Annotated in this window: 56 protein-coding genes, 1 tRNA gene and 1 other RNA gene (2 of these 58 running past the window's edge); 16 read left to right on the top strand and 42 right to left on the bottom strand. The window is 65.7% G+C overall.

Annotated features, from left to right (window positions below; translation table 11 throughout):
- The 5 genes from AB7849_RS02445 to rpoZ all read right to left on the bottom strand — a co-directional run.
- Window positions 1-415 carry the 5' end (the start) of a nucleoside hydrolase gene (locus tag AB7849_RS02445; RefSeq protein WP_369500519.1) on the bottom strand. It extends 518 nt beyond the left edge of the window, so 415 of the gene's 933 nt are visible here — the first part of the coding sequence; its start codon is at window positions 413-415; its stop codon lies off the left edge, out of view.
- An 87-nt stretch (window positions 416-502) separates the two neighbouring features.
- On the bottom strand, window positions 503-2,620 hold the full coding sequence (gene recG, locus AB7849_RS02450; protein ID WP_369500520.1) for an ATP-dependent DNA helicase RecG: 2,118 nt from the start codon (window positions 2,618-2,620) through the stop codon (window positions 503-505).
- Window positions 2,621-2,700: 80 nt separating this feature from the next.
- Window positions 2,701-3,084, bottom strand: a complete 384-nt coding sequence (locus AB7849_RS02455) for a RidA family protein (protein WP_008209492.1) — start codon at window positions 3,082-3,084, stop codon at window positions 2,701-2,703.
- Window positions 3,085-3,181: 97 nt separating this feature from the next.
- Window positions 3,182-5,344 carry a RelA/SpoT family protein gene (locus AB7849_RS02460; RefSeq protein WP_008209493.1) on the bottom strand — a complete coding sequence of 721 codons (2,163 nt, stop codon included), beginning with the start codon at window positions 5,342-5,344 and terminating at the stop codon, window positions 3,182-3,184.
- A 136-nt stretch (window positions 5,345-5,480) separates the two neighbouring features.
- Window positions 5,481-5,771: a DNA-directed RNA polymerase subunit omega gene (gene rpoZ, locus AB7849_RS02465; RefSeq protein ID WP_092702028.1), complete on the bottom strand. Its 291-nt coding sequence runs from the start codon at window positions 5,769-5,771 to the stop codon at window positions 5,481-5,483.
- Window positions 5,772-5,965: 194 nt separating this feature from the next.
- On the opposite strand from rpoZ, the gene AB7849_RS02470 reads away from it, so the two are divergent.
- Window positions 5,966-6,841, top strand: a complete 876-nt coding sequence (locus AB7849_RS02470; RefSeq protein WP_050984289.1) for an MlaA family lipoprotein — start codon at window positions 5,966-5,968, stop codon at window positions 6,839-6,841.
- 82 nt (window positions 6,842-6,923) lie between these two features.
- Here the strand turns inward: AB7849_RS02470 and AB7849_RS02475 are convergent, their stop codons facing one another.
- The 19 genes from AB7849_RS02475 to AB7849_RS02565 form a co-directional block, all read right to left on the bottom strand.
- Window positions 6,924-7,226, bottom strand: a complete 303-nt coding sequence (locus tag AB7849_RS02475; RefSeq protein ID WP_369500521.1) for an STAS domain-containing protein — start codon at window positions 7,224-7,226, stop codon at window positions 6,924-6,926.
- A 1-nt stretch (window position 7,227) separates the two neighbouring features.
- Window positions 7,228-7,899, bottom strand: a complete 672-nt coding sequence (locus AB7849_RS02480) for an MlaC/ttg2D family ABC transporter substrate-binding protein (protein ID WP_092702022.1) — start codon at window positions 7,897-7,899, stop codon at window positions 7,228-7,230.
- Window positions 7,900-7,936: 37 nt separating this feature from the next.
- On the bottom strand, window positions 7,937-8,800 hold the full coding sequence (gene mlaD / locus AB7849_RS02485) for an outer membrane lipid asymmetry maintenance protein MlaD (RefSeq protein ID WP_008213669.1): 864 nt from the start codon (window positions 8,798-8,800) through the stop codon (window positions 7,937-7,939).
- Window positions 8,801-8,855: 55 nt separating this feature from the next.
- The gene (gene mlaE / locus AB7849_RS02490) at window positions 8,856-9,629 is read right to left on the bottom strand and encodes a lipid asymmetry maintenance ABC transporter permease subunit MlaE (protein WP_008213668.1); all 774 of its coding nucleotides are present in this window, start codon (window positions 9,627-9,629) and stop codon (window positions 8,856-8,858) included.
- Window positions 9,626-10,462: an ABC transporter ATP-binding protein gene (locus tag AB7849_RS02495; protein WP_037101018.1), complete on the bottom strand. Its 837-nt coding sequence runs from the start codon at window positions 10,460-10,462 to the stop codon at window positions 9,626-9,628. The genes mlaE and AB7849_RS02495 overlap by 4 nt, the downstream gene beginning before the upstream one ends.
- A 73-nt stretch (window positions 10,463-10,535) precedes the next feature.
- Complete coding sequence (gmk, locus tag AB7849_RS02500; protein ID WP_008213660.1) at window positions 10,536-11,162, bottom strand: guanylate kinase; 627 nt, start codon at window positions 11,160-11,162, stop codon at window positions 10,536-10,538.
- Between the two features lie 227 nt (window positions 11,163-11,389).
- On the bottom strand, window positions 11,390-13,378 hold the full coding sequence (locus tag AB7849_RS02505) for a GMC family oxidoreductase (protein WP_008213659.1): 1,989 nt from the start codon (window positions 13,376-13,378) through the stop codon (window positions 11,390-11,392).
- A 3-nt stretch (window positions 13,379-13,381) separates the two neighbouring features.
- On the bottom strand, window positions 13,382-13,885 hold the full coding sequence (locus AB7849_RS02510; RefSeq protein ID WP_008213658.1) for a hypothetical protein: 504 nt from the start codon (window positions 13,883-13,885) through the stop codon (window positions 13,382-13,384).
- A 17-nt stretch (window positions 13,886-13,902) separates the two neighbouring features.
- A complete protein-coding gene (locus AB7849_RS02515; RefSeq protein ID WP_369500522.1) occupies window positions 13,903-15,276 on the bottom strand; it encodes a hypothetical protein in 1,374 nt (457 codons plus the stop codon).
- 745 nt (window positions 15,277-16,021) lie between these two features.
- Window positions 16,022-16,672: a response regulator gene (locus AB7849_RS02520; protein WP_092702014.1), complete on the bottom strand. Its 651-nt coding sequence runs from the start codon at window positions 16,670-16,672 to the stop codon at window positions 16,022-16,024.
- Window positions 16,669-17,409: a sensor histidine kinase gene (locus AB7849_RS02525; protein WP_139201689.1), complete on the bottom strand. Its 741-nt coding sequence runs from the start codon at window positions 17,407-17,409 to the stop codon at window positions 16,669-16,671. Before AB7849_RS02525 ends, AB7849_RS02520 begins: the two co-directional genes overlap by 4 nt.
- 451 nt (window positions 17,410-17,860) lie before the next feature.
- The gene (locus tag AB7849_RS02530) at window positions 17,861-18,232 is read right to left on the bottom strand and encodes an HGGxSTG domain-containing protein (protein WP_369500539.1); all 372 of its coding nucleotides are present in this window, start codon (window positions 18,230-18,232) and stop codon (window positions 17,861-17,863) included.
- Between the two features lie 5 nt (window positions 18,233-18,237).
- The gene (locus AB7849_RS02535; RefSeq protein WP_008213653.1) at window positions 18,238-18,438 is read right to left on the bottom strand and encodes a hypothetical protein; all 201 of its coding nucleotides are present in this window, start codon (window positions 18,436-18,438) and stop codon (window positions 18,238-18,240) included.
- Window positions 18,435-19,994, bottom strand: a complete 1,560-nt coding sequence (locus AB7849_RS02540; protein WP_008213652.1) for a DUF3631 domain-containing protein — start codon at window positions 19,992-19,994, stop codon at window positions 18,435-18,437. The genes AB7849_RS02535 and AB7849_RS02540 overlap by 4 nt, the downstream gene beginning before the upstream one ends.
- Complete coding sequence (locus tag AB7849_RS02545) at window positions 19,975-20,460, bottom strand: hypothetical protein (RefSeq protein WP_008213651.1); 486 nt, start codon at window positions 20,458-20,460, stop codon at window positions 19,975-19,977. The genes AB7849_RS02540 and AB7849_RS02545 overlap by 20 nt, the downstream gene beginning before the upstream one ends.
- 48 nt (window positions 20,461-20,508) lie before the next feature.
- Window positions 20,509-20,733, bottom strand: a complete 225-nt coding sequence (locus AB7849_RS02550) for a helix-turn-helix transcriptional regulator (RefSeq protein ID WP_008213650.1) — start codon at window positions 20,731-20,733, stop codon at window positions 20,509-20,511.
- Window positions 20,734-20,799: 66 nt separating this feature from the next.
- Window positions 20,800-21,285 (bottom strand): hypothetical protein, encoded by a 486-nt coding sequence (locus tag AB7849_RS02555; protein WP_008213649.1) that lies wholly within the window; start codon window positions 21,283-21,285, stop codon window positions 20,800-20,802.
- A gap of 6 nt (window positions 21,286-21,291) precedes the next feature.
- The gene (locus tag AB7849_RS02560; protein WP_202799654.1) at window positions 21,292-22,677 is read right to left on the bottom strand and encodes a tyrosine-type recombinase/integrase; all 1,386 of its coding nucleotides are present in this window, start codon (window positions 22,675-22,677) and stop codon (window positions 21,292-21,294) included.
- A gap of 73 nt (window positions 22,678-22,750) precedes the next feature.
- On the bottom strand, window positions 22,751-23,611 hold the full coding sequence (locus AB7849_RS02565; protein ID WP_008213647.1) for a YicC/YloC family endoribonuclease: 861 nt from the start codon (window positions 23,609-23,611) through the stop codon (window positions 22,751-22,753).
- A 91-nt stretch (window positions 23,612-23,702) separates the two neighbouring features.
- On the opposite strand from AB7849_RS02565, the gene rph reads away from it, so the two are divergent.
- The 6 genes from rph (at window position 23,703) to pepQ (ending at window position 30,655) form a co-directional block, all read left to right on the top strand.
- Complete coding sequence (rph, locus tag AB7849_RS02570; protein WP_008213646.1) at window positions 23,703-24,437, top strand: ribonuclease PH; 735 nt, start codon at window positions 23,703-23,705, stop codon at window positions 24,435-24,437.
- A gap of 95 nt (window positions 24,438-24,532) precedes the next feature.
- Window positions 24,533-25,132 (top strand): RdgB/HAM1 family non-canonical purine NTP pyrophosphatase, encoded by a 600-nt coding sequence (rdgB, locus tag AB7849_RS02575; protein WP_008213644.1) that lies wholly within the window; start codon window positions 24,533-24,535, stop codon window positions 25,130-25,132.
- Between the two features lie 11 nt (window positions 25,133-25,143).
- Window positions 25,144-26,310, top strand: coding sequence for a radical SAM family heme chaperone HemW (gene hemW, locus AB7849_RS02580; RefSeq protein ID WP_037101010.1), 1,167 nt, complete (start codon window positions 25,144-25,146; stop codon window positions 26,308-26,310).
- A gap of 102 nt (window positions 26,311-26,412) precedes the next feature.
- On the top strand, window positions 26,413-28,920 hold the full coding sequence (locus tag AB7849_RS02585; protein ID WP_037100998.1) for a DUF1631 family protein: 2,508 nt from the start codon (window positions 26,413-26,415) through the stop codon (window positions 28,918-28,920).
- Window positions 28,917-29,264, top strand: a complete 348-nt coding sequence (locus AB7849_RS02590; RefSeq protein ID WP_008213641.1) for a PilZ domain-containing protein — start codon at window positions 28,917-28,919, stop codon at window positions 29,262-29,264. The genes AB7849_RS02585 and AB7849_RS02590 overlap by 4 nt, the downstream gene beginning before the upstream one ends.
- A gap of 74 nt (window positions 29,265-29,338) precedes the next feature.
- Complete coding sequence (gene pepQ, locus AB7849_RS02595) at window positions 29,339-30,655, top strand: Xaa-Pro dipeptidase (RefSeq protein WP_008213640.1); 1,317 nt, start codon at window positions 29,339-29,341, stop codon at window positions 30,653-30,655.
- 178 nt (window positions 30,656-30,833) lie between these two features.
- Here the strand turns inward: pepQ and AB7849_RS02600 are convergent, their stop codons facing one another.
- Together AB7849_RS02600 and AB7849_RS02605 are read right to left on the bottom strand one after the other, a co-directional pair.
- Window positions 30,834-32,186 (bottom strand): aminopeptidase P N-terminal domain-containing protein, encoded by a 1,353-nt coding sequence (locus AB7849_RS02600; RefSeq protein ID WP_037100995.1) that lies wholly within the window; start codon window positions 32,184-32,186, stop codon window positions 30,834-30,836.
- Window positions 32,141-32,707 (bottom strand): UPF0149 family protein, encoded by a 567-nt coding sequence (locus tag AB7849_RS02605; RefSeq protein ID WP_008213637.1) that lies wholly within the window; start codon window positions 32,705-32,707, stop codon window positions 32,141-32,143. Before AB7849_RS02605 ends, AB7849_RS02600 begins: the two co-directional genes overlap by 46 nt.
- A gap of 167 nt (window positions 32,708-32,874) precedes the next feature.
- Here AB7849_RS02605 and AB7849_RS02610 point away from each other — a divergent pair, with 167 nt between their 5' ends.
- The 6 genes from AB7849_RS02610 to rpiA all read left to right on the top strand — a co-directional run bounded on the left by AB7849_RS02610 (window position 32,875) and on the right by rpiA (window position 35,452).
- Entirely contained in the window at window positions 32,875-33,099 is a 225-nt protein-coding gene (locus AB7849_RS02610; protein WP_008213636.1) for a TIGR02449 family protein, read from the top strand.
- Window positions 33,092-33,418 carry a cell division protein ZapA gene (locus tag AB7849_RS02615; RefSeq protein WP_008213635.1) on the top strand — a complete coding sequence of 109 codons (327 nt, stop codon included), beginning with the start codon at window positions 33,092-33,094 and terminating at the stop codon, window positions 33,416-33,418. Before AB7849_RS02610 ends, AB7849_RS02615 begins: the two co-directional genes overlap by 8 nt.
- A gap of 6 nt (window positions 33,419-33,424) precedes the next feature.
- Window positions 33,425-33,613, top strand: a non-coding RNA gene (gene ssrS, locus AB7849_RS02620) — 6S RNA.
- A gap of 102 nt (window positions 33,614-33,715) precedes the next feature.
- Window positions 33,716-34,330 (top strand): 5-formyltetrahydrofolate cyclo-ligase, encoded by a 615-nt coding sequence (locus AB7849_RS02625; RefSeq protein ID WP_369500523.1) that lies wholly within the window; start codon window positions 33,716-33,718, stop codon window positions 34,328-34,330.
- Window positions 34,327-34,779 carry an EVE domain-containing protein gene (locus AB7849_RS02630; protein ID WP_008216832.1) on the top strand — a complete coding sequence of 151 codons (453 nt, stop codon included), beginning with the start codon at window positions 34,327-34,329 and terminating at the stop codon, window positions 34,777-34,779. The genes AB7849_RS02625 and AB7849_RS02630 overlap by 4 nt, the downstream gene beginning before the upstream one ends.
- Window positions 34,780-34,810: 31 nt before the next feature.
- Window positions 34,811-35,452 (top strand): ribose-5-phosphate isomerase RpiA, encoded by a 642-nt coding sequence (gene rpiA, locus AB7849_RS02635; protein WP_008216830.1) that lies wholly within the window; start codon window positions 34,811-34,813, stop codon window positions 35,450-35,452.
- Between the two features lie 104 nt (window positions 35,453-35,556).
- On the opposite strand, the gene AB7849_RS02640 is transcribed toward rpiA, so the two are convergent.
- From AB7849_RS02640 to rplM, 4 genes are all read right to left on the bottom strand, one after another.
- The gene (locus tag AB7849_RS02640; RefSeq protein WP_092701990.1) at window positions 35,557-37,524 is read right to left on the bottom strand and encodes a chloride channel protein; all 1,968 of its coding nucleotides are present in this window, start codon (window positions 37,522-37,524) and stop codon (window positions 35,557-35,559) included.
- Between the two features lie 244 nt (window positions 37,525-37,768).
- A tRNA-Gln gene (locus tag AB7849_RS02645) sits at window positions 37,769-37,843 on the bottom strand.
- 12 nt (window positions 37,844-37,855) lie between these two features.
- Window positions 37,856-38,248, bottom strand: coding sequence for a 30S ribosomal protein S9 (gene rpsI, locus AB7849_RS02650; RefSeq protein WP_008216826.1), 393 nt, complete (start codon window positions 38,246-38,248; stop codon window positions 37,856-37,858).
- A gap of 9 nt (window positions 38,249-38,257) precedes the next feature.
- The gene (gene rplM / locus AB7849_RS02655) at window positions 38,258-38,686 is read right to left on the bottom strand and encodes a 50S ribosomal protein L13 (protein ID WP_008216823.1); all 429 of its coding nucleotides are present in this window, start codon (window positions 38,684-38,686) and stop codon (window positions 38,258-38,260) included.
- Window positions 38,687-39,062: 376 nt separating this feature from the next.
- Between rplM and coq7 the strand changes: the two genes are divergently transcribed.
- Entirely contained in the window at window positions 39,063-39,704 is a 642-nt protein-coding gene (gene coq7, locus AB7849_RS02660) for a 2-polyprenyl-3-methyl-6-methoxy-1,4-benzoquinone monooxygenase (protein WP_037102572.1), read from the top strand.
- Between the two features lie 118 nt (window positions 39,705-39,822).
- On the opposite strand, the gene speD is transcribed toward coq7, so the two are convergent.
- Complete coding sequence (speD, locus tag AB7849_RS02665) at window positions 39,823-40,608, bottom strand: adenosylmethionine decarboxylase (protein WP_008216821.1); 786 nt, start codon at window positions 40,606-40,608, stop codon at window positions 39,823-39,825.
- Window positions 40,609-40,899: 291 nt separating this feature from the next.
- Here speD and crp point away from each other — a divergent pair, with 291 nt between their 5' ends.
- Window positions 40,900-41,595, top strand: a complete 696-nt coding sequence (crp, locus tag AB7849_RS02670) for a cAMP-activated global transcriptional regulator CRP (RefSeq protein WP_008216819.1) — start codon at window positions 40,900-40,902, stop codon at window positions 41,593-41,595.
- A 128-nt stretch (window positions 41,596-41,723) separates the two neighbouring features.
- On the opposite strand, the gene AB7849_RS02675 is transcribed toward crp, so the two are convergent.
- The 7 genes from AB7849_RS02675 to AB7849_RS02705 all read right to left on the bottom strand — a co-directional run bounded on the left by AB7849_RS02675 (window position 41,724) and on the right by AB7849_RS02705 (window position 49,589).
- A complete protein-coding gene (locus AB7849_RS02675; RefSeq protein WP_008216818.1) occupies window positions 41,724-42,425 on the bottom strand; it encodes an HAD family hydrolase in 702 nt (233 codons plus the stop codon).
- A gap of 5 nt (window positions 42,426-42,430) precedes the next feature.
- The gene (trpC, locus tag AB7849_RS02680; protein ID WP_008216815.1) at window positions 42,431-43,225 is read right to left on the bottom strand and encodes an indole-3-glycerol phosphate synthase TrpC; all 795 of its coding nucleotides are present in this window, start codon (window positions 43,223-43,225) and stop codon (window positions 42,431-42,433) included.
- Between the two features lie 52 nt (window positions 43,226-43,277).
- Window positions 43,278-44,330 carry an anthranilate phosphoribosyltransferase gene (gene trpD, locus AB7849_RS02685; protein WP_008216812.1) on the bottom strand — a complete coding sequence of 351 codons (1,053 nt, stop codon included), beginning with the start codon at window positions 44,328-44,330 and terminating at the stop codon, window positions 43,278-43,280.
- A complete protein-coding gene (locus AB7849_RS02690; RefSeq protein WP_008216811.1) occupies window positions 44,327-44,926 on the bottom strand; it encodes an anthranilate synthase component II in 600 nt (199 codons plus the stop codon). The genes trpD and AB7849_RS02690 overlap by 4 nt, the downstream gene beginning before the upstream one ends.
- A gap of 273 nt (window positions 44,927-45,199) precedes the next feature.
- Window positions 45,200-46,543, bottom strand: a complete 1,344-nt coding sequence (locus AB7849_RS02695; protein WP_008216809.1) for an Hsp70 family protein — start codon at window positions 46,541-46,543, stop codon at window positions 45,200-45,202.
- Between the two features lie 163 nt (window positions 46,544-46,706).
- A complete protein-coding gene (locus AB7849_RS02700; protein WP_369500524.1) occupies window positions 46,707-47,564 on the bottom strand; it encodes an SGNH/GDSL hydrolase family protein in 858 nt (285 codons plus the stop codon).
- Window positions 47,565-47,720: 156 nt separating this feature from the next.
- A complete protein-coding gene (locus tag AB7849_RS02705; RefSeq protein WP_369500525.1) occupies window positions 47,721-49,589 on the bottom strand; it encodes a glycoside hydrolase family 2 protein in 1,869 nt (622 codons plus the stop codon).
- Between the two features lie 143 nt (window positions 49,590-49,732).
- Between AB7849_RS02705 and AB7849_RS02710 the strand changes: the two genes are divergently transcribed.
- On the top strand, window positions 49,733-50,959 hold the full coding sequence (locus tag AB7849_RS02710; RefSeq protein ID WP_008210971.1) for a glycoside hydrolase family 27 protein: 1,227 nt from the start codon (window positions 49,733-49,735) through the stop codon (window positions 50,957-50,959).
- 12 nt (window positions 50,960-50,971) lie between these two features.
- On the opposite strand, the gene AB7849_RS02715 is transcribed toward AB7849_RS02710, so the two are convergent.
- From AB7849_RS02715 to AB7849_RS02730, 4 genes are all read right to left on the bottom strand, one after another.
- On the bottom strand, window positions 50,972-52,108 hold the full coding sequence (locus AB7849_RS02715) for an NAD(P)/FAD-dependent oxidoreductase (protein ID WP_008210969.1): 1,137 nt from the start codon (window positions 52,106-52,108) through the stop codon (window positions 50,972-50,974).
- 151 nt (window positions 52,109-52,259) lie between these two features.
- Window positions 52,260-53,534 (bottom strand): dicarboxylate/amino acid:cation symporter, encoded by a 1,275-nt coding sequence (locus tag AB7849_RS02720; protein WP_369500526.1) that lies wholly within the window; start codon window positions 53,532-53,534, stop codon window positions 52,260-52,262.
- The gene (locus AB7849_RS02725; protein WP_008211200.1) at window positions 53,531-54,298 is read right to left on the bottom strand and encodes a L,D-transpeptidase family protein; all 768 of its coding nucleotides are present in this window, start codon (window positions 54,296-54,298) and stop codon (window positions 53,531-53,533) included. Before AB7849_RS02725 ends, AB7849_RS02720 begins: the two co-directional genes overlap by 4 nt.
- Window positions 54,299-54,634: 336 nt before the next feature.
- Window positions 54,635-55,325, bottom strand: partial view of a MurR/RpiR family transcriptional regulator gene (locus AB7849_RS02730; protein WP_008211202.1) — the 3' portion only. Its footprint extends 167 nt past the window's final position; the window shows 691 of its 858 coding nt (coding positions 168-858); its start codon lies beyond the right edge, outside the window; the stop codon is at window positions 54,635-54,637.

A 55,325-nucleotide genomic window follows, 5' to 3' on the forward strand; every position in this document is an offset into this window, starting at 1 on the left:
GGGTGGGATCGAGCCGCAGGGCCAGCGCCAGGTTGGTCAGCGGCGCCAGTGCCACCAGGGTCAGCTCGCCCGGCCGCTCGCGGGTCAGGCGCAGCAGCGCCAACGCAGCCGCCTCGTCCGCCACCGGTGCGACCGACGCGGGAAACCCGACATCGCCAAAACCATCCGTGCCGTGCACGAACGCAGCGTCTTCTTCCGGCATACGCACCAGCGGTGACGGGCAACCGCCAAACACCGGAATCGTGGCGCCCAGCAGGTCGACCAGCGTGCGCGCGTTGCGCACCGTATGCGCCAGCCCCACGTTGCCGGCGGCAATGCTGAGCCCGGCAATGTCGGCATGCGCATGCGCCATCAGAATGGCCAGCGCGTCGTCCACGCCGGGGTCGGTATCGATCAGAAGTTGCGGTTTTCTCATGGATGGATGATCGCAAGAATTGAATTGAAAAGTGCAGCCAGGGATGGCTGCCCATTTGATCTTCGCAATCAAGGATGATTGCAAAAGCTAAGCCTGCGCGTAACGCGCCGACGCACCGATCCAGCGCATGACCAGCCGCTCCGCCTCACGCGGGTTTTTCGCCAGCATCCGCTCGCCCACCTGCTGCACCGCCGGCAACAGGTGCGCATCGCGTGCCAGGTCGGCGATGCGGAAGGCCAGCTGGCCAGTCTGCCGTGTCCCCAGCACTTCGCCTGGGCCACGCAACTCCAGATCCTTTTCGGCGATGCGAAAGCCGTCGCTGGTCTCGCGCATCACCTGCAGGCGCTCCCGCGCAAGCTGCCCCAGTGGCGGCTGGTACAACAACACGCAACTGGACGCGACGGCGCCCCGCCCCACCCGGCCACGCAACTGATGCAGCTGGGCCAGGCCCAGCCGCTCGCTGTTCTCGATCACCATCAGACTGGCATTGGGCACGTCCACGCCCACCTCGATCACCGTGGTGGCCACCAGCACCGCCAACTCGCCGGCCTTGAAGGCATCCATCACCGCCTGCTTTTCCTTCGACTTCATGCGGCCATGAACCAGCCCGACCCGGCAATCGTCCAGCGCCGCGGAGAGTTCGGCATGGGCCACCTCGGCGGCCTGCGCGCGCAATTGCTCGGATTCCTCGATCAGCGTGCACACCCAGTACACCTGCTGGCCGCCACGGCACGCGGCATGGATGCGCTCGATCACCTCGGCGCGGCGCGCATTGGACACAGCCACGGTCTGCACCGGCGTGCGCCCGGGCGGCAGTTCGTCGATGGAGGACACGTCGAGGTCGGCATACGCACTCATCGCCAGCGTGCGCGGGATCGGCGTGGCGGTGAGCACCAGTTGGTGCGGTACCAGCCCGCTGCCGTGATCGGCCCCCTTGTCGCGCAACGAAAGGCGTTGCTGCACGCCGAAGCGGTGTTGCTCGTCGACGATGACCAGCCCTAACTGCGCGAACGCCACGCCCTCCTGCATCAGCGCATGCGTACCGACCACCACCGGCGCGCCTTCCGCCACCCGCGCCAACGCCTTCTGGCGGGCCTTGCCGGTGACCTTGCCGGCGAGCCACTCCACCTCGATGCCCAAGGGCTCCAGCCAGTGGCGGAAATTGCGCAGATGCTGCTCGGCCAGCAATTCGGTGGGCGCCACCAGTGCTGCCTGCCGGCCCGACTCGACCGCAGCCAGTGCGGCCAGCGCGGCGACCACGGTCTTGCCCGAACCCACATCGCCCTGCACCAGCCGCAGCATCGGCTTCGGACAAGCCAGGTCGGCCATCACTTCCCGCGTCACCCGCTGCTGTGCAGCCGTGAGCCGGAAGGGCAGCGCCGCGTGCAAGGCCTGCTGCAACGTGCCGTCACCGCCAAGCGCAGGCGCATGCCGGTGGCGCACCGCCGCCCGCAGGCGCTTCAAGCTCAGGTGCTGGGCCAGCAATTCCTCGAACGCCAGGCGCTGCTGTGCCGGGTGGCGCCCCTGCACCAGTTGCGCCAATGCGGCATCCGGCGGCGGTCGATGGACGTAGAGCAAGGCGTCGCGCAGCGAGGTCAGCCCATGATCGGCACACAGCGCGGCCGGAATCAGCTCCAGCTGCGCATCCCCCGGCAACAACGCCAGCGCCTTGGCCACCACGCCAGCCAGGCGCTTCTGGCCCAATCCCTCGGTGGTGGGGTAGATCGGGCTCAGCCGCTCCTCCACGGCCACCGCCTCGCCATCGCCGATGCGCTGGTATTGCGGATGGATCATCTCCGGCCCGTGCGCCCCCTGGCGCACCTCGCCGAAACAGAGCAGGCGCGTACCCGGCTGCAATTGCTCAAGCTGGGCCCGGCGAAAATGGAAGAAACGCAACTGCAGGGTATGCCCGGCGGCGTCGCCGATGGCCACCTTCAACTGCGGCCGGTAACGGAAGCCGCGCTCCACCTCTTCGATCGAGCCCACCACCTGCACGCGATCACCGGGCCGAAGATCGGCGATCGCGGTGACGCAGGTCTTGTCTTCGTAGCGCAACGGCAGGTGAAACCACAGGTCCTGCACGCACGCCAGTCCCAGCCGCTCGAGCGCAGCCGCCAGTGCCGGCCCGACGCCCGGCAAGCTGGACAGCGGCGCCAGGCCGGGATCAGTGGATTCGGTCGACGGACGGGCGTTGCGGGGAGCCATGGGCCAAGCCTAGCCGGAGCGCACGCTCGCGCCCAGCCGTACCGGCGGCGATCAGCGTAGGCCGACGCCGCGCCGATCGATCAGGACAACACCATCACCGCATCCACTTCCACCTGGGCACCCTTCGGCAGCGCGGAGACCTCGATGGTGGAACGTGCCGGATACGGCGCCTGGAAATACTCCGCCATCACCGCGTTCACCGCGGCAAAGTTGGCCAGGTCAGTGACATAGATGCCCACGCGGACCACTTGCGGCAGCGAACCACCGGCCGCCTTGGCCACTGCGACGAGATTCTCGAACACGCGACGCGTCTGCGCGGTGATGTCACCGTCGACGAGGTTGCCGGTCGCCGGATCAAGCGGGATCTGCCCGGAAAAGTACACGGTGTCGCCGGCGCGCACGGCCTGCGAATACGGGCCGATGGCGGCAGGCGCCTGGTCGGTAGCAATGATTTGGCGGGACATGGGGAAACCTCAGTCGGAAAAGGCGATTGTAGGAGCGCACCCTGTGCGCGAAAACCTCGACGTCGTAGCCGGCCGGTCTTCGCGCGCAGGGTGTGCCCTACAGCGGATACCGGTACACGCCGCTGACCACGCCGGTGCGGCGCACGCGGCGCATCACGTCGGCCAGGTGCTTGCGATTCCTCACCTCGATGGTGAACAGCAAGGTGGCCGCGGCCAGATCGCGCTCGACGTACTCGACATTCTCGATGTTGGAATCGGCTGCCGCGATCGCCGCGGCGATGGTGGCCAGCACGCCGGGGCGGTTGATCACCTCGATGCGCAGTTCGGCACGGTAATCGCCCTGCACGTCGCGATCCCATTCGATGCCCACGCAACGCTCGGGCGACTTGCGCAGCTCGACCACGTTCGGACATTCGGCCCGATGCACCACGATGCCCTTGCCCGAGGACAGGTAACCGATGATCTCGTCGCCCGGCAGCGGATGACAGCAGTTGGCGAAACTGAGCACGCCACGCTCGGCACCGGTGATGCGGATCTTCTCGGCCGGATGCACGAGCGCGGAGGCCTCATGCGAACGCCGCCCGCGGGTGGCAACCAGTTGGCTGGCCACCTGGTCGGGCATGCGATTGCCCAGCGCGATATCGGACAGCAACTCTTCCAGCCGCTTGAACTTCGACTCGTGCAGGAAGCGGTCCAGCACCGTGGGCGGGATCACTTCCAGGCTGCTGCCCAGCGCATCCAGCGCGCGATCGAGCATGCGATGGCCGAAGTCCACCGCGTCCTCGTGCTGCAGATGCTTCAGGTACTGGCGGATCGCGGTACGTGCCTTGCCGGTGACCACTACCTCCAGCCACGCCGGGTTCGGCACCGCCGACGGCGCGGTGATGATTTCCACCAGTTGCCCCGATTCCAGCCGCGTGCGCAGCGGCAGCAGTTTCTTGTCCACGCGGGCAGCCACGGCATGGTCGCCCACGTCGGTATGCACGGCGTAGGCGAAGTCCAGCGCAGTGGCGTTGCGCGGCAGCGCCAGGATGTCGCCACGCGGCGTGAACAGGTAGACCTCGTCCGGGAACAGGTCGATCTTGACGTTCTCGATGAACTCAGCCGACGAGGCGGTATGCACCGAGCTGTCGGCCAGCGAGGACAGCCACTCGCGCGCCCGCGCCTGCGCGCTGTTGGCCGGACCGCTGTCGGTCTTGTAGGCCCAGTGCGCAGCCACGCCACTCTCGGCCACGGAGTCCATTTCGGCGGTGCGGATCTGCACCTCGATCGGCGCGCCGAACGGCCCCAGCAGCACCGTGTGCAACGACTGGTAGCCGTTCGCCTTGGGGATCGCGATGAAATCCTTGAAGCGACGATCCACCGGCTTGTATAGCGCGTGCACCACGCCGAGCGCCATGTAGCAGCTCATCGCGCTGTCGACCACCACGCGGAAACCGTACACATCCATCAGCTGGGCGAAACTCTTGTGCTCGCTGTGCATCTTCGAATAGATGCTCCACGGCGACTTGATCCGCCCCACCACACGCGCCGGCAACTGGTCGGCTGCCAGGCGTGCGGACAGCGCCTCCTCGATCTTGCCCATCGCCTCGCGCCGATTGCCCAGCGCCGCGCGGATGCGCTCGCTGATGACGCGGTAGCGGTCGGGATACAGCGCGCGGAAACCGAGGTCCTGCAGCTCGGCCTTGATCTTGTTCATGCCCAGGCGCTGGGCGATCGGCGCGTAGATTTCCAGCGTCTCGCGCGCGATGCGGCGACGCGACGGCGCATCCTTGGCACCCAGCGTGCGCATGTTGTGCAGGCGGTCGGACAGCTTGATCAGGATCACGCGCAAGTCGCGCGCCATTGCCAACAGCATCTTGCGGAAACTTTCCGCGTCCGCCTCCTGGCGACTGCCGAACTTCATCTTGTCCAGCTTGGTGACGCCGTCGACCAGCTCGGCCACGGTTTCGCCGAACTCGCTGGCCAGCGCGCTGCGACTGAGCTCGGTGTCCTCCAGCGTGTCGTGCAGGATGGCCGCGATGATGGTCTCGGCATCCATGCCCAGCTCGGCCAGGATGCCGGCGACCGCGACCGGATGCGTGATGTAGGGTTCGCCGCTCTTGCGCGCCTGCCCCTCGTGGGCGTGCGCCCCCACTTCGTAGGCACGCAGCACGCGCTCGATCTGGCTTTCGGGGAGATAACCGAGGCGCTCTCTCAGCGCCAGCACGTAGGGAGGCAGCACGGACGGATCCAAGGGAGGATGCGTGGCCGCCGGCATCGATATGCGGGGCCCGCTCAGGCGCCCGCCTCCATGGTTTCGCGACGGCAGGGGACGCCCCCTGCGAACAGGGCGCGATCAGACATGCCGGCGGGGCCGGCCAGGCGACTGCGGGATCGACAGCCGCCGTCGTCCATCAGTCGTCGCCGCCCTTGGAAAGGTCGTCGTCGACCTCGGCCGCGGCCCATTCCAGCGCCTCGCGCTCGGCGCGCTCGCGCTCGGCCTTGTCGATTTCGTCGATGGTGGCCTGGTCGATGCGGCGATCCGCGATTTCGCGCAGGGCCAGCACCGTCGGCTTGTCGTTGTCGGGGTTGACGGCCGGATCGGCACCCTTGGCGAGCTGCCGGGCGCGTTTGGTCGCCATCAGAACCAGCTCGAATCGGTTGTCGACCACCTCGAGGCAGTCTTCCACGGTAATGCGTGCCATGTGAAATCCTTAAGCGATAAAGCGACTTATACAGAATGACAGTGTAGCCAGCGCGCGCTTGGCTGGCAATGCAAGGCCACGTATCATGGGCGGTCAGGCAACGATATGGCACCGTCCGCTCGCGGATCGTGCAGAATATAAAACCAAGCGGTACAATTTTCTCTTCCCCCTCCTCCGCAGCGGACCCCCTGCCGATGCCTTCATCCTTCCGCTCTCCGTTGTCCAGGCTTGTCGCACTCTGCGCCGTACTGGCCGTCACCGGCTGCGCCGTGGCACCCCCGCGCACCGATGATCCCTTGCAGCACTTCAACCGCAAGGTCTACGCCTTCAACGATACCGTGGACAAGTTGGCCATCCGACCGGTGGCCGTCGGCTATCGCAAGGTGACCAACCCGCCGGTGCGGCGCTCGGTCAGCAATTTCTTCTCCAACCTGCGCATGCCCATCACGGTGGCCAACGACCTGCTGCAGGCGCGCCCGAAGCAGGCGCTGGAAGGTTCCGGCCGCTTCCTGGTCAATCTCACCCTGGGTATCGGCGGCATCTTCGACCCGGCCACGGCCATGGGCATTCCGGATAGCGATACCGACTTCGGCATCACGCTGGCGCGCTGGGGCGTGCCGGAAGGCGACTTCCTGATGTTGCCGCTGATCGGCCCGACCACCATGCGCGACGTGTGGCGCTTGCCGGTGGACAGCTACTTCTTCGATCCGCTGCATTACCTCACCAGCAACCACAAGTTCCACCACGGCGTGTACTACATCCCCTCCGTGCTGTATCTGGTATCGCTGCGCGCGCAGGCGATCGACGCGGAAAGTTTCCTGGAATCCGCCTACGACCCCTATGCATTCCTGCGTGACGCCTACCGACAGCATCGTCTGTACAAGCTGTACGACGGCAACCCGCCCTCCGACGTGATCGAGCGCATGCAAGGCCTTGACCAGAAAGGCTTCGATCCCGACCAGTTGCTTCAAGAGCAGCATCAGTGGGAGAAGAAGAACAACGACGGCGCCGCCAAGCCGGCCAACGCAAAGGGGGCAACCCTGCCAGCCGGCACCACCGGGCACGGCTGAAGCGTCGCCACGCAGCACCGGCAGCACACATGAAAACGGGGCCGATCGGCCCCGTTTTCATGTGTGCATCAAGATCGGTATCTCAAGCCAGCATCGGAGCCACGCCACTGACCTGCGCCAACGTGCGCATGCCCGCCGGCGCGTTCAGCACGCGCACGGATCGCCCATGCCCCGCCGCGTCAGCCAGCACCGCCAGCACGCAGGCCAGGCCGGCGCTGTCGCAACCCTGTACCGCCGCCAGGTCGAGCTGGCGGCGCGGGCCCTGGCCGAGCGCCGCATTCAGCGCAGCCAGCGCGGCAGCAGCGGTGGCAAAGCTGAGCGTGCCGGATACCGCCACGGTATCCGGCACGCTGCTGTCCAGGCGGAAGCTTTCGCCGCTCGTCACGTCAATGGCCCTGCTTGTCCTGCTCCATCGACTTCAGCGCCTGCGCGCCCTGAGTCTCCAGATTCTTGATCAGCTGGTCGATGCCGACCTTGCGGATTTCCGCATCGACCTGGTTGCGGTAGTTGGTGATGTAGGAAATGCCCTCGATGATCACATCGTAGGCCTTCCACTCGCCACTCTGCGTCTTGCGGAACGCGTAGTCCACCGAGATGGTCTTGCCGTTGCTCATCACCACCTGGGTACGCACCACGGTACGGCGACTGTTGAGGTCGCCATTGAACGGCAGCACGTGCACCGCGCCCTGGGTGTAGTTGAGCAGGCCTTCCGCATAGCGGTGGGTGATCGAGTTGTAGAACGCCTTGGCGAAGCGGGCGCGCTGCTCCGGCGTGGCAGCACGTGCGTGCTGGCCCAGTACCAGGATCGAGGCGTAATCCACGTCAAAGTGCGGCAGGAAGATCTCGTTGATGATCGAGATCAGCTTTTCCTTGTTCTTCGCCAGCTCGGCATGGTGCCCGGCGACGGCGGTATCGAGCTGATGGGCAATGCCCTGCACGATCTGCACCGGCGACTGATCGGTGGCCGGGGCCTGGCTGGCGGCATTCTGGGCGAAGGCCGGAGCGGCAATCGCGCCTCCCAGCACAAGGGCGGTGGCAAGAACCAAGTTGCGCAACATGGGAAGACTCCTGGGAATTCGAATTCGGGGCACCGGCTCAATGCTTGCCGGCAGGGGTGGACGATGAGCCGCTGCCGGGCTTGTCGCCCGGAGAACCGTTGACCAGGAACTTGCCGATCAGGTCTTCCAGCTGCATGGCCGACTGGGTCAGGATCATCTCCTCACCGTTCTTGAGATTGTCCGGCGAACCGCCGGGCTGGATCGCAACGTACTGGCTGCCGATCAAACCGCTGGTGAACACCGCGGCGGACGAATCGTCGGGGATCTTGTTGAAGGTGTCGTCGATGGCCAGGGTGACCTTGGCATCCAGCTTCACCGGATCGGCCTGGATCGACGCGACCTGGCCAATCACCACGCCAGCCATCTTCACCGGCGCACCCACCGACAAGGTGCCGATATTGGTGAAGTTGGCCGTCACCTGATAAGTGCCGCCGATATTGTCGTTCACCCCGCCGGCGCCGAAGAACTTGCCGATCATCGCCTCCAGCGGCTGGCTGGAATGGGTCAGCGCGAGCTTGCCGCCAGCGGCCACGAAGGTCTTCGCATGGCCGTACTCGATGCCCACGTACTGGTCGCCGAGCAGGCCGCTGGTGAAGATGCTCGCCACCGAATCTGCAGGAATCGAGGCGTAGCGCTTGTCGATCGACAGTTTCACGTCGGCCACCGGCTTGCCGGGTTCCAGCTCGATCGACTGCACCTGGCCGATGCGCACGCCCGCCACCTTCACCGGCGCACGCTCCTTGAGCTGGCCGACATTGGTGAACTGGGCATCGACGGTGTAACTGTCGCCCTGGTGGCGGTTGGCCACCGAACTGGTCTGGGTGGCAAGGTAGGCGAGCGCGGCGAAGCCGAGCACGATGAACAGGCCGGTGCCGACGGCATAGGATTTTCTCTGGCTCACGGCATCATCCTCGAAAAGAAACGGGTAGTCATGGCGGCGGTCGACATCGGCATGGTCACATCAGGAAGGCAGTCAGCACGAAATCCAACGCCAGAATGGCGATGGACGAAGCGACCACCGTACGCGTGGTCGCGTAGGCCACGCCCTCGCTGGTCGGCGGCGCGGTAAAGCCCTGGAACACCGCGATCAGCGAGACCACGGCGCCGAACGCCAGGCTCTTCCAGATCACGCCGTTGACGATGTCCTGCCACACGTCGACGGTGGCGGTCATGTTCGACCAGAACGTGCCGTTGTCGATACCCAGCCAGGTCACGCCAACCAGATGGCCACCAAAGATGCCCATCGCACAGAACACGCAGCACAGCAGCGGCATCGCGATCAGTCCGGCGAGAAAGCGCGGCGCCACCACGTAGGCCAGCGGATCGACCGCCATCAGCTCCATCGCGGCAATCTGGTCGGTGGCGCGCATCAGGCCGATCTCGGCGGTGATCGAGGTACCGGCGCGACCGGCGAACAGCAGCGCGGTGACCACCGGGCCCAACTCGCGGTAGATCGCGATCGCCACCACCGTGCCGGTGGCCGCGGTGCCGCCGAAGATCGACAGTACGTGGTACAGCTGCAACGACAGCACCATGCCCACGAACAGGCCGCAGACCATGATGATGGTCAGGCTCATCGCGCCCACGAACCACAACTGGCGCACCGTTTCGAGCGCATGGCGCATGCTGCGCGGAACCGCCGCCAGGATGCGCAGCAGGAACAGCCCGCAATCGCCGATCTGGCCCAGCGACTGGGTCACGATATTGTCGCGTCCAACCTGCGCGTTCATGGACTACTCCGCGAAAATCCCAGCGCCTCGGCGTAATCGCCGGCGGGGTACTGGAACGGCACCGGGCCGTCGGCCTCGCCGCCGAAGAACTGCCGCGTCCACGGCGAGCCATCGTCGGCAATGGTTTTCGGATCGCCCTGCGCCACCACCTTGCCGTTGGCGATCAGGTAAACATGGTCGGCCACCTGCTTGATCGCCTCCAGCTCGTGCGCCACCAGCACGCTGGTGATGCCCAGCGTCTGGTTCAGTGTACGGATCAGCTTCAGCACCTGGTTCAGCGCGATCGGATCGAGGCCGACGAACGGTTCGTCGTAGAGAATCAGCATCGGGTCGAACACGATCGCCCGTGCCAGCGCCACGCGCCGCGCCATGCCGCCGGACAGCTCGCTCGGCTCCAGTGCCGCCGCCCCGCGCAGACCCACCGCCTGCAACTTGGTCAGCACGATGTTGCGAATCAGCACTTCCGGCAACCTGGTGTGCTGGCGCAGCGGGAAGGCCACGTTCTCGAACACGTCGAAATCGGTCAGCAACGCGGAATTCTGGAACAGGTAGCCGATCCGCTCGCGCAATGCGTACAACTGCTCGCGACCCAGCTCCGGCACGTTCCGCCCGTCCACCCGCACCTCGCCTGCATCGCCGCGCATCTGCCCGGTGATGTGCTTGAGCAAGGTGGTCTTGCCGGTGCCGCTCGGGCCCATGATGGCGGTGACCTTGCCGCGCGGGATGTCCAGATCCAGCCCGTCGAACACCTTCTTGCCGCTGAGCACCGTGGTCAGGCCACGAATGCGCACCAGGGTTTGCTCGTCAGGCGTGTTGGGTACGGGCATGGTCATGAACTGCCGGGTACAGGAAAAACAAGCAAGGTAGCCGAAGCGCGGCCAGAAGACCATCGGTCGCGAGTCGGACTCATTCAGCCGCCAGCAATTCGGCGATCAACGATTCATGCCGCTTCCACTGCAATGCGCTGCGCTGGCGTACCGCGTGCACGATCGCGCGCAAGTCCTCCAGCGCGTCGTCGAAGCGATCATTGACGATGATGAAATCGAACTCGTGCGCATGCGCAATCTCGCCGCGCGAATTGTGCAGGCGCCGCTCGATCACCTCCGGCGCATCCGAACCGCGGCCACGCAGGCGGCGCTCCAGCTCGACCCGCGACGGCGGCAGGATGAACACGCTGACGCAATCGGGCTTGCTGGCACGGATCTGCTGCGCGCCCTGCCAGTCGATCTCCAGCAACACGTCATGCCCCTGCGCCAGCAGCTCCTGCACGGTGCGACGCGAGGTGCCATAAAGATTGCCGTGCACCTCGGCATGCTCCAGGAACACGCCCTCGGCAATCTCGCGCTCGAACTCCGCGCGCTCCAGAAAGTAGTAATGCCGCCCGTACTGCTCACCCGGCCGCGGCGCCCGCGTGGTATGCGACACCGACAGCGAGATCGCCGGATCACCCTCCAGCAAGGCATTGACCAGGGTCGACTTGCCCGCACCCGAGGGAGCCGCAACGATGAACAGCGTGCCGCACGGTTTTTCCATTTCAGTGCCCTTGCTCGATCGTGTGGCTACGCTGTACACGACACCGAAGCGGGCCAGTGAAACCGCGTTGGCTGCACGGCGAGCGGGGCGAGCGGGAAAGCGAGGTGGATTTCATCCGGGCAAGTATAGCGGGAGCGTCGACATGCACTCCGGGCCAGGAGACTGACGCGCCGGGAAACTGAAGAGTATCCGCCTCCCGACGCGATTCGCACTATACGCTTTCGCAGCTACGCTGCGGCAAGGTCCTGCAGGATATTGTCGGCCGCCTGCAGCGCCAGTGCGGCAATCGTCAGCGTCGGATTTCCCGTGGCAATGGTGGGAAATACGCCGCTGCCCACCATGTAGAGGTTGCCGTGGTCCCACGACTGCTGGCGGGCATTCAGCACCGAGTCGGACTTGCTGTCACCCATACGGTAAGTGCCGGCAATATGCCCGGCGCCGTAGAAGGTGAAGTTGTTGCCCTGGTACTGGAAGTTGGTAGCGGTGACCTGGTCGGCCGCGCCGTACAGCACCGGTGCCGGCGGCGTCCTGGTGTACTCGGTGGCGCCCATGGCGTTGAAGATTTCCGTGGACACCTGCTTGGCAGAAACGAAACCGTCGCGCTCGTAATCCTGGCGAATGCGATAGGTGACCCGCGGACGCGGCAGGCCAAGATGATCGGTCTCGGTGGGCGACAGTTCGACCCGGTTGTCCGGATCGGGCAGTTGCTCGATCAGGTAGCCCAGCCGGATCTGGCGCACGTAGATGCCGTTGAGCGTATCGACCAGTTGCGCGCCGAAAAGCTGGCTGTTCGCGGGCAGGTTCGGGTTGAAGCGCAACGGCTGCCCCTGCGGGTTCACCGCGTTGCCGTTGAGCTGGTTGGTATCCTGTCCGAACACGAAATCCGCCAGCGTGGTGAACGGATCGTTGGCCGCCCATTGCCAGCCCTCGTTGCCGATCTCGATGCGATAGGCCGATCGATTCTTGCGGAACGCACCATCGCGCAACGACTCGATACCCGAGGTGGAGAGCGGGCCGCGAAAGGCGTAAACCGGATCCTTGGCCAAGCCCCAGGCCAGGTACATCACGTGGTCCATCAGGTTGCGTCCGACCTGCCCGCTGGAATTGGCCACGCCGTTCGGAAAGTTCTTGTTCTTGTTCGACATCAGCAGCAACTTGGGTGTCTCGATGGCGTGCGCCGCCAACAGATACTTGCTCGCGGTCACCGTGCCCGAACCGGTGGCGTCGCCGGTGTGCTCGTCGTAGCTGATGTAGTCGATGCCGACGACTTCGGCGGTGTCGTCGTCGACGCGGATGTTGCTGGCCACGCAGCGATAGCGGATCTCCACGTTGCCGGTCTGCAAGGCGTCGCCCAGGGTCACGGTGGCGTCGTACTTGGCCTGGATCGGACAGATCGGAATGCAGTTGGTATTGCCGGCGCACTGGCGCCGGTCCCCCGGCAGCGAGTTGCGCCCCTGCGGCGTGGGCGTGAGGTAGACCGGGTTGCCGTCGACGGTGAGCGTGGTGACCGCCGGCACGTCGAAAGCCTGATCGACCAGGGAGTCGACGATGGCCGGCATCGGGTAATCGTAGTCGGGGCCATACTGGCCGCTGGGCGACACCTTGAACTGGGTGTAGAGCGTGTCGAGCTGCGTCTTGTCGCCAGAGACGCCGATCACGTCGGTCGCCTTCTCGTAGTAGGGCACCAGCGCCTGGTAGAAGGTTTGCCCGCCGGGCCAATCCACGCCATGCCCATACGTCGTCTTCAGCGTGAAGTCGGTAGGAAACAGGCGCAGGCTGGTGCCCAGCCAGTGCCAGGTGGTACCGCCGCCGATGCGCTCGTAGGAACTGGCGAAGGCGAAGGTGACCTCCGGACTGTCGCCCTTGAGATAGGGCGGCTGCGGAGGATAGTCGAAGTAGCACTGCTTCGGATTGCGCCAGGCGCCGATCTGCAGCACGGTGTAGCGCGGCGCGTTTTCGGTGGCCGGATCGGGCAGGCCCAGCGGGTTATCCGGCGTGGCCGCGGTCGGGTTCTGCGTCGTCGGCGGGTACGGCGATTCGGGCGTCTTCGCGTTGGCCTTGAAGAAAGTCTGCATGTAGCCGCTGCGATCCACCGGCACCGGCGCACCGGCTTCGAGGATCAACACCTTCTTGCCCTGCCGACCCAGTTGATGGGCCACGATGGCGCCGGCGATGCCGGAGCCGACAATCACCAGGTCATAGGTTGGATTGCTCATGGGTCACGCTCCTTGCTGGCCGGTGTAGTCGTTGAGTGCCGGCGGCTGGCTGTTCCAGTAGCCGTAGCGGTAGTTGGAATCGCCCATCGGATGCGACTGCATGACCTGCCAGGCCAGCCCGCAGGTGTAGCTCTTGGCCGAGATCAGGTCGCTGACCGTGCTGGCCGGGGCGCTGGCGCTGGCTGGTATCAGGGTGGGCCACGCGCCCGAGTACCACATGAAGATCAGCTTGCGGCAGGCCAGCACGAAGTCCGCGCCATTGGCCGGGTCGAGCATGGCCGTGCCGATCTGCTGGTCGCTCAACTGCTGCGCCGCCAACGCCGCATACTTCGCGAAAATGCTGTCGACCAATTGCGAATTGCCGCTTTCCGCAACCACCTTGGCAGTGAAAAAGGGCAGGTATTCCGCCTTGATGTTCACCGGGTCGAGACTGGGCGCGAGAATGCTGCTGGCAAAGCCGGTCAACACCGCGCTCAGGCCGATGAAGTTGTCCATGGTATCGCTCATGTCGGTGTCCCTCCGGGTTATTGGGCGCGCTGCAGCAGGTAGGTGAAATCGGCGGACTTGCCCGCCGTGGTGGTGGCGTTGTTGTGGCACGCCATGCAACTGCTGGAGGTCTGCTTGACCTCGCCCTGGATGTAGCTTTCCAGCGTGGTGTTGGCCAGGAACGAAGGCGCGGGCACCCCGGTCGGATCGATCCGGCTGCTGGCATTGGTCGGCCATTGCGTGCTCACCAGCTCGTAATTGAGCCAGACCGAGTTGGGCGTCACCGCGGCCAACGCCCGATGGAAGCTGTCGTTGAGCCGCTTCGCCTCGGGCGTGATCGCGATCACCCGCTCGATCTGCGACGGCTTGGTGTACGCGTTCTCCGGGTTCCATGGACGCGGCGGCGGCTCGTTCACCTGGCAATCCTTGCAGGCCGGATCGAAGAAGTTGTACGCGCTGCGTTGCAGCTTCTCGCCCTGCGTCGGGGCATTGGCCACGTTCTCGAACGTGGACCAGATCCACTGCGGCTCATCGGCGGTCTTGTGCGCGATGTGCAAGCCCACCAACCCCACTTTTTCAAGCTTGCAGAACGGCTTCACGCCGTGCTGCTCGGCGGGGTTGTCATAGACCAGCGCCCAGGCGGTGAAGAACTTCGACGGGTCGTACTTGCCGCCCATCTCCACCCACGCCGCCTTTACCATGATCGAGCCGACCTGCTGGGTCTTGGGGCTGCTCGAAGGGAAGTTGGCATCGGCATTGAAATCATCCTGCCCCTTCTTCGAATACAGCGTGTTGCCGAGGATGTAGTTGAACATCGTCTCGTTGGTGAGGATCTCGTAACGCGTGTAGCGACCGTTCTGGTCGATCAGCGGACCGGTCTTGAACGGCTCGCTGCTCTCGTCCAGCAGGTTCGGCGTCTTGCCGATCTGGGTCAGCCGCAAGGTATTCGGCGGCAAGGTCTTCGGATTGATGCCGCTGCACACCGCCGGCAACGGCGTGTTCTGTCCCCACGGCCGCGGCGTTTCCCCCTTCGGCAGGAAAATGCTGCGGCTCTCGCGCCAGTGCTGCCAGACCACCGAATCTTGTGGCACCTGGCCGATGGTCAGCTTGGTGTTGGGCGACCCGTCGGCATTCGCCGGCCAGTTCAACGCCACGAACATCTGCCACGAAAACACGTCGAAATCGTGCTGCAACGACGCCAGCGTGGGCGGGCTCGGCGGCGAGGTCACGGTGATCTCCAGCGGAATCGTCGGACTGAGCACCGGCACGGTGGCCGCCTGTTTGTCCGCGCCCGGCGCATCGGGCGCCATGCCTTGGGCAAGAAACGCTACCAGCAAACCAGAGGCGGCCACCCCCAATGGCCACGCTCGGCGCAAATGTAACAAACGCAAAGACGGGATATGGTTCTTCATGAGCATCATCCTCTACGGTCTGGCAGGGACATTGACGCGCCCTCCCCGCCTCAGGCGCCTCTTGCAGACCGCAACTCGCGACATCCCACACATGTCTGCGCAAACCACGCACGCAGTGAACTAGCCGTCACCACCGGACAAACCATCCGATGGCTGTCACAGCTTCACTTCAGTTGCAACACTCTTGCTCCCATCGCAGCCGTCTCCCACTGCATGCACGCGTTCCCATTGATGGTCGCACCTGCACCTGCCCCGACTAGGCCATGTCCCCAGACCCACGCTGCAAATACTTTTCTTGCACTGGTCCCAGATGGATCTCGCTGCCATGCACATAGACGTGCGAGCTCAACTGCGCCAGTTTGTCTGGCATAGCAGCACAGCATCACCCGGCCAAGCCCCCCTCTCCACGAGGCTTAGATGCGCACGTACAACTGCGGCAGAAAGCCGTCAGCATCCTTGTGCTGAACTGCCAATGCGTCCATCAGCCGCGAGCCTTGATGCCATTGCGTCCCCGTCCCGCCGAATGGTCATGCACCAACTGCGGAAAGCGGCAAAAGGCACGCTTGCAGCATAGCCGCAGGCTTCCGTTACGCCCTATCGGCAATCTGCTGATATTGCCCTCCGTTTTGCTGATGCCGAAGACGCACAAAAACACTCTTCCTCTCGGCGTCCGAGCCTCCACGAACAAACCCGCTGAAAGAACGTGCACGATCATTCTGCAGCTGCATCGCTGCATGTCGGGAAGTCAGTCCAGCGGAGTAAGGCCATGCTTCACAGCAAAACGTGTCAGCTCAGCAAGGCTGCTTATGTTGAGCTTGCGGAATACGTGGGCCCGATGGGTCGCCACCGTCTTGGTGCTGATGTGCAGCCGCTTGGCTACTTGTTGCGTGGAGCAACCTTCAGCAAAAAGCCGGGTGACCTCACGCTCACGCCAAGTCAACGGCGGCGGCATTGCGACAATGCGCCTATCGCCGCCAGCCTTGTATGTACTCATCATGGGAGCCACGAGTTCGGTGCTCAGGAAAACCTGATTATTGAAAACGTGGCGAATCGCCCGCGCCAGATCATCGAAACAGTTTTCCTTCAGCACGTAACCCGAGGCGCCTGCTTCCAGCGCCTCAGTAACTTGCCCCGGCTGCGCACTTACCGAGAGGCACAGCACCTTGCTTGGCAATATTTCGCCCCGTATGCGCCGCACCACCTCGATCCCGGTCAGTAGCGGCATGGCAACATCCGCGATCACCACGTCGGGACGCAACTCTCGCGCCAAGCGAAGCAGATCCAAGCCGTGACCGGCATGTCCCACCACGTCAATGTCCGGTTCATTCTGCAGCAAGGCAACCAAGCCTTCGCGCAGCATGACATGGTCATCTCCCAAAATGACTCTGACGTTCATCGCGCCGACACGTCCGGGCGACAGCCACCATGGCCGTGGCTATCGCGACACCCGGCAATGGCCGGCCATCGGATCAGGACCTGAGTGCCGTGCCCGGGGCGACTGAGGATACTGAAGCTCCCGCCCACGCTGGTCATGCGTCGAGGCAGTGCACCCAGTCCGAGTCCACCCACGATGTCGTGGCGACGATACATCGCCACGGGGTCGAAACCGGGGCCATCGTCGCAAATGGACAATTCGAAACCGCTGCCGATAGCACGCAAACGCATGGCAGCATGCGCACCGGGAGCGTGTTTGCAGGTATTCAGTAGCACTTCCTGCGCTACGTTCAGCACAGTGAAGGACACGGTGGCGGGGGGATCAGTCGCTGGGTTATCGCACTGCACCCGCAAGCTCAATCCGGTCAGTGCAGCTACTCGCAGACCAAGATCCGACAACGCATCCACCATCGACATGGCGGGTGGCAATTCAGTGTCACACCAATCCTCCAGTACGCCGCGAATACTTCGCGTCGCTTCGCTCAGAAGCGTGCGGACACCGTCCAGCAACCGGGCATCCACTTGCCGTCCCGTACTGAGTGCGCGATCCAGCTGGAGCAGCGCGAGTGCCATCCATTGCGAAGGACCGTCGTGGAGTTGCTGTATCAACTGAGCATCGGGCAGCGCGGCGCCCGCAGACGACCGCCCGTGAGCCGCGCCTGGCACTACACCGTCAACAGCCTCGTGTATCGACGACATATCCCCCTCCCGCCTTCCCGGCCCGCGGTGGGCGATCCGACGCCCAGCGACCGATTGCACTGTCCACACCACGGACGACAGCATGGCGACAGGCCATGCAGCGAGTCGTCATAATCTACCATCGCGGCCAGCAAAAGTTCTGCCAGCGTGTGCGCAATACGGAATCACGGCGCACGCCAGCGCCGTGACAGCCATGCGCGATAGGAATGTGCATGCAGCTACACGGCCGGACGGCGTCACCGGGGCACGATGCAATTACTCGACGTTGCACCTAAACCCACAGTGCGGCATACAAACCGCGCCAGATAGGGAAACGTCCATTCAACTTTTCCGCATGGGTACAAGCTTGGGTACAACGAAACGCGGGGGTAGGCGGTCGATTCATCAGGGAAGTATAGCGGCCCGGCTCCGGCAGCTATGCCAGCGCCCCGGCCTGTCTGGCGCGCCAGACTCACTCGCGCCCGCGCCCCACGCGCGCGATGTGTGCGGATTGGTTGGAGCTACCGGAGTTTTCCGGGGCGATTGTGCAGCCCTCCCGCCAGCGGCGCAGGTTGTCGGCACACCGCGCCTTGCCCTCGGGTGTTCGGGGGCCGGTGGACAGGCCACCGTGCCACTTGCAGCGCCCACCGCCCAGCTTCAGCGCGCGGCAGGGTCGCCCCGATTTCGTCCGGGCATTGCATAGGCGTGGATCGTCGCCCGCGTAGTCGGCAGGCACGCCGCGCCGGGTGCTGCCGGGGCAGCCTCCCGGCACAGTGTCATCCGCCCGTGCGCGTACCTCTCCGAAAACACCAGGCTCTCCCGCTTGCGCGCGTACTGTTCGCATTAGCGTCACGGCGCAGCCTCCGTGGATCGTGCCGGAAGGATCGCCAGCAGGGCGGGTTTGTTCGCGCGTAGTGCGTCCAGCAGTTCGGGCGGCATGCTGCCGCTGCTGGTTTCAACGTGCAGGAAGTCGCCGTCGCGGCTCAATACGGCACCGGCTGCCCAGCACAGCAACAGCACCTGCAACGGGTTCATAGTGGCGGGATTCATAGCTTGTATGCCTCCCCGTCTATGCCGTGCCCTTCCTTTTTCTCTGCGCCCCCGCTTTTATCCGTGACATCGTGACAAGCCTTGTCCCATGCGGGTTCCGGGGCTTGCGCTATCCGTGCCGCTGGCGCTTGCGTCACGCTTGGCGATGCCCCGCAAACCGCGCTGCCATGCGGTTGTCCCGGTGTCACGGATGAATGCCCCCCTTCGCCGGAAAGGTAACGGCGGAACGCATCGGCGAAGTCGGCGAGCGCGTAGCCCTTGAGCCGATCTTCGTTCGGAAGGCGGATCGTCTTGGGCTTGATGCCGAACTCCGAAAGCCTCGCGGCAAGCTGGCGCACCGTCAGCGGCTTGCCCCGGTTCCACGTTGCCCACGGTGCCTCCACGTCGCCGGTCAGGATGTCCAGCAGCGTGCGACTGGCAAGCCTTGTGGTCTGCCTCTCCTTGAACGCTGCCTCCACGTCGTGCAGCAGCTCCACGCCGATGCTCGGGGTTTCTTCCTCCACCCCATGAAGCGCTAGCGCCGCCGCGCGCGCCCGACGCGGCCACTCCCCGCCCGCTTCATCGGCGATGGCAAGCAACGGCTCCCAGCAGTCTTGCGCGCGGTCGCCCAGCCCTGCCGCTGGGGCCGGGTGCGCCCTACCCACCGGCTGCCGATGGTCATCCGCCCAGCGGGTCAATTGCGAACGCAGATCAGCCCACGGCTGCGAATCGGATCGCCGGATGCTGGCGGCCACCTCGCCCGCCACCTTGCGCCGCATGCGCAACGGGATGGAACGATCCTCGATGGTGCCGGCCAGCTTGCCGATGCCGCAGAGAATCTTGGGCGCCCAGGTGCTGAATTGCGTGGGCGCGTTGTCATCCCCCGTGCAGCGAATGACCCCGGCAGTCTCGCGGTACAGGCCGGAATTGATAAGCCCACGCGCTTCCTCGTTGTCTTTCAGGAAGGCGTCCACTTCGTCAATGCCCAGCGTCGGTGCCCAGCGCTCCACCGTGCGGAAGATTGCTGCCGGGGAAATGCTCGCCACAGACAGCGGGCGAAAGCACAACCGCATCATGGCCGTAAGCAACACCGTCTTGCCGCAACGCATTTCCGGCGCGCTGATATGTGCCAGCGGCGACACGGTGAGCGCGTCCATGCAGTAGGTATGCGCGATCCACAAGGCCGCCGCGCAGATCGTGGGCGGATCGGCGATGACGTGCTGCGCAATGATCTTGTACACAGTCGCAAGCATCGCCGCGCCGTCCACCAGCTCCGGCCACGGCTCCACGTACGGGAACAGTTCGACGGTGCCGGCGTCATCCTTCGTTGTGGTGAGCTTGTCCAGTTCGCCCACACTGACCTTCGCCACCTTCGCTGCGGCACGCACGCGCTGGTATCGCGCCGGGTCGGCCTGCCGCACTTCGATCAGATCGGCCAGCACGTCCCGTTCAAAGATCGCGCCGGGGTCACTGTCCAGGTTCCGCAGCGCAAGGTCGATGCGGTCGGCGACCGGATATACCGTGGCCTCGCGTTCGGCCAGGTCATCAATGCTGGCACTATAGGTCTGAGTGCGCATGTAGCACCTCCGTTGCGTCGAAGATGCGCAAACAGGCCACGCGCAGGCGGGTCAGGTCGGCATCGTTCAAGGGTTGGTTATCGGCAAGCTGGTCGGCTGCGATCAACACCGCGCCGGCCTCGGTGTTCAACACTTCCAGGGCAGCCCGCCACTTCGGCAGCAACGCCGCTTGCCGCAACTGGCTGCGCTCGGCAGGCGACATGCTGCGCAGGTCTTTCCGCACGAACAGGTCGCCCACCTCCAAGCCGACGGCAGCGAGTACGTCGTGGACGCTGCACCCGGTGAAGCAATGCAGCAACAGCGTGTTGTTGTCGCCCTCGGCAATACTCAGGGATGCGGACTTGCCGCCATGTGCAGGGCAACGTGCGCGCCACCCCTTGCCGGTTGTGATGACGCCCTCCAGGCGCGGCAGCAGCAGCGCGGACGGCGACGCGGTAACATGACGCAACTCGTTGTTGTTACCCATGCCGCCTCGACGTTGCCGCGTCGGGGCGGTGGCGTTTCTGGGGGGCGGTCATTGCGCACCCCCGGCCAGCGATTCGGCGAAGGCCAGCACGTCGGCCTCGCGCCAGACGGTGACGCCCGCGCTCAGCTTGATCGGCGCCGGCGCCTTGCCGCTCTTGCACCAGGCCCACCACGTACTCGCGGTGACCGGCAGCAAACCGGGCTTGCCGGTGCGGCGGTTGCGGGTGATATCGGAGACGCGCAGGAAGCGCGTGGGGATAACTTCGGTTGCCATGTAACCGTCCTTTGTTGGTTTGGACGGTCATGGACGATATGTACCCGGCTGGCGCGCTTGAATCGGTTACTTTCGTTTTGTCGTGTTTTTCAGTGCGCGCTCCACAGTCCGCACACTGCAACCGGCCTCGCGCGCGATGCGCTTCAAGCGGCTTGTGCCGGTAATGCTTTGGGATAACTCCACGATGCGAAGCGCCAGCACCTCGGCTTTGCGCTGGCGCGGTTGATAAAGCCACCGTGCGGCAAGCTGGCGCTCTACCTTGGCCGCCTCGGCCTCGAAGTCGCGGCGCCGCTGGAGCATGTGCCAGTAGTACGGCGGCACGGATAGATCAGCGCCCGCCTTACCATGTTCGCGATACACCAGCTTGCCGCGCCGCATGGTGACGATGTACTCGTGCCGTTCGATAGCGCCATGTGCTCGACGCTCCAGAAAGTCGCGCTCCTCCTCGGCAGTCAGGACGCGCGGATGCTTGAGCGCTTCGCGGATGGCAGCGAGCGCCGCCTCCTCTACATCCGGCGGCAGCATTGAATCGCCTACCTTGCGCTTCGGCATGACGAATCAGCTCGCCTTGCGCTTCTTGATCGACACAACCTTTCCCACGCCGCCAGCCTCCAGTTCTTCCAGCAGGTCGGCCCAGCGTTGCAGTGCGTCCGCGCGCTCCTCGAAATAGTCATGCCGGTTGTAGATGCCCACCACGCCTTTCAGCTTGTGATTCAGGCAACGCTCGGCAACGTGCGGCAGCACACCCAGCGCTTCCAAATGCGTGCGCGCCGTGCGGCGGAAGTCGTGCACCACGAACGGCGGGAAGTCTGCGCCCAGCAGGGGACGGATGTTCTTGGCGATGGCTGCACCCACGGTGTTCAAGTCGATATGCGGAACCATGCGCGTCTGCATCTTGCGCGCCGGCAGCAGCCACGCGCTATGCCCAGCCAGACGCACCAGCTCGCGCAGCGCCTCGACGGCTTGGCGCGGCAGCGGGATATCCACCGCCTGCCCGGTCTTGGTGCGGTCGGCAGGAAGCGCCCACACACCGGCCTCAAGATCAAACTCCTTGATCGGCGCCTCAATCAGTTCCGCCTTGCGTACCGCAAGCATCAGCAACAGTTTCACGGTGAGCGTGTTCTGGTACGTCCAGCCCTTCGCTGCCTTCATTGCGGCCAGCAGGCGCACCAGCTCCGCACGGGTCAGCCAGCGGTCGCGCGCCTCCTCCTTACCGCCCGCGTCCGATGGATCGAACGCCGCCGCCGGATTGCTAAGCACCATCTCGCGCTTGATCGCGTAATCGAACATCCTTTTCAGCCAGCGCAGCACGTCCGTTGCCATCGTCGGGGCGCCACGCTTCACGATGCCTTTCAGCAGCGCGTCAATGTGCGACGGTTTCACGTCGGCGAGATGCAGGTGGCCGATGGCCGGCTTGATATCGCGCTCGATCCGGCTGCGCACGATGTTGGGGTGTTTCCACCGCCCGATGATTCGCTCGGTTAGGTATTCGTCGGCTAGCTTGGCGACGGTGACCGCGTTCTGCGCAGCCTCGATCTTGGCGGCGGCTTCCTGCACACGCTCCTGTTTCTCGCCGGCCACGTCGTACCCCAGCGCTACCCGCGCCCGCATCTCTTTGGCGGTCTTACGCGCATCCGCCAGCGACAAGGTGCCGTAACTGCCCAGGTGCAACACGCGCGGCTTGCCGGCGAGCCGGTAGCGGAACAGCCAGCGCGGTACGGCGTCCCCTTGGCGATAGCGCAGACTCAAACCGCCGCCGTCGCCCTTCCCCTCGAACCGCTCGCCGGCAGCAATCCAGTGCCGTATCTCGACGTCTGACAGCTTGCCCATAGCCACCTCTCGACGTTGTACCCAATCCGAAGCCAATTTGTACCCATTGGGTACAAGCTTGGGTACAAGGGTACAGCCGGATGGAGATGGACACCATCGGTTGGTGTCGGACAAGAAAAAGCCCGCAATTCGCGGGCTTTCAGTAACTTAACGTTTCACACCGGACGGCATTGGACACCATGAAACATCATTCCACGTTTTGCACCTGTTCGCGCATCTGCTCGATCAGCACCTTGAGTTCCACTGCGGCATTGGTGGTGCGCGCGTCGACCGACTTGGAACCCAGCGTGTTCGCCTCGCGATTGAATTCCTGCATCAGGAAGTCGAGGCGACGGCCGACCGGCTCCTTCAGGCCGAGCACGCGGCGTGTTTCGGCAATATGGGTGGCCAGGCGGTCCAGCTCTTCGTCCACGTCGCAACGGGTGATCTGCAGCACCAGTTCCTGCTCCAGCCGGCCCGGGTCGGCGGGCTGCTTGAGGTCGGCCAGGCGCGATTCCAGCCGTGCGCGCAGGGCAGTGCGTATTTCCGGCATCCAGCCGCGCACGTCAGCGACGATGCGTTCGATCGCGTCGAGCTTGTCGCGCAACGCCTCCTCGATCTTGGCGCCTTCGCGCTCGCGGGTGGCAGTCAGCACGTCCAGGGCGCGATCAAGCACCTCGAACAGCGCCGCCTGCTGTGCTTCCGGATCGACCGCCTCCTGCTGCATCACGCCAGGAAAACGCAGCAGTTCGGTGAATTCCACGCGCATGCGCGGGAACTGCGCCTCCATATCCAGCGACAGCTCGGACAAACGCGCCAGCAGCGTCCGGTCGAGCTGCAGCGAACTTCCGCGCGACTCGCCGTTGCGACGCACGGTCAGGTCCACCTTGCCGCGCGACAGTTTCGCCGCGACGCGCTCGCGCAACAGCGACTCGGCATTGCGCAAGTCGTCCGGCAGGCGTGGACTCAGCTCCAGGTAACGATGATTGACCGTGCGCAGTTCGCAACTGAGCGTGCCGGCGGAACCGGTGGTTTCGGCGCTGGCGTAAGCCGTCATGCTGCGGATCATCGGAAGCTTCCGGAGGTGGAGGAAAGGACGCAATGGTAAACTCTGGCGCCCCGCCTGCCCAATCCGGCCACGCGAAGCCAGGAAAGCCCCCATGAACGTCACTCGCCCCAGCGGCCGTGCCAGCGATCAGCTGCGCCCCGTCACCATCGAACGCCATTACACCCGCCATGCCGAAGGATCGGTACTGGTCAGCTTCGGCGACACCCGCGTACTGTGCACCGCCAGCATCGAGGATCGGGCACCCGCCTGGCTGCGCGGCAAGGGCGAAGGCTGGGTCACCGCCGAATACGGCATGCTGCCGCGCGCCACCAACACCCGCATGCAGCGCGAAGCCGCGCGCGGTGGCCAGGGCGGCCGCACCATGGAAATCCAGCGCCTGATCGGCCGCAGCCTGCGCGCCTGCATCAATCGCCAGGCGCTGGGCGAGCGCGTGATCACCCTCGACTGCGACGTGCTGCAGGCCGATGGCGGCACCCGCACCGCGGCCATTACCGGCGCCTACGTGGCCCTGGTCGACGCGGTGAGCCTGCTGATGAAGCGCGAGAACCTGAAGCGCAACCCGATCGTCGGCGCGATTGCCGCCGTCTCGGTCGGCATCTACAAGGGCCTGCCGGTGCTCGACCTCGACTACGCCGAGGATTCGAACTGCGACACCGACATGAACGTGGTGATGAATGACGGTGGCGGCTTCATCGAAGTCCAGGGCACCGCCGAAGGCCACGCCTTCCGCCGCGACGAGATGGATGCCTTGCTGGCGCTGGCCGAAAAGGGCATCGGCGAACTGGTGGCCGCGCAACGCGCCGCGTTGGCCACTTCCATCGAATAACGTGGTCGCGTGCAGCGCGACGATCACTCCCTCTCTCCCGCCTGCGGCAGAGAGCACGGGGTGAGGGCAACCAGGCTCAGGAGATCCACATCACCATGCAACGCATCGTTCTGGCCAGCAGCAACCCGGGCAAGCTCAAGGAATTCGGCGCATTGCTGGCCGACAGCGGGCTCGAAGTCGTGCCCCAGGCCACGCTGGGCATCGACGATGCCGAGGAAACCGGCCTGACCTTCGTCGAGAACGCTCTGCTCAAGGCACGCCACGCCGCGCAAGCGAGTGGTCTGCCCGCGCTGGCCGATGATTCGGGCCTGTGCGTGAACCATCTCAACGGCGCGCCCGGCCTGTATTCGGCGCGCTACAGCGGCGGCCACGGCGACGCCGCGGCGAACAACGCCAAGCTGTTGCGCGCACTGGACGGTGTACCAGGCAACCAGCGCGGCGCGTTCTTCATCTGCGTACTGGTGCTGCTGCAACACGCCGACGACCCGGCGCCGCTGATCGCCGAGGCGCGCTGGCACGGACGCATCCTCGAAGCAGGCCGCGGCACCGGTGGCTTCGGCTACAACCCGGTGTTCCTGCCCGATGGTTACGAACAGAGCGTGGCCGAAATGGACGACGCGCTGAAGAATCGCCTCAGCCATCGCGGCCAGGCGCTGGTGAAGTTGCGCGAGGGCTTGCGCGAGCGGTACGCATGAGCCTGATCGCAATGAGTCTGGTCGCGCCACCGCTGTCGCTGTATATCCACATGCCGTGGTGCGTGAAGAAGTGCCCGTACTGCGACTTCAACTCGCATGGCTTGCGCAGCGAACCACCGCCTTACGCCGACTACATCGAGCTCCTGCTGGCCGATCTCGATGCCGACCTGCGCGACTTCGGCGCAGCGGCGCAGGACCGTCCCATCGTCAGCGTCTTCTTCGGCGGCGGCACGCCCAGCCTGTTTGCACCGGAGCTGATCGGCCGCCTGCTCGACGGTGTGCGCCAGCGCCTGCCGCTGGCGAATGACACCGAGATCACCCTGGAAACCAATCCGGGCACGGTCGAGCACGGCCGTTTCGACGGCTATCTGGCCGCCGGGGTCAACCGCATCTCGTTCGGCGTGCAGAGCTTCGACGATGACAAGCTGAAGCGCCTCGGCCGCATTCACTCGGCAAGCGAAGCCGAGGCGGCAGTGAAATCGGCGCAGGATGCCGGCTACGCCAACATCAACCTCGACCTGATGTATGCGCTGCCACAGCAAACCCTGGACGGCGCCCTGGCCGACGTGGAACGCGCCATCGCGCTGGCGCCCACGCACATCTCGCATTACCAGCTCACGCTGGAACCGAACACCGCCTTCGCCGCCAATCCGCCGCCGCTGCCCGACGATGACCATGCCTGGGCAATGCAGGAAGCCTGCGAGGCGCGCCTGGCCCAAGCCGGGTATGGCCAATATGAAATCTCCGCCTACGCGCAGCCGGGTCGCCGCTGCGCGCACAACCTCAACTACTGGCAATTCGGCGACTACCTCGGCATCGGCGCCGGCGCCCACGGCAAGCTCAGCGATGCCGCCAGCGACCAAATCCACCGCCGCTGGAAAACGCGCCTTCCACGAGCCTATATGGAAGCGGGCGCCGCCCGGGCCCGCATCGGCGGCGACAGCGTGATCAGCGCAACCGAGCTGCCGTTCGAATACATGCTCAATGCGCTACGCCTGATCGACGGCGTGCCCATGGCCGATTTCGCCGCCCGCACTGGCCTGCCGCCGGAGCACATCGCTGCCACGCTGGCTGACGCACGCCGCCGTGGCTGGCTCGTCGACGATCCACGGCAATTGCGCACCACGCCCCTCGGCCAGCGTTTCCTGAACGACGTGATCGCCAGCTTCCTGCCCTGAGTCCCCGGGCCATGCCGGCCAGTTGACGACGTTCGGGCCTGATAGGCACGCCGGCTTCGGCCGTCATACACTATCCGCTCGGGAAAATCAGGGGATTGGGTCATGGATGTCGAACCTCAGCTTCGACGCCACGCGGGGATGGCCAGCTTCGGCCAGCGCCCTGCGCGCCAGTCATGGTCGCCGCGCGCACGCCGGCTGATCGAGGAATCCTGCGCACTGTCTGCCGACTGGCTCGGTGCCCCGCTGAAACGCTGCCTGGATGCTTTCGACCAGAGCCTGTACCAGCAGGCCGAACGCTCGCGCAACCATCTGGAGCAGCAACGCTGCTTCGACAGTCGCGCACTACTCGACCAGCAACGTGTCGCGTTCGCGCAACGCTTCATCGAAGACCTGAGCGACAGCTTCGCCCGCCTCGACGAGTCCGACACCCCGCCGGCCGACGATGGTCCGCTGCAGCCACTGTCACTGCTTGACCGCAACGAACACGAGCTCAATACCGCACTGGACAAGCTGGCCGCACGCGGCGAGGGGCATAACAGCCTGCTGCTGTCCGAACTCGGCTACCGCTTCGCCGTACTGGTGGCCATGCCGCCATTGGAAGGCGACGCGCTGCCGCCCAGCCCGACCAATCTGGCCCGCGCCTTGCGCACGGCCAGCGAGCCGATGCAGCTACCGATCGAGCATCGCCTGCTGTTGCTGCAGGTCTTCGAGCAGACGGTGACCGGCACTCTCGGGAAACTCTACGAAAGCCTCAACGCGCACCTGCTCGACGACGGCATCCTGCCGCAACTGCGAACCTTCTCCGTTGCACGTTCGGGCCCGGCACACGCCGGCAGCGGCCGCGCCGCTCCCGCAACGACGGACGAACCGGTGCATGCCAGCGAAGCCCCCGTCGCGACATCCGCTACGGCCGCGACCAGCGCCACCAGCAACGAACCCATCGCGGTCCTCGAAACCTTGCGCGACCTGCTCGCCCGCGGACGCACCCACAACAGCAGCGCCGCGGCACAGGGCCGCGCCGCTACCGCCGACGAATTGCAAGTCGCGCTCGACGCCTTGCAGCAGCACCTGGTCCAGGTCACCGACAAGGCCAGCCGCGAACTGCGCAGCGCACAGCGCCTGCGCGAGGAATTGGTACTGCAGCTCAATACCGGCAAGCCGCTCGGCGCCGAACCCACGCAACTGAGCGCCGAACAGGACGACACCGTGGAACTGGTGGCGATGCTGTTCGAACAGCTCGGCCAGCAACTGCACCAGGGGCCGCACGCACGTGCGCTGCTCGGCGACCTGCAACTGCCGATGCTGCGCCTGGCTGTCACCGACCATGACTTTTTCGACCAGCGCGAACACCCCGGCCGACGCCTGCTCGGCACCGTCGCCGAGGCGGCCAATGACTGGCTCGACGGCCCCGATGGCGAAACCGACGGCCCGTTGCTGGCCCGGCTGGAACAACTGGTCGAACGCGCCCGCCGCGAACCACCCAGCGCGGGTTTGTACACCACCCTGCTGGCCGATATCGAGCATCATCTGGCCCAGCTCAACCGCAAGGCACAGACCACCGAGCGCCGTCATATCGAGGCCATGCAAGGCCGCGAAAAACTCGATCAGGCGCGTCATCGCGCCAGCGAGCTGATGAGCGAACGCTTCGCCAAGACCCAGCCGCGCGGTCTGCTGCGTGCCCTGCTGGAACGTGCGTGGTCCGACGTGCTCGCATTGACCCTGCTGCGCCACGGCGAGGACAGCGAAACCTTTGCATGGCGCCTGCGCATTACCGATCAGTTGCTGGGCCAGTTGCCGGTGGACGACCCGGCGCTGCTGCGACAGGAAGTGGAAGCCGGCTTGCAACAGATCGGCATGCACGCCGAGGAGGCCGAACAGGTGGCGCAACGCCTGATCGGCACCCCCGTTCCGGCGCCCACCGCGGCGGCCCCGCAGGTCGATGCCACCGCACCGATACCAAGCAACGCTCCGCCAGCACCGACCGTCGCCCGGAAAACATCGGTGACCAAAGCGGCCTCGAAAAAAGCGCCAGCGATCACGTCATCCGAGACGGCTACCGTGCCCGCCGCCATGCCCACACCTGCGCCGGCACCCGAGGCCACTGCACCCCTGCCGGTCGTACAGGCGCAGGCACCCATGGCCTCCGCCATCCCGCATCCAACGCTCGCCGCCACCACCGACAACCTGCCCAGCGCCACCGATCTGGCCTTGCGCCTCAAGCAGCGCCAGCGGCTGGGCGAACAGCGCAGCCAGGAAGGTCGTCGCGGCAACGATACGGCCGAGCAGCCACCGCTGGGTCCGCAGGAGGCACGCATCCACAACCGCCTGCGCCAACTGCCGTTCGGCAGCTGGTTCGAGTTCGCCGACCCGGCCGGCGGTGCGCCCACCGCGCTGAAGCTGGCCTGGTTCTCGCCGATCTCGGGCAACAGCCTGTTCGTCACCCGGCGCGGTCAACGCGGCGAGGAAATGAATCTGCGCGAGCTGGCCCGCGCCATGGCCAGCGGTCGCGTACGCGAGATGCCCGCGCAACGCGACGGCCTGCTCGATCGCGCCTGGCACTCGCTCACCAGCAACCTGCTGCGACCCACGCGCTCCGGAGCCCGCCCGTGACGACTGCACCCGGCAATGAACAACGCCGCGCGGCGCGCAAGCCGGTCGGCTCCCGCGCACCGGTCATGGACGTGATCCGCGACCAGCCCATGGGACATCTCGGCAATCTCTCGGCCACCGGCCTGCTGCTGATCGGCACGCACGCACCACGTCGCGACGCGGTCTACCAGGTGCGCCTGCCGCTGCCCGGCCCGGATGCGCGTGCCAGCACGATCGAGGTCGGCATCCAGGCGCAGTGGCACGAACCCGCGGCCAGCCCGGGGCAGGTCTGGGCGGGCTACCGCATCATCGCCATCACGAGCAACGATGCCACGCGACTGGAACACTGGTTGCAGCAGCACTGACGCCAGCGAGCGACGTCGCCGGCCGCCTGTGCCCGGCGCGTTACACTGACAGGCTGCTGCTGTCAGGAGTCCGCATGAACGCCCACCTCGCCCCGCTTTATTCCCAGCATCTGGCCACCCTTTGCGAACGCGCCGACAAGGCAATGGCGCTGGGCGGCTTCGACCATCTGGTCATCGCCGCCGGGCTGCCGCTGCGCAAGTTCCTTGACGACCAGGACTACCCGTTCACGGTCAATCCGCACTTCAAGCACTGGCTGCCGCTGACCGACGCACCGGGCAGCTGGATCGTCTACACGCCCGGCGCGAAACCGAAGCTGGTGTTCGTGCAGCCGCGCGACTACTGGCACGTGGTACCCGAGGCGCCGCAAGGCTACTGGGTGGAGCATTTCGATATCGTGATCGTGCGCGATGCGACGGAAGCCGTGACGCAGTTGCCCACCGGCAAGCGCGCGGTGATCGCACCCACCTGCCCCGCCACCCGCGACGTGGAGGCGAACAATCCGCAGGCCGTGGTCGACTATCTGCACTGGCACCGCAGCTACAAGACGCCCTACGAACTGGAACTGATGCGCGAGGCCAACCGCATCGGCACCCGCGCGCACCACGCCGCCGCGGCGGCTTTTCGCGCCGGCGAAAGCGAGTTCGGCATCCACATGGCCTACCTCGCCGCCGCGCGGCAGATCGATGCCGAACTGCCCTATGCCAGCATCGTGGCATTGAACGAACACGGCGCCGTGCTGCATTACATGCATTTCAACCGCACGCCGCCCGCCCGGCATCGCTCGTTCCTGATCGACGCCGGCGCCAGTGCCGCCGGCTACGGTTGCGACATCACCCGCACCTACGCGATGCCGGATGCAGGCGAATTCCAGGCGCTGATCGACAGCATGGACGCCGCCCAGCAGACCTATGCGGCGAAAGTGCGCGCCGGCCAGAGCTACCCTGAACTGCACATCCATGCCCACCACGTATTGGCCGGCATCCTGCGCGAACACGGTTTTATCCGCATGAGCGCGGAAAGCGCCGTGGAATCCGGTGTCACCACCGCATTCTTCCCACATGGCCTTGGCCACTCGATCGGCGTGCAGACCCACGACGTCGCCGGCTTCCAGCAAAGCGAGCGCGGCGGCACCGTCGCGCAACCCGACGGCCACCCGTACCTGCGCCTGACCCGCACCCTGGAGCCGGGCATGGTCGTGACCATCGAGCCGGGCCTGTACTTCATCGACATGCTGCTGGCCGAACTGAAAGACAAACCCGTCGCCGCCGATATCGACTGGACCAAGGTCGACCACTTCCGCCAATACGGCGGCATCCGCATCGAAGACGAAGTGGTGTGCACCGACGGCGAGCCGGAAAATCTCACGCGGGACGCGTTTGCGCAGGTGTAACTCCGTACGCTGGTGAAAAATCCTCTCCCCTCGAAGGGAGAGGATCCGGGCCTGCGCCGGTGTTCGACGCACTCGCTCCATCCGTTCCCGGACCCACCCACCGGCCGGCACCGTCTCAGCTGAAACGGACACCCAAGGCGGCAAGGAGAAGGGGCTCGAAAGGACAGGCCGCCGCGCCTCAACGCCCGGCCAGCAGCGCCTCGATTTCGCCAGGATCCTTTGGTACGCCGGCGGACAGCACCTCGTGGCCGTCGCGCGTCACCGCCACGTCGTCCTCGATGCGGATGCCGATGCCGCGCCAGCGCTCGGGTACTCCCGTCTCGTCCGGCGGCACATAGATGCCCGGCTCCACCGTCACCACCATGCCCGGTTCCAGCAGGCGCGGCTCGCCGTCGATGCGGTAGTCGCCCACGTCGTGCACGTCCAGGCCCAGCCAGTGGCCGGTCTTGCTGGGGAAGAAACGCTTGTAGCTTCCTTCGGCAATCGCGCTGTCGGCATCGCCGTCGAGCAGCCCCAGCGCGCACAGCCCTTCGGCAATCACGCGTATCGCGACGTGATGCGCGGCATCGAACGGATTGCCCGGCCGAACCTCGTCGATCGCGGCAAGCTGGGCGGTGAGCACCACCTCGTACAGCGCGCGCTGCTCACGGCTGTAGCGACCACCCACGGGGAACGTGCGGCTGATATCGGAGGCGTAGCAATCCACCTCGGCGCCGGCGTCGATCAGCAACAGCTCGCCATCGGCCAGCGGCGCGCGATTGGCGGTGTAATGCATGGTGCAGGCACGCGCGCCTCCGGCCACGATGGGCGGGAACGAAGGCACCGCGCCGTGACGGCGAATCGTGTGCAAAATCTCCGCTTCCACTTCGTATTCGTAACGGCCGGGCAACGCGGTGCGCATCGCGGCCAGGTGCGCCTCGGCGGCCACGGCAGCGGCCGTGCGCATCAGGCGCAATTCGTCGCGCGATTTGTACAGGCGCAGGTCGTGCAGCAGATGGCCCAGCGCCACGAATTCCTTGGGCGCCACGCCACCACCGCGCAATTGGCGCAGGCGCCGCATCCAGCCCATCAGTTGGGCGTCGAACGCGGGCTCGCGACCGAAGTGGCAATACACGCGCGCCCTGCCCTCGATCATGCCCGGCAGGATGTCGTCGATATCGTCGATCGGGAACGCGTCGTCCATGCCGAAATCGGCGACGGCGCGCTCGGTACCGGTGATCTCGCCGTGCCAGCGCTCGCGCTCGGCGTCACGTTCGCGGCAGAACAGCACCACCTCGCCGTGCTTGCGCCCGGGCAGCAGCGCCAGCACCGCGTCGGTCTCCGGGAAACCGGCCAGGTAGTGGAAATCCGAATCCTGCCGGTACGGCCAGGCCGCATCGGCGTTGCGCATGCGTTCGGGCGCGGCGGCGATCAGCAAGGCCGCGTCGTCGCCAGCCATCTTCATCAACTGGCGCCGGCGACGCGCGAACTCGGCCGAGGCGATGCTCAATGCACGGTGTCGCCAGTGGGGCGATTGCGGCCACCCGCGCATTCGGCGTGCAGCAGCATCGCGGCCATGCGCACGAATTCGTGCAATTCGATCAGCGAATCCTCGTCCTCGCCTTCGTCACCGAAATCGAACGCGGCGCCGGCCAGCGTGCCGAGGTCGCGCAGGATTTCCTGCGCCTCCTCCGACAGTTTCGCGTGCGTGCCGGCACCGGCCAGCCCGAAGCCGCCGAGGAAACCGCGACACCAGTCGCCCAGCGCATCGGCACGTTCAGGCAAGGGGCGGTCGTCCGGCGGCAGCAGCGGCTCGAACCCCAGCTCGGGGTCGGCCAGTTCATTCGCGCTTTGCCGTGCCACCCGTTCGAGTACGGATTGGTCGGCCGTCGAAGGCGTGGTTTCCTCGCCGTCCAGATGCAGGGCAGTCAGCAGCGACGTGCCATCCAGGTGGCCGCCGCCGGCAAGAAAGCCGCACAGCGAGCCATGCAATTCGCTGGCCGCAATGGCCAGACGCAGGCGTGCACACACGCCGTCCAGTTCGTCATGGCCGATCGGTTCATCGACGGTCATCGCGGCACTCCCAAAGGCATACAGGGCGCCAGTCTAACAGCGCACCCGCGGCGGTCGACGGACTTTTCCCGGCCCGCTGCCGGGTGCGGGCGCACGCACCACGCGCTGGCCGGGCAAACGCGATATGCCCCGCAGATTTCGCAGCGCGTGCTGATATAGTTCGACGCATGAGCACGCCCGATTCCATTCAGCACGAGGTCGCCGCACTGAGCCAGCAGCTCGATCGCATGCTGGACATCGTGCGACGACTCCACGAGGAAAACCGCAGCCTGCGCCACAGCCAGGAACAACTGGCCAACGAGCGCGCCGGGCTGATGGCGCGCAACGAGCAGGCGCGCGGCCGCGTCGAGGCGATGATCCAGCGACTGAAGGCGCTCGAAAGCAATGGCTGAGACGACAAATACCAGCGAACCGGTCGCGCTGCGCCTGATCGACCGCGAATTCCTGATCGCCTGCGCGCCGGATGAGCGCGAGGGCCTGCTGGATGCGGCCAGCTATCTCGACCGCAAGATGCGCGAACTACGCGCCAACGCCAAAGCGCCCGGCTTCGACCGGTTGGCCGTGCTGGCCGCGATCAGCGTCACCCACGAATACCTGGCCCTGCGCAAGCAGCACGACGGGAATGACCACAACGTGACTGACGCCATCGTCGCATTGCGCCGCAAGCTGGAAGCGGCACTCGACGCGCAAGCCGAGCCGCTACTAAAATAGGCCCCGGCGTCTCTGCGGTGTGCGCCAGCACACTCTTACATTTGCCTTGTTCCTAAATACGGCCCCGGGTCGGCGCTTCATCGGTTGTTGTGCATGTCCGCCACGTGCGGAAAGCCTCGAGACCCTGAACGCCCTCCCACCTGATCCATCGTGGATCAAGGTCGTTTGGTGGGCAGCGGCATCGCGGTCGACGCCACCTCTTTCTCCGTCCGGTGGCCGCTTGCAAGGCGATCACCGGTCACGGGCCGCCTGCCGCGACGTCCGCCGGACGCGCTTTCTTCCAGGAGCCGCGCCACCGTGGACGCCCCCGCCGAACGCCGCGAAATCCGCCAGCAGCTGGCCGCGCGCCGGCGCGCACTGACGCCCCCGCAGCGCATGGCGGCCGCTCAGGGCCTGCGGCGCAGCCTGGAGCAGCTGCCCGAGTTCCACACCGACGCCCGCGTGGCCGGCTACTGGGCCACTGACGGCGAGCTGCCGCTGAACCTCGCCATTCCTCCACTGGCTGAACGCGGCCAGCAATTCCTGCTGCCGATGATCGGGCGCGAACGCGAACTGCGTTTCGCGCCGTGGCGTGCCGGCGACCCGGTGGAACCGAACCGCTACGGCATTCCCGAACCGGTGACGCCGCACGAATGGTTCGCCGCGTTCCAGCTCGACCTGGTGCTGGTGCCGCTGCTGGCGTTCGATCGCCGTGGCCATCGGCTCGGCTACGGTGGCGGCTATTACGACCGCAGCTTCGCCTTCCTCGGCGACCAGACACGCCCCACCGAGCCGCTACTGGTCGGCATCGCCTATGCTTTCCAGGAAATGGACGCGATCGACGCCGAATCCTGGGACATCCCGCTGGATTACGTGGCCACGGATCGCGAACTGATCGACTGCCACGCCACCGACCACGGAACGCCTGCATGAATCACTGGCTGATGAAGTCCGAGCCGGACGCCTTCTCCATCGACGACCTGAAGCGCAAGAAACGGGAACCATGGGACGGCGTGCGCAACTACCAGGCGCGCAATTTCATGCGCGACGGCATGCGCGTGGGTGATCAGGTTTTTTTCTACCATTCCAACTGCGCCGAACCGGGCATCGTCGGCATCGCCAGGATCGCCACCGACGCCTACCCCGACCCCACCCAATTCGATCCGAAGAACGGGCACTTCGATGCCGCCAGCTCGCGCGACAATCCGCGCTGGGTGCTGGTGGACGTGGCCTTCGTGCGCAAGCTCAAGCGCACCATCACGCTGAAGGAAATGCAGGCACTGCCGGCCTTGTCCGGGATGGCGCTGGTGCGCAAGGGCAACCGCCTGTCGGTGATGCCGGTCGATGCCGAAGACTGGCGCACCATCCTGGCGCTGGAATGAGCTCCCTTTTCATGACTGCCGGAATCACCCGATGAGCAATGCCAACGAGAAACGCCAGGCCGGCGAAGCCGCCATCCGCTACGTGGAGGACGGCGCCATCGTGGGCGTCGGCACCGGCTCCACCGTCGCCTTCTTCATCGATGCACTGGCAGACCTGAAGGACCGCATCCAGGGTGCGGTGTCCAGCTCCGAACAGTCGTCCGCGCAACTGAAGAAGCACGGCATCCCGGTGCTCGACCTCAACACCGCCGGCCCGCTGTCGATCTACATCGATGGCGCCGACGAATGCGACCCGCACAAGCGCCTGATCAAGGGCGGCGGCGCTGCGCTGACCCGCGAGAAGATCGTCGCCGAAGCGTCGCAGAAATTCATCTGCATCATCGATTCGAGCAAGCGCGTGGACGTGCTGGGCACGTTCCCGCTGCCGATCGAGGTGATCCCGATGGCGCGCAGCCTGGTCGGCCGCGAAATCGTCAAGCTGGGCGGCCAGCCGGTGTGGCGCGACGGCGTGGTCACCGACAACGGCAACTGGATCATCGACGTGCACGGCTGGCGCATCACCGATCCGGTGGCGCTGGAAAAGCAGCTGAACCAGCTGCCCGGCATCGTCACCGTGGGTCTGTTCGCACGGCGCCCGGCCGACGTGGTGCTGATGGGCAGCCAGGAAATGTGAGCTTTTGACGGACGCCCGTCATTGGCTCCATGTGCGCCATCCCGACACCACAAAAAAACCGCCTGTCCGGCGGTTTTTTTGTGGCCTGCTTCCTCGCTAGCGGCTTAGCGGCCTGAACCACGCCCGTGGCCGTGGCCATCCATCGTGTTGCCGCTGCGCGGTTGCGGCTTGAAGCCTTGGCGCAATTTCAGATGCCGTGACGATTCGCGTGCCTCGCGCAGGCGTTGCGCGTGCGAGGCCAGGATGTCGCCACGGGTGAGAATGCCCACCAGCTTGTGCGGATCATCCTTGCTCACCACGATCAGCCGGCCCACCTTTTCGGCCACCATGTGATCGGCTGCCTCGCGCAGGGAATGGGCTTCATTCACCGCAATCGGCTTGCGCGTCACCAGCTCGGCCAATGTGTGGGTGTAATGCCACTGCGGATCGAGCAGGGTGCGCCGGGTAAGTACACCGCACACGTGCCCGGCTTCGTCCACCACCGGGAAACCCTGGTGGCGCGTATCTTCCCCGCTCTCGTTCAGCCACGGGCGCACTTCCGCCAGGGTCTGGTTGGCCTTCAGCGACACCACGTTACGCGAGCACACCTCGCCCACCGCTACCTGATCCAGATAATCGGCCGCGTATTCGGAGGGCACGCGCACACCGCGACGGGCGATTTTCTCGGTCATGATGGTGTTGCGCATGATCAACGCCGAGATCAGGTAGGCCGCCGTGCAACCACCCAGCAGAGGCAGCAGGCACGCCGGCTGGCGCGTGGTCTCGAAGGCGAACACCACGGCCGTCAGCAATGCACGCGAAGAGCCCGCAAAGATTGCCGCCATGCCTACCAGTGCCGCGATGCGCGGATCGATGTCGGCCGCCGGCATGAAATGGTTGATGCCCATGCCGATCGCGGCGCCCATCGAACCGCCGATCATGAACAACGGCGCCAGCGTACCGCCGGAGGTGCCGCTGCCCAGCGCAATCACCCACGAGATGAACTTCAGCGCACCGAACGTGAGCAGCATGGTCAGGCCCCAATGCCCCTGCACCAGCGCGTCGATGTTGTCGTAACCCACGCCCAGGGTGTGCGGCTCGATCCAGCCAACGACGCCCGCCACCAAGGCGCCAAGCGCCGGCCACCACATCCAGTGGATCGGCAGCTTTTCGAACATGTCCTCGACGCCGTACACCGCCTTGGTCACCCACACCGATGCATAACCGACCAGGCCGCCGATCAGCACGAAGCCGATCAGCGCCATTCCGCCCGGTTGCAACACGCTCGGCATCGGAAACACCGGCGCTGCGCCATACGTGGCATAGCGCACGCCCACGGCCGTCACCGTGGCCAACGCCACCGGAATCAGCGAACGCGGGCGCAGCTCGAACAACAGCAGTTCCACGGCCAGCACCAGCGAGGCCACCGGCGCGCCGAACACCGCCGCCATGCCTGCCGCGGCACCCGCCGCCAGCAACACCTTGCGCTCGTTCGCCGTCACCCGCAGCAACTGGCCGATCAGCGAACCCAGGGCGCCGCCGGTGGAAATGATCGGGCCTTCCGCGCCGAACGGGCCGCCGGTACCGATCGCAAACGCCGAAGACAGCGGCTTCAGCCAGGTGATGCGGGCTGGAATGTTGGATTCGTTGGTAAGGATCTGCTCCATCGCCTCGGGAATGCCGTGGCCCTGGATCGCACGGGAGCCCCAGCGAGCCATGATGCCGGCAAGCAGGCCGCCAATCACCGGGATCAGGATGACCCAGACGCCAAGATGATTGCCGGCTGGCGACAACACGAAGGAACCCTTGTGCGCCGTGGGCCCGATCACATCCGAAACACGGCCATAAAAACACAGGTCGGTGATCAGGTTGATCAACAGCATCAGCAGCTGTGCCACGTAAGCCGCCGCCACGCCAAGAATCACGGCCAGCACGCTGATCAACAGAATTCGGCGCGTCACCAGGGTCGATTTGCGCGGCATGCTCGCCGCGTCCAGGGACAGGCCCAGGGCCGGGGCGATAGGGAGCGCGTCGGTGCTGCCGACAGTGCGCACGTCTGCGTGCCCGACGGGTTCGTCAGTTGCTGGCGTCATGGAATCATCACAGGAGGGTAAAAACGGGAATTTTACGCTGTTGCAGTGCAAAACCGAAGGGACCAAAACGCAAATAACGCCGTAATATTCTGCGATTTCCGGTGATCGGCGCGCATCGCCCCACGTCCATCATCCGAACCTCGCAGAGCGCTCTTTCGTGTCGCCATGCCGGAAACGCGAAAACCCGCCATGCGGCGGGTTTTCGGGCGATGGCGCGACCGGAATCACGCTATCGACTTGGGTTTGGCAGCCCCGGAAGGATTCGAACCTCCGAATGCCTGAGTCAGAGTCAGGTGCCTTACCGCTTGGCGACGGGGCTATGAAGCTGAGTTTAGCGCTTCGAGAACTGCGTGGCGCGACGTGCCTTGTGCAGACCGACCTTCTTGCGCTCGACTTCACGAGCGTCGCGGGTCACGAAACCGGCCTTGCGCAGCGGCGACTTCAGCGATTCGTCGTACTCGATCAGGGCGCGGGCGATGCCCAGGCGGATCGCGCCGGCCTGGCCGGTGATGCCGCCACCGCTGACGGTGACCATGATGTCGAACTTGTCCATGTTCTCGGTCAGCTCAAGCGGCTGGCGCACGATCATGCACGAGGTCTCGCGACCGAAGAACTGCTCGAGGCTCTTGCCGTTGACCACGATCGCACCACTGCCCTTGCGCAGGAACACGCGGGCGGCGGAGGACTTGCGGCGGCCAGTGCCGTAATTCTGCTGGATTGCCATGATGATTCCTTAGATCTCCAGCGCCTGCGGCTGCTGGGCGGTATGCGGATGTTCGGCGCCGCCGTACACCTTGAGCTTGCGGTACATCGCGCGGCCCAGCGGGTTCTTCGGCAACATGCCCTTGACGGCGATCTCGATGACACGCTCCGGATGGGTAGCCAGCAGGTCCCGCAGACTCATGGTCTTCAGGTTGCCGACATAGCCGGTGAAGCGGTGGTACATCTTGTCGTCCAGCTTGGCACCGGTGACGGCCACCTTGTCGGCGTTGATCACGACGATGTAATCGCCGGTGTCGACGTGCGGGGTGAACTCCGGCTTGTGCTTGCCGCGCAGGCGACGAGCAATCTCGGTCGACAGACGGCCGAGCGTCTTGTTCGTGGCATCAACCACGAACCAGTCGCGCTTGACGCTTTCCGGCTTGGCGCTGAACGTTTTCATTTCGGAATACCTGATCTGCCGCCACTAGGGCGGTTAGCGGAATCGTGTGGAGCAAAGGCGCGAGATGATAGCTGAGCTTTCATTCATCGCGCAAGCCCGAACTCGGCGGGTTGCGAGCTGGCAATGATAGCATGAACGACCGGTCGCTTGAGAATACCCCCACCCACATTTCCGTTCCGACCGGCCATGGGCAGCGCACACCCGGCCGGCCAGCCCGTCCCAGCCGATGCCATGCAACGACATCATGGCGCTGGCCGCCCATGGGCAGCTGTCGTCCTATCATGGGCTGCCGCCTGTACCCGATCGGCATGGACACCGGCACAGCGACCTTCGCCGACGGCTGCCGGCCAATCATTCGAACTACCGGAGCGACGTGATGACTGCACGTACCCTGACCCCACTGGACCGCCTGCTGAGCGGCCTCGAACGCGCCCTGGAAACGGTCGCCGGCACGCCACAGGGCAACCGCCCGTCACCCGGCGCCACCATCGCCAGTGCCGATCTGGATGACGCCGAACGCCGCCACGCCGCCGGCCTGATGCGCATCAACCATACCGGCGAAGTCTGTGCCCAGGCCCTGTATGACGGCCAGGCCGCACTGGCCCGGCGCGAGGAAAACCGCGTTCACCTGCGCGAGGCCGCCGACGAGGAGACCGACCACCTCGCCTGGTGCTCCGAGCGACTGAAGGAGCTGGATAGCCGCCCCAGCCTGTTCAACCCGCTGTGGTATGCCGGCAGCTACGCGATCGGCGCGCTGGCCGCACTGGCCGGCGACGCGGTGAGCCTGGGTTTCGTGGTGGAGACCGAGCACCAGGTGGAAGCCCATCTGGCCGAGCACCTGGACCGCCTGCCCGCGCAGGACGAGCGCTCGCGCGCGGTGCTGCGGCAAATGCAGGCCGACGAGGTGCGCCACGCCCAGAACGCCCAGGCCCGCGGCGGCATCGACCTGCCGTTCCCGATCCCGCAACTGATGCACGCCAGCTCGATGGTGATGAAGACGGTGGCGTATCGGGTCTGACGGGGGTCTGGTTCAGCCAAGGCTTTCACGAGCACCCGCCCCCCCCCAAAGGGGAGAGGGAGAAGATCGGCGGGTACCATGCCCAAAGAAAAAACCGCGCCTCGCGGCGGTTTTTTCGTCACATCAGGTTGCGGCCGTGGAACAGTTCCTCGATCTCGCGTCGCAGCAGCGACTCGATGCGCTGGCGCTCCTTGAACGAGAGGTCGTCGGCATGGGCCTCGAACAGGTAGGTGTCGAGGTCGAAGTCCTTGATGTGCATCTTGGTGTGGAACATGTTCTCCTGGTACACGTTCACGTCGAACATCTCGTACTTCTGCTTGATGTGGCGTGCCAGGTAATCCTGTACCGAATTGATCTTGTGGTCGATGAAGTGCTTCTTGCCCTTCACGTCGCGGGTGAAGCCGCGCACGCGGTAGTCGCACACCACGATGTCCGACTCGAAGCTGTCGATCAGGTAGTTCAATGCCTTCAGCGGCGAGATCACGCCGCAGGTGGCCACGTCGATGTCCGCGCGGAAGGTGGCGATGCCGTTGTGCGGGTGCGTCTCCGGATAGGTATGGACGGTGATGTGGCTCTTGTCCATGTGCGCCACCACAGCCCCGGCGATCGAATCGCGACCGAGCTTCTCGACCACCGGTTCCTCGGAGATCAGCATGGTCACCGAGGCACCCTGCGGGTCGTAGTCCTGGCGGGCCACGTTCAGGATGTTCGCGCCGATGATCTCGGCCACGTCGGTGAGGATCTGGGTCAGCCGATCGGCGTCGTACTGTTCATCGATGTACTCGATGTAGCGCTGGCGCTGTTCTTCGGACACCGCATAGCAGATGTCGTAGATGTTGAAGCTGAGCGCCTTGGTGAGGTTGTTGAAACCCTGCAGGCGCAGACGGGGAAGTGGCTTGACCACGGCGACTCTCCATGACCGGGGTGCGGTCAGCAGACGAGGCGGGTTAGCAGCAAGGGTCCCCGCTGGAAACATGGCACGAAAGACCCTTATCTTTCGTGTCCACTTGATAGTCCGCGCGAGTTCTCACCCGACCGCAGAACTGCAAAGTATGATGGAAAGCGGAGAAAAATTGAACCTGCGCCGTTTTGCCTGCGTTTGCCATAATGGGCCGGTTGCAAGGGACCCGCACAACACAGTCGCGGCCACCGTTCATCGGCGGCCCTTGAGACATTTTTTTGGGGGAAAGAGCACGTGGCGCAACTCAAATACCAACTCCAGCAGGCCTTCGAACGTTCCCAGGCGCCGCTCGGTTTCGCACCGGACCCGGCTTCGATGGAACGCTTCCTGGCCTTGTGCCACCGCCGGCGTTACCTGGGCAAGACGGCCATCATCCGCCCCGGCGACCCCGCCAACACGCTTTACTACATCATCGACGGCTCGCTCGCGGTCTGCACCGAGGACGAACAGGGCCGCGAACTGATCCTGGCCTACCTCAGCCGCGGCCAGTTCATCGGCGAGATGGGCTTGTTCGTGGAGCAGGCCCAGCGCGAATCGGTAGTGCGCACCCGCACCCCCTGCGAAATGGCCGAGATCAGCTACGAACGCCTGTTCCAGCTGATGGAAGGTCCGCTGCGCGAGGAATGCCCGAAGATTTTGTTCGCGATCGGCTCGCAGCTCACCAACCGCCTGTTGCGCACCTCGCGCCAGGTCAGCCGCATGGCCTTCATGGACGTCACCAACCGCATCTCGCGCACCCTGCTGGACCTGTGCCAGGAACCGGACGCAATGACCCACCCCGACGGCACCCAGATCCGCATCTCGCGCCAGGAAGTGAGCCGCATCGTGGGTTGTTCGCGCGAAATGGTCGGCCGCGTGCTCAAGCAGCTGGAGGAGCAGCGCATGATCGACGTCTCCGGCAAGACCATCGTGGTGCGCGGCACCCGCTGAGCAAAGCGGGCGGCACCACCACCGCCCATCGCGTCACGCCCACTTCGTCACACGCAGGCCAGCCATCCGCGTGCGGCGAAAACTGCGGAGCCCGGCCGGCATGGATCACCCGGCCGCAGCACGCAGGCTCAGTACCACTCGACCCGGCGCACGCTGCGCCCAAGTGCTTTCTCGACCCGCTTGCAGATCGCCGGCACGGCATTCACCAGCACGGGGTCGGCCGTCATTTTCAACATCGGGATGTCCTGGCTCGAATCGCTGTAGGCCACCGTAGCGGCGCGGATGCCGAGTGCCGCCAGCGCCTCCGGCTTGCGCCGCCCCACGTTGTGGCGCTGCATCCGCATGCCCGACCACCCCGGTTGCAGCGACGAGGCGACGACTTCGAGACCGTCAAGGCCCAGCTCGGCAAGCACGCTGCGTGCGAGGGTTTCCTCGCAGCCGGTCACCACCAGCACGCGATCGCCCGCGGCCTGATGACGCCGCAACTGTTGCAGGCCATCGCGACAGAACTGGCGCGGACGACGCACCAGCGCGGCGCCGAACCGGGTGGCGATCTCGCGATAACGCTGCTCGCCCACCCCGCACAGGCCGATATGCACCAATGTGCGCATCGCCCGGCGGCGCGAGAATGGCAGGCACAACAGCAGCCACGGCAAGGCCAGCAGGGCCAACGCCTTGCGCCACCACGCCCGTGCGTAGCGGTCGCGCATGAACAGATAGAAGGAGTCGCCGTGGATCAGCACGCCGTCGAAATCGAACAGCACCACGCGCGACGCGGACGCGTCGCCGTCCGCCGTGGATGGCGTTGCCTGGAATTCCCCTGTTTCCATGCGTGTCAGGTCGTGGCGAACAATCGCTGCAGTTCGAGACCCGGGTTGTCCGCGCGCATGAACGCTTCGCCGACCAGGAACGCGTTGATGCCGGCGTCGCGCAGCAAGGCCACGTCCTCGGCGGTACGAATGCCGGACTCGGTGACCATGATGCGGTCGTATTCCATCAGCTCCTGCAGTTCGAGCGAGGTTTCCAGCGACGTCTCGAAGGTGCGCAGGTTGCGGTTGTTCACGCCCACCAGCGGCACCGGCAGCGCCAACGCACGCTCCAGCTCCTCGACATCGTGCACTTCGCACAGCACGTCCAGGTCCAGCTCGGCGGCCAGCATCGACAGGTCGAGCAGCGCGGCATCACTCAGCGCGGCGACGATCAGCAGGATGCAGTCCGCACCGATCGCGCGCGCCTCGTACACCTGGTACGGATCGATCACGAAATCCTTGCGCAGCACCGGCAACGAACACGCGTCACGCGCCTGGCGCAGGAACTCCTCGCTGCCGTGGAAGAAATCCTTGTCGGTCAGCACCGACAGGCAGGCCGCACCACCGGCTTCGTAGCTCTTCGCAATCGCGGCCGGGTCGAACTCCGGGCGAATCACGCCCTTGCTCGGACTGGCTTTCTTGACCTCGGCGATCACCGCCGGCAGGCCCTGGTCGATCTTCGCCTCCAGCGCGGCGGCGAAGCCACGCGTCGGCGGCAGGCCTTCGACCCGTGCCGCCAGCGCTTCCAGCGGCAACTGGGCACTGCGCTCGGCGATCTCCTCCACCTTGCGCGCGAGAATACGATTGAGAATGTCGGCCATGCGTGGTCACCGGCAGTCGGGGAAGGGAAACAACAGGGGGAATGGCGCCATCTTACCCGGCATTGGCCAATCGGCGCGTGACAGCCACGAAGGCTTCCATTTTCGCACGTGCCGCGCCGCTGGCAATCGTCGACCGCGCGCGCTCGATGCCCTCGCCGATGGAGCCGGCCACGTTCGCCGCATACAGCGCCGCACCGGCGTTCAGGCACACGATGTCATGCGGCACGCCGGGCTCGCCATCCAGTGCCTGCAACAGCATCGCCTTCGACTCCGCCACGTTGTCCACGCGCAGATTGCGACTGGAGGCCATCGACAGACCGAAGTCTTCCGGCTCCACCTCGTATTCACGCACTTCGCCGTCGCGCAGCTCGCCGACCAGGGTGGCCGCACCCAGCGAAATCTCGTCCATGCCGTCGCGTCCCCACACCACCAGCGCATGGCGTGCGCCCAGTTGCTGCAGTACGCGCACCTGGATGCCGACCAGGTCAGGATGGAATACGCCCATCAGGATGTTCGGCGCACCGGCCGGATTGGTCAGCGGCCCGAGGATGTTGAACAGCGTGCGCACGCCCATTTCCTTGCGCACCGGCGCCACCACCTTCATCGCCGGATGATGGTTGGGCGCGAACATGAAGCCGATGCCGGTCTCGGCCAGGCAGGCAGCCACCTGCGCCGGCTTGAGCTCGATCGAAGCGCCCAGCGCCTCCAGCACGTCGGCACTGCCGGACTTCGACGACACGCTGCGGCCGCCATGCTTGGCGATCTTCGCCCCGGCCGCCGCCGCGACGAACATCGAGGCGGTGGAAATGTTGAAGCTCGACGCGCCATCGCCGCCGGTGCCCACGATATCGAGGAAATGCCCGCTGGCCGGCGCATCCACCTTCGCCGACAGCTCGCGCATCACCCGCGCCGCGCCGGTGATCTCGCCGATGGTTTCCTTCTTCACGCGCAGGCCGGTGATGATCGCCGCCGTCATCAGCGGACTCACCTGCCCGCTCATGATCTGGCGCATCAGCGAGATCATCTCGTCATGGAAGATCTCGCGATGTTCGATCGTGCGCTGCAAGGCCTCGTGCGGGGTGATGGTGATCTCGCGCCCGCTCATGCCGCCAGCATCCGCCGCGGCAAGCCGAGGAAGTTGGCCAGCAGGTCGTGACCGCGCTGGGTCAGGATCGATTCCGGATGGAATTGCACGCCTTCGACCGGCAACGTCTTGTGGCGCAGGCCCATGATCTCGTCGATGGAGCCATCCGCGTTCTCGGTCCACGCCGTCACTTCCAGGCACTCCGGCAGCGACGCCTGCTCCACCACCAGCGAGTGGTAACGCGTGGCCTCGAACGGATCGGGCAAGCCGGCGAACACGCCCTCGCCGCGATGGCGTACCGGCGAAATCTTGCCGTGCATGATCTGCTTGGCGCGAATCACCCGGCCGCCGAACGCCTGCCCGATCGCCTGATGCCCCAGGCACACGCCAAAGATCGGAATCTCGCCGGACAACTCGCGCAGCAGGTCCAGCGACACGCCCGCGTCGTCCGGCGTACCCGGCCCGGGCGAAATCATGATGTGCGCCGGCTTCAACGCACGGATGCCCGCCACGTCCAGCGCATCATTGCGCACCACCTTCACCTCCTGCCCCAGCTCGCCCAGATACTGCACGAGGTTGAAGGTGAAGCTGTCGTAATTGTCGATCATCAGCAGCATGTCGGAATACATCCCATGATTTTTGGTGCCACGGCCCGCTGAAGGGCCGGGCTCATTGGCGCCACCATACCCGCATTTCCCATGGGCGCAGGGATATGGCGATGCACCTTTGTCGCAGCAGAGGCCATTTTCACGCATTGCCGCCCGTGAACCAAGCTGAATCCGGCGCGTTCAGGCGTGGCTCTCAGCCCTGCCATTTGGCCATCCATCTGTATTTGCGCAGATTTCGAAGATGACATCGCCGAGCCGTGGCAACGGAACCTGCCAATGAACTCAACCAGCGGCGGCCACGGCCAGCCCCGACACCACGCCCAGCGAAGCCTCGCCGCACACCAGCGGAATCTCCGGGAAACATGCCTGCACGCAAGCCTGCAGGTGCGGCGAACGCGAGCTGCCGCCGGTCAGGAAGATGCCGCCCGGCGCTTCGCCCATGTCCTCGCGTGCCTGCGCCAGCAACTGCTGCAGCCGCTTGAGGAAATCGTCGGCGCCGAGCAGGAAGTCGTCGCGGTCCACGTCCACGGCCAGGTCGTTTTCGATGAAGTCCAGCAACGCCCGGCTCTGCGCGGCTTCACCCAGCTCGATCTTGATCCGCTCGGCCAGCCGGTTCAGCCGCGTGGTGGCGCCGAGTTCCTGCAGTGCGCGCAGGCGCGAGCCGAACGGTTCGTCGACCAGCCGGTAATTCTGCTGCCGGAACTCGCGCTGCTTGGGCAGGATGTGCACGCTGGCCGCTTCCACGAAATGGTGCGCTGGTATCGGGGCCTCGCCCTTGCCGAAGTGCGGCATGAAGCTGTGCAGGTTCAGGCCGATATCGAGATCGGTGCCGCCCTTGGCCAGGCCCCAGCTGCGATGGATGTGCGGCGCCTCGCCACCACCCAGTTCGGCCCAGGCCAGGTCGGTGGTGCCGCCGCCGATGTCGACAATCAGCGTGCGCTGCCGCTCGGTCAGCTGCAGGTGGTAGTGCATCGCCGCGGCCGCCGGCTCCTCCAGGAACGAGACGTCGTCGAAACCGGCCATGCCGGCCGCCTCGCGCAGCAGCTCCAGCGCCTGCTCGCCACCGGCTGCACCCATCGAGCTGCGGAACTCCACCGGCCGGCCAATCACCACGCCACGCACCGACACACCGAGCTGGCGCGTGGCGGCCAACCGCATGTGTTCAAGGATGTGCGCGGCGATGTTGACGATGATCTTGCGTACCGGCGTATCGAGCCGGTAGCCGAGCATCGACTTCGGCGATTCGATCAGATGACCGGCGCCTTCATCCAGATAGGCCTCGACGGCCTCCTCGCCGAACAGCGCCTGCTGGAAGCGATCGATCACCGTCGATGCGCTGCGCGCCTGCTCTTCCATCCACTGGCGCCGCACCACCCGGACCGCATCGCGCCGCAGTTGCGTTTCCGTGGCCTGCGCACGCTGCTGCCGCGAGGCGCGCACGATCGACTCCACCTGCGCGGCCAGTACCGGAGTGAGCTGGAAATCCTCGGGATTGGGGATCTGCTCCGGGAAGAAGACCGCCGTGCGGAATTGCCTGGCGTCGCCGAAGCGGATCAGCTCCAGCCGTCCATCCACCAACGCAGCCGCAGCCGAATAACTGGTTCCGAAATCGATTCCGATGCGCATGCGATGCCACCGTGATGCAAGGGCAAGCCGGCCATTATGGCAGCATCGGATGGCCCCGGTGACTCGCGCAGACGCATGGCGGCGCGTGCCCGCGGCGATGACGGACAACCGAAACCGACGGCCGCTCCGTGTCGGCCGCCAGATGATGCCCCACGTGATCGCGCTACAGCGCGCGATCGACAGCCGCGGCGATAGCCGCCATGGCCTGGCCCGTCGGGTGATAGGGAACCGGCGCGAACACGCGGGGGTTCGGCGGAAACCGGAAACCGGACACCCACGGATCGGCAGCACACACGTCATGAGCCATGGTCACGGCCGAAGCCGCGACCAGCTTCACGTGATCGGCCTTCGCCGCCTCGGCGGTGATTCGCGCCAGTTGCGCGGCCACGCGGCGCCCGGCCGCGATCTGTTCCGGCGACAACGGCAAACGCTGCGGGCAGGAGCCATGGGACGGAAGAATGTTGGTGTAATCGACCAGCACGATCTCGGCATGGGGCGCACGCGCACGGATCTGCGCGATGATGCGATGGAACTGCATCGGCAAGCGGCGCGACGCCGCCTGCACCTGATCCTCGGGCACCACCTTGCAGTCCTGTGGATGCCAGGCAGCGGGCACTGCGTCGGGGCGACGCAGGCACGATTCAGCCCACAGATTGCCGATGTAGGCGAGATCGTTGCCGCCTATGGTGATCGTGACCAGGCGCGTATCGGCGTCCACTGCATCGATTTCGGGTGGCTGCCCGGCCTGCGACCTGTCCAAGATGTCAGCGGTCGTCGCACCGGCGCAGGTCATGTCCACCAAGTGCAAACCGCGCTTGCGCGCCAGCACATGCGCGTAGTCGGCCGTCGAGCGCGCGCAACCTGGCGGGCTTCCCGGCACCCGCGTCGCCACGCCGGGCCCGGACGCGAACGAACTGCCCATGGCAACGTAGGTCGCACCGTGTGCCGGCCCGGCGGCCAGCGCGGGTGCCGCGATGCCAGCAAGCAACACGGACAGGCATGGCAGCAGAAGTTTTTTCATCGACGCACCTCGATCAGATGATGGGAAACCGAAGCCCCCGCGCTTGCAGACTGGTGGCCGACAAGACCACGCGCTGCACGGCAGGTGTCGCTCACGTGGTGATGCAGCGTCCGGCGCTCCCGCGAAGCGGCCCTGCGGCACAAACGCTGCTGCCGGCTACGGCTGTACACCGGCGCGGATCACCGCCTGGTTGATCGTGCGTACCTTCGCCTCGTCCACTTTTTCCACCTTGCGGTCGTAGGTGTACAGGCCGTTGTGCTCGCCCTCGACATCGGTGATCTGGGTGTAGACGCTGCCGGACATGCCCTTGGGCATGCCCTTGTCGAGCAACACCTTGGTGTTGGCGACGTAACCCGCGTTCAGTGCGGCGCGATCCTTCACCGCGCCGTAGGGATTGATCGGCGTGTTCGGCCAGACGTGACCGGGAATGCCCAGGGTCAGGCCGCCGTGTTCGCCATCGATGGCGGCGCGCTGCGCATCCGGGCTGGGCAGGCCGGGCCCCTGGTAATCGTGCACGTCATACACGTCGCCGGCATGCGGGTCGCCCTTCATGTCGCAGCAGTTGGCGCCGCTGCGTGCATCGACCAGGCGCGAGGGATCGAGTTGCTTGATCTGCGCCGCCAGCTCCGCGGCAGCCGGGATGCTCCACTGGCCCCAGCCTTCGTTGAACGGAATCCAGCCGATGATCGAGGTCTCGCCCTTGAGCTGATCGACGATCGCGGTGACCTGGGCGCGGAAGTTGGCCTTGTCCGTGGCACTGAGCTTGTCGTTGCTGCCGGTGGGCAACGCCGGCATGTCCTGCCACACCATCAGGCCGATGCGGTCGGCCCAGTAATACCAGCGCGCCGGCTCCACCTTGATGTGCTTGCGGATGGTGTTGAAGCCCAGGTCCCTGGTCTTCCGGATATCGAACTTCAGCGCCGCGTCGGTGGGCGCGGTGTAGATGCCGTCCGGCCAATAGCCCTGGTCCAGCGTGGCCAGCAGGAAGGTCGGCTTGCCGTTCAGCACGATGCGATTGCGCCCACCCACCTTGGCAATGGCGATGCTGCGCAGGCCGGCGTAGCTGGTCGCGTGGTCGCTCTGCCCGCCCGCGTCGAGCGTGGCCTTGAAGGTGTACAGGAATGGATCGCGCGGGCTCCACAAGTGCGGATGCGCGATGGCCAGGTGCAGCGGCTGGTTGGCCGGCCCGCTGGCCTCGCCCACCGCCTTGCCGTCCGCGTAAGCGGTGACGTGCAGCATCGCCGCACGCTCGTCGCCATGCACGCGCGCGGTCACGATGAACGCATCCAGGCTGCGCGCAGGGGTGAAGGTCAGTTGCGCCAGACTGGTGGCCCGCACCGGTTCCAGCCATGCCGTCTGCCAGATGCCCGAGGCAGCGGTGTAGAAGATGCCGCTCGGCTTCAGCCGCTGCTTGCCGATCATCACGTTGGCACCGTCCACCGGCGCATGCACGGCGACGACGATCTCCTGCGGGCCGTGTGCGCGCAGCTCGGGCGTGATATCCGCGCTGAACGAGGTGTAGCCGCCGACATGGTGCGCCACCTGCTTGCCGTTGACGTAGACCGTGGCCTCGCGGTCCACCGCGCCGAAATTCAGGCGCACGTGCTGGCCATGCGCGGTGAAGCCGGCGGGAATCGTCACCAGCCGGCGGTAGAACATGAAGTCCGCATGCTTCTGCACACCCGACAACACCGACTCGATCGGATACGGCACCAGCACCTTCCCCGCCAGGGTCTTGCCGAACGGTGGCGCGGCCTTGCCATCGGTCGCCGCGTACTGCCACAAGCCGTTGAGGTTCAGCCACTGCGGGTGCGCCAGCGAGGGGCGAGCCAGTTGCGGGCGCGGATAATCGGGCAAGGCATTGCGAGGCGACACTTCGGCCGTCCACGGCGTAGCCAGTGGGGCCATCTTGCCGGACCAGGTGGCCACTTGATCCGGTGCCGCCATCGCCGGCACGACGAAACCCATTGCCATGGCCAACCCAAGGCTGGCGCCCATGCGCCGCATCCCGATACTGCCGATCATCCGCCCTCTCCTCGTGGTCATGTCGATGCGGCGAAGGCACCGCCATGCCCGAGGGTGGACAATTGTCCGACAAATGTCCAGCATGGTGGTTGCAAACTGTCGACCTGCCCCACCACTGCCACCGCCGCATGGAGAATCCCCTGATGATTGCCTGGCGAAAATTGCCGTCGATGGTTCTGGCCGCAGCGCTCTGCGTGCTGGCCAACACGCCCGCACATGCGCTCGACAACGGCCTTGCACGCACCCCGCCGATGGGCTGGAACAGCTGGAACACGTTCCACTGCGACGTCAGCGCCAAGCTGATCGAGGCCACTGCCGACATCATGGTCAGCTCCGGCATGAAGGCCGCCGGCTACCGTTACGTCAACATCGACGACTGCTGGCTGCTCAAGCAGCGCGGGCCGCACGGCGAGCTGGTGGCGGACCCGGCGAAGTTCCCGCAGGGCATCAAGGCGGTGGCCGACTACGTGCACCGCAAGGGGCTGAAACTCGGCATCTACGAGTCGGCCGGCACCATCACCTGCGCCGGTTACCCCGGCAGCCTCGGTCACGAGAAGCAGGACGCGAAGGAGTTCGCACGCTGGGGCGTGGATTACCTCAAGTACGACAACTGCGGCGACTACCGCGGCGAAACCTATCCGCAACGCTACACCGCCATGAGCGATGCGCTGCGCGCGACCGGGCGTCCGATCGTCTACAGCCTGTGCGAATGGGGCAACCAGTCGCCGTGGAACTGGGCGCAGGCCATCGGCAACTCGTGGCGTACCACCCAGGACATCACCCCGCGCTGGCATACCGACCAGCCGGCCAACGGCTATCCCCAGGGCATCCTGGACATCCTCGACCAGCAGGCCGCGCTGTCGCACGCTTCCCGCCCGGGCGCGTGGAACGACCCGGACATGCTGGAAGTGGGCAACGGCTACCTCAACAACGACGAAAACCGTGCGCACTTCAGCCTGTGGGCCTTGCTCAACGCGCCGCTGATCGCAGGCAATGACCTGCGCAAGATGTCGAAGGACGTGCGCGCGATCCTGACCAACCGCGAAGTGATCGCGGTGGACCAGGACTGGGGTGGTCGCCAGGGCTATCGCGTGCACCGCGACGGCAACGCCGACGTCTGGGCCAAGCCGATGTCCGACGGTTCGGTGGCGGTGATCCTGCTCAACCGCGGCAGCGGTCCGCTGCACATCGCCACCAGCGCAACGGCGATCGGCTTGAAGTCGGCTTCAAGCTATACCGTGCGCGACCTGTGGCAACACCATAGTTCGACCAGCGCCGGTGCCATCGAAGCCGACGTGCCCACCCACGCGGTGGCCATGTTCCGCGTATGGGCCGGCAAAGCGCCAGCCGGCACCGGGACTCCCGGCTGAGACACGGTCAACTCATGGCGTCGCGCCCTGGCGCGGCGCCAGCAGTGCGGCGGAAATGCCCGCGTCCTGCAGATGCGCCGACAACGCGCGACCCAGCACCAGTTGCGCGCAGGCCTCGGCCATCGCCGCACTGGTCTGGATGCCGTAGCCACCTTGCGCCGCGACCCAGAAGAAGCCTTCCGCGTCCGGCGCGAAACCGCCCACCAGGTTGCCGTCCGGCACGAAGGAGCGCAGGCCGGCCCAGCTTCGGGTCGGCCGGCGGATCGTCATCGTGGTGATTTCCTCGATGCGATGAATGCCCAGCGCGATGTCGAACTCTTCCGGCTGCACATCGTGTGGCGGCACCGGATCGGCATTGGCCGGCGAGCCGAGCAGCAGGCCGGCATCGGGCTTGAAGTAGCAGCTTTCGTCGGCCGCCATCACGAACGGCCAGCTTGCCGTGGCCATGCCTTCCGGCGGTTCGAACAGAAAGGCCGAGCGACGCTTCGGCTGCAATCCCAGCGGAGCGACGCCGGCCAGGCGCGCCACGTCGTCGGCCCACGCCCCCGCCGCATCGAGCAACAGCGGCGCGCGGAATCGCGACTCGCCGCAATCGATCTCCCAGTGCCCTTGCGCGCGCTCGATCGTGCGGATGTCGGCACTCGCCACCAGCTGTCCACCGCGCTCGCGCAGTCCGCGCAGGAACCCCTGGTGCAGCTCGTTGACGTCGATGTCGGCAGAGCCCGGCTCGTACAGGCCGAGGCGTGCCGCTTCCGGTCGCAGCACCGGCACCATGCCGAGCAAGGCATCGGTACCCAGCAGGTGCAGGTCGCTGACGAACGGCGCGTTGGCATCGTGCATCGCCCGCACCTGGTCGGCCTGCTCCGCCGAGCCGATCACCACGGTGCCGCGCGGCGTGAGGATGGGATGCGACGCGAAGCCGCTCGGCGGGCGCTCAAGGAACGGACGCGTGGCACGCGTCAGCGCACGCACCTGGGCGGAGCCATAGGTCTCGCTGAACAAGGCCGCCGAGCGACCGGTGGAATGCACGCCCGGCCACGCCTCGCGCTCCAGCACCAGCACGCGCGCATGCGGCGCCAGAAACCAGGCCACCGAGGCACCGGCCATGCCGGCACCGATGACGATGGCGTCGAATGTGTTCTCATGCATATCGGCATTCCGTCCAGACGTTCCCTCCTGCAGGGAAACCCGAATAATTCCATTGATGCCTCATTCCAGCGAAAGCTGGAATGACGGAGTGATTCGAGTTTTCCTGCGGGAGCAGTTCAAGGTAAATCCTGCGGTTCGGGTCGAGGCCGGGTCACTCCGTTCCGGCCCCTTGCTGCATGCCGGGAGGCGGCCCGGCCGCATCGCGGCGCGACTGCCGCACCACCACGCTGTTCACGGTGAGGTCGGCGGTGACGTTGCCCAGCGTGGCGAAGACATCCGGCAGCGTGTCGACGGCAAGCATCAGGCCCAGCGGCCCCAGCGGCACGCCCATGGCTTGCGCCACCGGCAGGTTGGTGGCCATGAAGGTGACCTGCCCGGGCAGGCCGACCGAGCCCAGGCTGATCACCACGGCCAGCGCCGCGCCGGCAATCAGTTGCGCCGCGCTGAGGTCGATGCCGCTGGCCCAGGCGATGAAGCAGGCCGAGGCCACGTATTGCACCGGGCTGGTGAGGCGACACAGCGACACCGCCATCGGCAACACCAGCGCATTCACCTGCGGTGGATAACCGAGCCGCTCTTCCGCGCTTTCCAGCATCGCCGGCAACGACGCCAGCGACGATTGCGTGCTGGCCGCCACCGCCTGCGCCGGCGCCAGCGCGACGACGAATCGGCGCAAGCGCTCGCCGCCCCACAGCACCGCCACCGGCAGCATCAACGCGGTCACCAGCAGGTAGAGCAGGATCTCGGTCAACACGTACACGCCCAACGCGCGCACCATGCCCACGCCGGCACGCGCGCACACCGCCAGGATCAGCGCGAACACGCCCAGCGGCGCCAGCCACAGCACCCAGCGCACGATCACGATCATCGCGTCCGCCACTGCCTGGAAGAATTCCACCAGCAAGGCACGCCGCGAGGCCTGCAACCGGGTCAGTGCAAACCCCAGAAACAACGCGAACACCACCAGCGGCAACATCGCGCTCTGCGCCGCGGCCATCAGGGCATTGCTCGGCACGATGTCCTCGAACCAGTGGGACCAACCGGGCACGGCCCCGGACGGCGCCTGCGCCGCGTGGCCAGCCAGCACCGCACCCAATTCGGGGTTGTGCGGAAACAATGCAAACAGCGGCGGCGCGACCAGTGCCGCCACTGCCGCACCACCGGCCAGCAGCACGATGATGGTGACCAGCGTGCGCCGCGCGATGCGTCCGGAAGCCGCCGCGTCGCTGGCGGTATTCACGCCCACCACCACCAGCGCCAGCACCAGCGGCACCACCGTCATCTGCAAGGCGTTCAACCACAGGTGGCCGATCGGCTGCGCGACATCCGCGGCGTGCGCCGCCCATGCCGGCGCCCACGCCGCAAGCGCCAGACCCACCAGTGCGCCGGCCGCGAGACCCGACAGTACGCGCGTGGTGGCGCTCATCGGCCACCCTGCGTGGACGGCAACTGCCAGCCATGACGCAGGCGTGCGTATTCGTTCTGCGGCAACAGCACGAAAATCGGATGCGCCTGCGGCTTCAGCCACGCCAGCAAACGGCGCATGGTGGCGGGGTTCATCGCGGTGCAGCCGGTGGTGCCGGTATCCGGCGTTTTCCACAGATGGCCGAAGATGCAACTGCCACCCTGCGGCACACCGTTCGGGTTGTGCTCGATCACGAAGCCGAGCCGGTAGCGCTGATCGCCCTGGAAATGCAGATCGCGCCGCATCGGTTCGCTGGAGCCCTTCAACGCCGCCGCGCCTACCTTGGCGGTGTCAGCGATGTGGTTGTACAACGGCGAGCCGCTGACGTCCATGCAGTAGTCGGTGGCGGTGAGCGCGAGGTAGGGCATCGTCGTGTCCGCATGGGCGGCGTAACCGAACGTGGTGCCAATGCGGAACACGCCGGCCGGGCTGCGGCCGTCGCCTTCGCGCTTCTGTGGGCCGTCGTGCTGCGCCGGACTGAGACCGATGCCCCAGGCCGCGCCACTGTGGCCGATCACCACCGGCCGGGCCTTGCCTGCTTCGTGCCACGCACCGCCATCACTACGCTCGTAAGTTCGCAGCGTGCCCTGCATCGCATTCCAGCCGGGGACGGTGACCAGCACCATCTGGCGAGCATCGGACCAGGCGGCGGGGGCATCGCCGGCGACGACGTTGCCGGACAGCGCGAGCCCGGCGATCAGCAGTGTGACGAGACGGTTACGCATGGATGTGGAATCCTCCAACGAAGGAATTCCTCTCCCTTCGGAAGAGGGTGCCGGCAGGCGGGTGAGGGTTCGGGCGGAGATGGGTGTCACGGCGACACCGCACCCTCACCCCAACCCCTCTCCCACAGGGGGAGGGGCTCGAGTCGGCAGGCAAGAGAGGTCGGGTTTCGAAAACGCTGCCGAATGAATCCCTCTCCTTTCGGGAGAGGGTGCCGGCAGGCGGGTGAGGGTTCGGGCGGAGACGGGTGTCACGGCGACACCGCACCCTCACCCCAACCCCTCTCCCGACGGGAGGGGGGTTAAAAATCGCGGCACGGATGGACGTCCGGACGACCATCACGGCTCCAGCATCTGCTGGATGCGATCCAGGTTCGCCACCAGTTGCGCATGGCGCGAATCGTCGCTTTCGCACAGACGCACGAAGATGCCATCCAGCAGGTGCTGCAACGCGGATTGATAGAGCAGCGGCTGGATGTACGGCTGCTCGTCGTGCGCGGACACCAGCAAGGCAATGTCCGCCAGCGTACGCAGCGGGTTGGCGGTATGCCGGGTCACGCTGATCACCTGGCCACGGCGTTCGCGGAAATAACGGCTGATCTTGCACAGCGCCGGGTGGTTGCCGTGTTCGGAAAACACCAGCAGCACGTCGCCGGCACTGGCCGCGGAAACGTTGGCGGTCATCCGCGCGGTATCGAAGTTGTGCACGGTGAGGATGCCCAGCAACGACAGTTTCAGCGCGAAGCCGCGCGCGTAGATGTCGTCGTCGCCCAGGCCGATGATGAACACCTTGCCGCTGCGTCCGGCCGTACCGATCGCCCCGGCCACGGCGGCGAGCGTCTGCGACGTGTTGATCAGCCGGGTGGCCTCCTCCGCCTCGGACTTGCGCCGCCACAGGCCACCGGCCGACGAATCGTCCGTTTCGCCGCCGGCATGCGCCGTGGCTTGTTCAACGCCGCCATTGTCGGCGCGGGCAATCGCCTCGCCTACCGAATACTTCAGGTCGGGATAGCCCTTGAAACCGAGCTTC

The organism is Rhodanobacter sp. FW021-MT20, from assembly GCF_041107475.1.
Lineage (GTDB): Bacteria > Pseudomonadota > Gammaproteobacteria > Xanthomonadales > Rhodanobacteraceae > Rhodanobacter_A > Rhodanobacter_A glycinis.

What these genes read in the sequence shown, in the direction of transcription:
- recG (WP_369500520.1), bottom strand. Translation starts at nt 2,620, where the DNA reads ATGGCTCCCCGCAACGCCCGTCCGTCGACCGAATCCACTGATCCCGGC.
- AB7849_RS02455 (WP_008209492.1), bottom strand. Translation starts at nt 3,084, where the DNA reads ATGTCCCGCCAAATCATTGCTACCGACCAGGCGCCTGCCGCCATCGGC.
- AB7849_RS02460 (WP_008209493.1), bottom strand. Translation starts at nt 5,344, where the DNA reads ATGCCGGCGGCCACGCATCCTCCCTTGGATCCGTCCGTGCTGCCTCCC.
- rpoZ (WP_092702028.1), bottom strand. Translation starts at nt 5,771, where the DNA reads ATGGCACGCATTACCGTGGAAGACTGCCTCGAGGTGGTCGACAACCGA.
- AB7849_RS02470 (WP_050984289.1), top strand. Translation starts at nt 5,966, where the DNA reads ATGCCTTCATCCTTCCGCTCTCCGTTGTCCAGGCTTGTCGCACTCTGC.
- AB7849_RS02480 (WP_092702022.1), bottom strand. Translation starts at nt 7,899, where the DNA reads ATGTTGCGCAACTTGGTTCTTGCCACCGCCCTTGTGCTGGGAGGCGCG.
- mlaE (WP_008213668.1), bottom strand. Translation starts at nt 9,629, where the DNA reads ATGAACGCGCAGGTTGGACGCGACAATATCGTGACCCAGTCGCTGGGC.
- AB7849_RS02495 (WP_037101018.1), bottom strand. Translation starts at nt 10,462, where the DNA reads ATGACCATGCCCGTACCCAACACGCCTGACGAGCAAACCCTGGTGCGC.
- gmk (WP_008213660.1), bottom strand. Translation starts at nt 11,162, where the DNA reads ATGGAAAAACCGTGCGGCACGCTGTTCATCGTTGCGGCTCCCTCGGGT.
- AB7849_RS02505 (WP_008213659.1), bottom strand. Translation starts at nt 13,378, where the DNA reads ATGAGCAATCCAACCTATGACCTGGTGATTGTCGGCTCCGGCATCGCC.
- AB7849_RS02510 (WP_008213658.1), bottom strand. Translation starts at nt 13,885, where the DNA reads ATGAGCGATACCATGGACAACTTCATCGGCCTGAGCGCGGTGTTGACC.
- AB7849_RS02515 (WP_369500522.1), bottom strand. Translation starts at nt 15,276, where the DNA reads ATGAAGAACCATATCCCGTCTTTGCGTTTGTTACATTTGCGCCGAGCG.
- AB7849_RS02520 (WP_092702014.1), bottom strand. Translation starts at nt 16,672, where the DNA reads ATGAACGTCAGAGTCATTTTGGGAGATGACCATGTCATGCTGCGCGAA.
- AB7849_RS02525 (WP_139201689.1), bottom strand. Translation starts at nt 17,409, where the DNA reads ATGTCGTCGATACACGAGGCTGTTGACGGTGTAGTGCCAGGCGCGGCT.
- AB7849_RS02530 (WP_369500539.1), bottom strand. Translation starts at nt 18,232, where the DNA reads ATGCGAACAGTACGCGCGCAAGCGGGAGAGCCTGGTGTTTTCGGAGAG.
- AB7849_RS02535 (WP_008213653.1), bottom strand. Translation starts at nt 18,438, where the DNA reads ATGAATCCCGCCACTATGAACCCGTTGCAGGTGCTGTTGCTGTGCTGG.
- AB7849_RS02540 (WP_008213652.1), bottom strand. Translation starts at nt 19,994, where the DNA reads ATGCGCACTCAGACCTATAGTGCCAGCATTGATGACCTGGCCGAACGC.
- AB7849_RS02545 (WP_008213651.1), bottom strand. Translation starts at nt 20,460, where the DNA reads ATGGGTAACAACAACGAGTTGCGTCATGTTACCGCGTCGCCGTCCGCG.
- AB7849_RS02550 (WP_008213650.1), bottom strand. Translation starts at nt 20,733, where the DNA reads ATGGCAACCGAAGTTATCCCCACGCGCTTCCTGCGCGTCTCCGATATC.
- AB7849_RS02555 (WP_008213649.1), bottom strand. Translation starts at nt 21,285, where the DNA reads ATGCCGAAGCGCAAGGTAGGCGATTCAATGCTGCCGCCGGATGTAGAG.
- AB7849_RS02565 (WP_008213647.1), bottom strand. Translation starts at nt 23,611, where the DNA reads ATGATCCGCAGCATGACGGCTTACGCCAGCGCCGAAACCACCGGTTCC.
- rph (WP_008213646.1), top strand. Translation starts at nt 23,703, where the DNA reads ATGAACGTCACTCGCCCCAGCGGCCGTGCCAGCGATCAGCTGCGCCCC.
- rdgB (WP_008213644.1), top strand. Translation starts at nt 24,533, where the DNA reads ATGCAACGCATCGTTCTGGCCAGCAGCAACCCGGGCAAGCTCAAGGAA.
- hemW (WP_037101010.1), top strand. Translation starts at nt 25,144, where the DNA reads ATGAGTCTGGTCGCGCCACCGCTGTCGCTGTATATCCACATGCCGTGG.
- AB7849_RS02585 (WP_037100998.1), top strand. Translation starts at nt 26,413, where the DNA reads ATGGATGTCGAACCTCAGCTTCGACGCCACGCGGGGATGGCCAGCTTC.
- pepQ (WP_008213640.1), top strand. Translation starts at nt 29,339, where the DNA reads ATGAACGCCCACCTCGCCCCGCTTTATTCCCAGCATCTGGCCACCCTT.
- AB7849_RS02600 (WP_037100995.1), bottom strand. Translation starts at nt 32,186, where the DNA reads ATGCGCGGGTGGCCGCAATCGCCCCACTGGCGACACCGTGCATTGAGC.
- AB7849_RS02605 (WP_008213637.1), bottom strand. Translation starts at nt 32,707, where the DNA reads ATGACCGTCGATGAACCGATCGGCCATGACGAACTGGACGGCGTGTGT.
- AB7849_RS02610 (WP_008213636.1), top strand. Translation starts at nt 32,875, where the DNA reads ATGAGCACGCCCGATTCCATTCAGCACGAGGTCGCCGCACTGAGCCAG.
- AB7849_RS02615 (WP_008213635.1), top strand. Translation starts at nt 33,092, where the DNA reads ATGGCTGAGACGACAAATACCAGCGAACCGGTCGCGCTGCGCCTGATC.
- AB7849_RS02630 (WP_008216832.1), top strand. Translation starts at nt 34,327, where the DNA reads ATGAATCACTGGCTGATGAAGTCCGAGCCGGACGCCTTCTCCATCGAC.
- rpiA (WP_008216830.1), top strand. Translation starts at nt 34,811, where the DNA reads ATGAGCAATGCCAACGAGAAACGCCAGGCCGGCGAAGCCGCCATCCGC.
- AB7849_RS02640 (WP_092701990.1), bottom strand. Translation starts at nt 37,524, where the DNA reads ATGACGCCAGCAACTGACGAACCCGTCGGGCACGCAGACGTGCGCACT.
- rpsI (WP_008216826.1), bottom strand. Translation starts at nt 38,248, where the DNA reads ATGGCAATCCAGCAGAATTACGGCACTGGCCGCCGCAAGTCCTCCGCC.
- rplM (WP_008216823.1), bottom strand. Translation starts at nt 38,686, where the DNA reads ATGAAAACGTTCAGCGCCAAGCCGGAAAGCGTCAAGCGCGACTGGTTC.
- coq7 (WP_037102572.1), top strand. Translation starts at nt 39,063, where the DNA reads ATGACTGCACGTACCCTGACCCCACTGGACCGCCTGCTGAGCGGCCTC.
- AB7849_RS02675 (WP_008216818.1), bottom strand. Translation starts at nt 42,425, where the DNA reads ATGGAAACAGGGGAATTCCAGGCAACGCCATCCACGGCGGACGGCGAC.
- trpC (WP_008216815.1), bottom strand. Translation starts at nt 43,225, where the DNA reads ATGGCCGACATTCTCAATCGTATTCTCGCGCGCAAGGTGGAGGAGATC.
- trpD (WP_008216812.1), bottom strand. Translation starts at nt 44,330, where the DNA reads ATGAGCGGGCGCGAGATCACCATCACCCCGCACGAGGCCTTGCAGCGC.
- AB7849_RS02690 (WP_008216811.1), bottom strand. Translation starts at nt 44,926, where the DNA reads ATGCTGCTGATGATCGACAATTACGACAGCTTCACCTTCAACCTCGTG.
- AB7849_RS02695 (WP_008216809.1), bottom strand. Translation starts at nt 46,543, where the DNA reads ATGCGCATCGGAATCGATTTCGGAACCAGTTATTCGGCTGCGGCTGCG.
- AB7849_RS02700 (WP_369500524.1), bottom strand. Translation starts at nt 47,564, where the DNA reads ATGAAAAAACTTCTGCTGCCATGCCTGTCCGTGTTGCTTGCTGGCATC.
- AB7849_RS02705 (WP_369500525.1), bottom strand. Translation starts at nt 49,589, where the DNA reads ATGATCGGCAGTATCGGGATGCGGCGCATGGGCGCCAGCCTTGGGTTG.
- AB7849_RS02710 (WP_008210971.1), top strand. Translation starts at nt 49,733, where the DNA reads ATGATTGCCTGGCGAAAATTGCCGTCGATGGTTCTGGCCGCAGCGCTC.
- AB7849_RS02715 (WP_008210969.1), bottom strand. Translation starts at nt 52,108, where the DNA reads ATGCATGAGAACACATTCGACGCCATCGTCATCGGTGCCGGCATGGCC.
- AB7849_RS02720 (WP_369500526.1), bottom strand. Translation starts at nt 53,534, where the DNA reads ATGAGCGCCACCACGCGCGTACTGTCGGGTCTCGCGGCCGGCGCACTG.
- AB7849_RS02725 (WP_008211200.1), bottom strand. Translation starts at nt 54,298, where the DNA reads ATGCGTAACCGTCTCGTCACACTGCTGATCGCCGGGCTCGCGCTGTCC.